Annotated in this window: 50 protein-coding genes, 7 tRNA genes, 5 rRNA genes, 1 pseudogene and 1 riboswitch (1 of these 64 running past the window's edge); of the genes and pseudogenes, 22 read left to right on the forward strand and 41 right to left on the reverse strand. The window is 45.6% G+C overall.

The genetic code is table 11. The features are described 5' to 3' along the window. The 10 genes and pseudogenes from L9Q39_RS00005 to trxA all read right to left on the reverse strand — a co-directional run. Positions 1-170, reverse strand: a 23S ribosomal RNA gene (locus L9Q39_RS00005); the annotation flags it as partial. Between the two features lie 401 nt (positions 171-571). After that, positions 572-647, reverse strand: a tRNA-Glu gene (locus L9Q39_RS00010). Between the two features lie 89 nt (positions 648-736). Further along, a 16S ribosomal RNA gene (locus L9Q39_RS00015) occupies positions 737-2,289 on the reverse strand. Positions 2,290-2,850: 561 nt separating this feature from the next. Then, positions 2,851-3,564 (reverse strand): NAD(P)H-flavin reductase, encoded by a 714-nt coding sequence (fre, locus tag L9Q39_RS00020; protein ID WP_237483138.1) that lies wholly within the window; start codon positions 3,562-3,564, stop codon positions 2,851-2,853. A 14-nt stretch (positions 3,565-3,578) separates the two neighbouring features. Next, positions 3,579-3,851: a 2Fe-2S iron-sulfur cluster-binding protein gene (locus tag L9Q39_RS00025; RefSeq protein ID WP_237483139.1), complete on the reverse strand. Its 273-nt coding sequence runs from the start codon at positions 3,849-3,851 to the stop codon at positions 3,579-3,581. Further along, on the reverse strand, positions 3,848-4,324 hold the full coding sequence (locus L9Q39_RS20715) for a UbiD family decarboxylase (RefSeq protein WP_435532799.1): 477 nt from the start codon (positions 4,322-4,324) through the stop codon (positions 3,848-3,850). Before L9Q39_RS20715 ends, L9Q39_RS00025 begins: the two co-directional genes overlap by 4 nt. Before the next feature lie 5 nt (positions 4,325-4,329). Further along, positions 4,330-5,707 (reverse strand): annotated as a pseudogene (ubiD, locus tag L9Q39_RS00030) (4-hydroxy-3-polyprenylbenzoate decarboxylase); the annotation flags it as partial. Positions 5,708-5,814: 107 nt separating this feature from the next. After that, complete coding sequence (locus L9Q39_RS00035; protein ID WP_237483140.1) at positions 5,815-6,822, reverse strand: hypothetical protein; 1,008 nt, start codon at positions 6,820-6,822, stop codon at positions 5,815-5,817. Positions 6,823-6,935: 113 nt separating this feature from the next. Beyond that, positions 6,936-8,195, reverse strand: a complete 1,260-nt coding sequence (rho, locus tag L9Q39_RS00040; protein WP_237483141.1) for a transcription termination factor Rho — start codon at positions 8,193-8,195, stop codon at positions 6,936-6,938. 191 nt (positions 8,196-8,386) lie between these two features. Next, positions 8,387-8,713 carry a thioredoxin TrxA gene (trxA, locus tag L9Q39_RS00045; protein ID WP_237483142.1) on the reverse strand — a complete coding sequence of 109 codons (327 nt, stop codon included), beginning with the start codon at positions 8,711-8,713 and terminating at the stop codon, positions 8,387-8,389. A gap of 107 nt (positions 8,714-8,820) precedes the next feature. On the opposite strand from trxA, the gene rhlB reads away from it, so the two are divergent. Both rhlB and gppA read left to right on the forward strand, forming a co-directional pair. Beyond that, entirely contained in the window at positions 8,821-10,122 is a 1,302-nt protein-coding gene (rhlB, locus tag L9Q39_RS00050) for an ATP-dependent RNA helicase RhlB (protein ID WP_237483143.1), read from the forward strand. Positions 10,123-10,141: 19 nt separating this feature from the next. Beyond that, positions 10,142-11,638, forward strand: a complete 1,497-nt coding sequence (gppA, locus tag L9Q39_RS00055) for a guanosine-5'-triphosphate,3'-diphosphate diphosphatase (RefSeq protein ID WP_237483144.1) — start codon at positions 10,142-10,144, stop codon at positions 11,636-11,638. Positions 11,639-11,735: 97 nt separating this feature from the next. Here gppA and L9Q39_RS00060 read toward each other — a convergent pair whose 3' ends face one another. From L9Q39_RS00060 to recQ, 3 genes are all read right to left on the reverse strand, one after another. Beyond that, complete coding sequence (locus tag L9Q39_RS00060; protein WP_237483145.1) at positions 11,736-12,410, reverse strand: 7-cyano-7-deazaguanine/7-aminomethyl-7-deazaguanine transporter; 675 nt, start codon at positions 12,408-12,410, stop codon at positions 11,736-11,738. Positions 12,411-12,567: 157 nt separating this feature from the next. After that, entirely contained in the window at positions 12,568-12,870 is a 303-nt protein-coding gene (locus L9Q39_RS00065; protein WP_237483146.1) for a DUF3630 family protein, read from the reverse strand. Further along, positions 12,863-14,695, reverse strand: coding sequence for an ATP-dependent DNA helicase RecQ (recQ, locus tag L9Q39_RS00070; protein WP_237483147.1), 1,833 nt, complete (start codon positions 14,693-14,695; stop codon positions 12,863-12,865). Before recQ ends, L9Q39_RS00065 begins: the two co-directional genes overlap by 8 nt. Positions 14,696-14,819: 124 nt before the next feature. Between recQ and rarD the strand changes: the two genes are divergently transcribed. Both rarD and L9Q39_RS00080 read left to right on the forward strand, forming a co-directional pair. Beyond that, positions 14,820-15,713: an EamA family transporter RarD gene (gene rarD / locus L9Q39_RS00075; protein WP_237483148.1), complete on the forward strand. Its 894-nt coding sequence runs from the start codon at positions 14,820-14,822 to the stop codon at positions 15,711-15,713. A 29-nt stretch (positions 15,714-15,742) separates the two neighbouring features. Beyond that, positions 15,743-16,408: a LysE family translocator gene (locus tag L9Q39_RS00080; protein ID WP_237483149.1), complete on the forward strand. Its 666-nt coding sequence runs from the start codon at positions 15,743-15,745 to the stop codon at positions 16,406-16,408. A gap of 698 nt (positions 16,409-17,106) precedes the next feature. Here L9Q39_RS00080 and uvrD read toward each other — a convergent pair. Beyond that, entirely contained in the window at positions 17,107-19,278 is a 2,172-nt protein-coding gene (gene uvrD, locus L9Q39_RS00085; RefSeq protein ID WP_237483150.1) for a DNA helicase II, read from the reverse strand. Positions 19,279-19,536: 258 nt separating this feature from the next. On the opposite strand from uvrD, the gene L9Q39_RS00090 reads away from it, so the two are divergent. The 4 genes from L9Q39_RS00090 to L9Q39_RS00105 all read left to right on the forward strand — a co-directional run bounded on the left by L9Q39_RS00090 (position 19,537) and on the right by L9Q39_RS00105 (position 22,046). Then, positions 19,537-19,797, forward strand: a complete 261-nt coding sequence (locus L9Q39_RS00090) for a BufA1 family periplasmic bufferin-type metallophore (protein WP_237483151.1) — start codon at positions 19,537-19,539, stop codon at positions 19,795-19,797. A gap of 127 nt (positions 19,798-19,924) precedes the next feature. Then, positions 19,925-20,779 (forward strand): MNIO family bufferin maturase, encoded by an 855-nt coding sequence (gene bufB, locus L9Q39_RS00095; protein WP_237483152.1) that lies wholly within the window; start codon positions 19,925-19,927, stop codon positions 20,777-20,779. A gap of 4 nt (positions 20,780-20,783) precedes the next feature. Then, positions 20,784-21,587, forward strand: coding sequence for an HvfC/BufC N-terminal domain-containing protein (locus tag L9Q39_RS00100; RefSeq protein WP_237483153.1), 804 nt, complete (start codon positions 20,784-20,786; stop codon positions 21,585-21,587). Between the two features lie 12 nt (positions 21,588-21,599). Beyond that, positions 21,600-22,046, forward strand: a complete 447-nt coding sequence (locus L9Q39_RS00105) for a DoxX family protein (RefSeq protein WP_237483154.1) — start codon at positions 21,600-21,602, stop codon at positions 22,044-22,046. Positions 22,047-22,176: 130 nt separating this feature from the next. Here the strand turns inward: L9Q39_RS00105 and tsrA are convergent, their stop codons facing one another. Next, positions 22,177-22,461 carry an H-NS-like global regulator TsrA gene (tsrA, locus tag L9Q39_RS00110; RefSeq protein WP_237483155.1) on the reverse strand — a complete coding sequence of 95 codons (285 nt, stop codon included), beginning with the start codon at positions 22,459-22,461 and terminating at the stop codon, positions 22,177-22,179. A 352-nt stretch (positions 22,462-22,813) separates the two neighbouring features. Between tsrA and L9Q39_RS00115 the strand changes: the two genes are divergently transcribed. Next, on the forward strand, positions 22,814-24,607 hold the full coding sequence (locus tag L9Q39_RS00115; RefSeq protein ID WP_237483156.1) for an aminopeptidase P family protein: 1,794 nt from the start codon (positions 22,814-22,816) through the stop codon (positions 24,605-24,607). An 87-nt stretch (positions 24,608-24,694) separates the two neighbouring features. Here the strand turns inward: L9Q39_RS00115 and thiH are convergent, their stop codons facing one another. The 16 genes from thiH to L9Q39_RS00195 form a co-directional block, all read right to left on the reverse strand. Next, entirely contained in the window at positions 24,695-25,810 is a 1,116-nt protein-coding gene (thiH, locus tag L9Q39_RS00120; protein ID WP_237483157.1) for a 2-iminoacetate synthase ThiH, read from the reverse strand. A gap of 12 nt (positions 25,811-25,822) precedes the next feature. Continuing rightward, the gene (locus tag L9Q39_RS00125) at positions 25,823-26,584 is read right to left on the reverse strand and encodes a thiazole synthase (protein WP_237483158.1); all 762 of its coding nucleotides are present in this window, start codon (positions 26,582-26,584) and stop codon (positions 25,823-25,825) included. A 6-nt stretch (positions 26,585-26,590) separates the two neighbouring features. Further along, a complete protein-coding gene (thiS, locus tag L9Q39_RS00130) occupies positions 26,591-26,794 on the reverse strand; it encodes a sulfur carrier protein ThiS (protein ID WP_237483159.1) in 204 nt (67 codons plus the stop codon). A 17-nt stretch (positions 26,795-26,811) separates the two neighbouring features. Beyond that, positions 26,812-27,561: a HesA/MoeB/ThiF family protein gene (locus L9Q39_RS00135; RefSeq protein WP_237483160.1), complete on the reverse strand. Its 750-nt coding sequence runs from the start codon at positions 27,559-27,561 to the stop codon at positions 26,812-26,814. Beyond that, entirely contained in the window at positions 27,551-28,759 is a 1,209-nt protein-coding gene (gene thiE, locus L9Q39_RS00140; protein WP_237483161.1) for a thiamine phosphate synthase, read from the reverse strand. The genes L9Q39_RS00135 and thiE overlap by 11 nt, the downstream gene beginning before the upstream one ends. Before the next feature lie 4 nt (positions 28,760-28,763). Beyond that, positions 28,764-30,692, reverse strand: coding sequence for a phosphomethylpyrimidine synthase ThiC (gene thiC / locus L9Q39_RS00145; protein ID WP_237483162.1), 1,929 nt, complete (start codon positions 30,690-30,692; stop codon positions 28,764-28,766). A 108-nt stretch (positions 30,693-30,800) separates the two neighbouring features. After that, positions 30,801-30,903, reverse strand: a riboswitch (TPP riboswitch). Between the two features lie 55 nt (positions 30,904-30,958). Further along, positions 30,959-31,342 (reverse strand): fluoride efflux transporter CrcB, encoded by a 384-nt coding sequence (gene crcB, locus L9Q39_RS00150; RefSeq protein WP_237483163.1) that lies wholly within the window; start codon positions 31,340-31,342, stop codon positions 30,959-30,961. Between the two features lie 787 nt (positions 31,343-32,129). After that, positions 32,130-32,206, reverse strand: a tRNA-Trp gene (locus tag L9Q39_RS00155). 89 nt (positions 32,207-32,295) lie between these two features. Next, a tRNA-Asp gene (locus L9Q39_RS00160) sits at positions 32,296-32,372 on the reverse strand. A gap of 57 nt (positions 32,373-32,429) precedes the next feature. Then, positions 32,430-32,545: ribosomal RNA gene (rrf, locus tag L9Q39_RS00165) — 5S ribosomal RNA — on the reverse strand. A 120-nt stretch (positions 32,546-32,665) separates the two neighbouring features. Beyond that, positions 32,666-35,556: ribosomal RNA gene (locus tag L9Q39_RS00170) — 23S ribosomal RNA — on the reverse strand. A 399-nt stretch (positions 35,557-35,955) separates the two neighbouring features. Beyond that, positions 35,956-36,031, reverse strand: a tRNA-Val gene (locus L9Q39_RS00175). A gap of 30 nt (positions 36,032-36,061) precedes the next feature. Beyond that, a tRNA-Ala gene (locus L9Q39_RS00180) sits at positions 36,062-36,137 on the reverse strand. 29 nt (positions 36,138-36,166) lie between these two features. Next, a tRNA-Lys gene (locus L9Q39_RS00185) sits at positions 36,167-36,242 on the reverse strand. Between the two features lies 1 nt (position 36,243). Next, positions 36,244-36,319, reverse strand: a tRNA-Glu gene (locus L9Q39_RS00190). An 89-nt stretch (positions 36,320-36,408) separates the two neighbouring features. After that, positions 36,409-37,961, reverse strand: a 16S ribosomal RNA gene (locus L9Q39_RS00195). Between the two features lie 563 nt (positions 37,962-38,524). Here L9Q39_RS00195 and L9Q39_RS00200 point away from each other — a divergent pair. Continuing rightward, a complete protein-coding gene (locus L9Q39_RS00200; protein ID WP_237483164.1) occupies positions 38,525-39,070 on the forward strand; it encodes a gamma carbonic anhydrase family protein in 546 nt (181 codons plus the stop codon). Here the strand turns inward: L9Q39_RS00200 and L9Q39_RS00205 are convergent. The 4 genes from L9Q39_RS00205 to tsaC all read right to left on the reverse strand — a co-directional run bounded on the left by L9Q39_RS00205 (position 39,067) and on the right by tsaC (position 41,699). Beyond that, positions 39,067-39,330 (reverse strand): DUF1488 family protein, encoded by a 264-nt coding sequence (locus tag L9Q39_RS00205; RefSeq protein ID WP_237483165.1) that lies wholly within the window; start codon positions 39,328-39,330, stop codon positions 39,067-39,069. The two genes, L9Q39_RS00200 and L9Q39_RS00205, sit on opposite strands and share 4 nt — an antisense overlap. 1 nt (position 39,331) lies before the next feature. After that, a complete protein-coding gene (gene aroE / locus L9Q39_RS00210; RefSeq protein WP_237483166.1) occupies positions 39,332-40,162 on the reverse strand; it encodes a shikimate dehydrogenase in 831 nt (276 codons plus the stop codon). A 66-nt stretch (positions 40,163-40,228) separates the two neighbouring features. Then, positions 40,229-41,134, reverse strand: a complete 906-nt coding sequence (gene hemF / locus L9Q39_RS00215) for an oxygen-dependent coproporphyrinogen oxidase (RefSeq protein WP_237483167.1) — start codon at positions 41,132-41,134, stop codon at positions 40,229-40,231. Between the two features lie 7 nt (positions 41,135-41,141). Further along, the gene (gene tsaC / locus L9Q39_RS00220) at positions 41,142-41,699 is read right to left on the reverse strand and encodes an L-threonylcarbamoyladenylate synthase type 1 TsaC (RefSeq protein ID WP_237483168.1); all 558 of its coding nucleotides are present in this window, start codon (positions 41,697-41,699) and stop codon (positions 41,142-41,144) included. A gap of 181 nt (positions 41,700-41,880) precedes the next feature. On the opposite strand from tsaC, the gene purE reads away from it, so the two are divergent. Both purE and L9Q39_RS00230 read left to right on the forward strand, forming a co-directional pair. Then, positions 41,881-42,366 carry a 5-(carboxyamino)imidazole ribonucleotide mutase gene (gene purE / locus L9Q39_RS00225; protein WP_237483169.1) on the forward strand — a complete coding sequence of 162 codons (486 nt, stop codon included), beginning with the start codon at positions 41,881-41,883 and terminating at the stop codon, positions 42,364-42,366. A gap of 5 nt (positions 42,367-42,371) precedes the next feature. Then, on the forward strand, positions 42,372-43,499 hold the full coding sequence (locus L9Q39_RS00230) for a 5-(carboxyamino)imidazole ribonucleotide synthase (RefSeq protein ID WP_237483541.1): 1,128 nt from the start codon (positions 42,372-42,374) through the stop codon (positions 43,497-43,499). Positions 43,500-43,573: 74 nt separating this feature from the next. Here L9Q39_RS00230 and L9Q39_RS00235 read toward each other — a convergent pair whose 3' ends face one another. The 3 genes from L9Q39_RS00235 to dprA are packed head-to-tail and all read right to left on the reverse strand — an operon-like array spanning position 43,574 to position 45,750. Continuing rightward, positions 43,574-44,152, reverse strand: coding sequence for a DNA topoisomerase family protein (locus L9Q39_RS00235; RefSeq protein ID WP_237483170.1), 579 nt, complete (start codon positions 44,150-44,152; stop codon positions 43,574-43,576). An 18-nt stretch (positions 44,153-44,170) separates the two neighbouring features. Further along, positions 44,171-44,647, reverse strand: a complete 477-nt coding sequence (locus L9Q39_RS00240; protein WP_237483171.1) for a DUF494 family protein — start codon at positions 44,645-44,647, stop codon at positions 44,171-44,173. A gap of 2 nt (positions 44,648-44,649) precedes the next feature. Further along, complete coding sequence (gene dprA, locus L9Q39_RS00245) at positions 44,650-45,750, reverse strand: DNA-processing protein DprA (RefSeq protein WP_237483172.1); 1,101 nt, start codon at positions 45,748-45,750, stop codon at positions 44,650-44,652. A 249-nt stretch (positions 45,751-45,999) separates the two neighbouring features. On the opposite strand from dprA, the gene def reads away from it, so the two are divergent. From def to L9Q39_RS00270, 5 genes are all read left to right on the forward strand, one after another. After that, complete coding sequence (gene def / locus L9Q39_RS00250; protein WP_237483173.1) at positions 46,000-46,512, forward strand: peptide deformylase; 513 nt, start codon at positions 46,000-46,002, stop codon at positions 46,510-46,512. A gap of 18 nt (positions 46,513-46,530) precedes the next feature. Continuing rightward, positions 46,531-47,478 carry a methionyl-tRNA formyltransferase gene (gene fmt / locus L9Q39_RS00255; protein ID WP_237483174.1) on the forward strand — a complete coding sequence of 316 codons (948 nt, stop codon included), beginning with the start codon at positions 46,531-46,533 and terminating at the stop codon, positions 47,476-47,478. 76 nt (positions 47,479-47,554) lie between these two features. Beyond that, complete coding sequence (gene rsmB / locus L9Q39_RS00260) at positions 47,555-48,832, forward strand: 16S rRNA (cytosine(967)-C(5))-methyltransferase RsmB (protein WP_237483175.1); 1,278 nt, start codon at positions 47,555-47,557, stop codon at positions 48,830-48,832. Between the two features lie 71 nt (positions 48,833-48,903). Next, positions 48,904-50,280, forward strand: coding sequence for a Trk system potassium transporter TrkA (gene trkA / locus L9Q39_RS00265; RefSeq protein ID WP_237483176.1), 1,377 nt, complete (start codon positions 48,904-48,906; stop codon positions 50,278-50,280). Between the two features lie 10 nt (positions 50,281-50,290). Continuing rightward, positions 50,291-51,736 carry a TrkH family potassium uptake protein gene (locus tag L9Q39_RS00270; RefSeq protein WP_237483177.1) on the forward strand — a complete coding sequence of 482 codons (1,446 nt, stop codon included), beginning with the start codon at positions 50,291-50,293 and terminating at the stop codon, positions 51,734-51,736. A gap of 6 nt (positions 51,737-51,742) precedes the next feature. Here L9Q39_RS00270 and trhA read toward each other — a convergent pair whose 3' ends face one another. Together trhA and L9Q39_RS00280 are read right to left on the reverse strand one after the other, a co-directional pair. Then, a complete protein-coding gene (gene trhA / locus L9Q39_RS00275; protein ID WP_237483178.1) occupies positions 51,743-52,396 on the reverse strand; it encodes a PAQR family membrane homeostasis protein TrhA in 654 nt (217 codons plus the stop codon). A gap of 64 nt (positions 52,397-52,460) precedes the next feature. After that, complete coding sequence (locus tag L9Q39_RS00280) at positions 52,461-53,264, reverse strand: sporulation protein (protein ID WP_237483179.1); 804 nt, start codon at positions 53,262-53,264, stop codon at positions 52,461-52,463. 278 nt (positions 53,265-53,542) lie between these two features. On the opposite strand from L9Q39_RS00280, the gene L9Q39_RS00285 reads away from it, so the two are divergent. The 5 genes from L9Q39_RS00285 to L9Q39_RS00305 all read left to right on the forward strand — a co-directional run bounded on the left by L9Q39_RS00285 (position 53,543) and on the right by L9Q39_RS00305 (position 57,480). Continuing rightward, on the forward strand, positions 53,543-53,710 hold the full coding sequence (locus L9Q39_RS00285; protein WP_237483180.1) for a hypothetical protein: 168 nt from the start codon (positions 53,543-53,545) through the stop codon (positions 53,708-53,710). Between the two features lie 107 nt (positions 53,711-53,817). After that, positions 53,818-54,084 (forward strand): YihD family protein, encoded by a 267-nt coding sequence (locus L9Q39_RS00290; RefSeq protein ID WP_237483181.1) that lies wholly within the window; start codon positions 53,818-53,820, stop codon positions 54,082-54,084. Positions 54,085-54,347: 263 nt separating this feature from the next. Then, positions 54,348-55,766, forward strand: coding sequence for a cytochrome c oxidase accessory protein CcoG (ccoG, locus tag L9Q39_RS00295; RefSeq protein ID WP_237483182.1), 1,419 nt, complete (start codon positions 54,348-54,350; stop codon positions 55,764-55,766). 58 nt (positions 55,767-55,824) lie between these two features. Next, positions 55,825-56,811: a serine/threonine protein kinase gene (locus tag L9Q39_RS00300; RefSeq protein WP_237483183.1), complete on the forward strand. Its 987-nt coding sequence runs from the start codon at positions 55,825-55,827 to the stop codon at positions 56,809-56,811. A 69-nt stretch (positions 56,812-56,880) separates the two neighbouring features. Beyond that, on the forward strand, positions 56,881-57,480 hold the full coding sequence (locus L9Q39_RS00305; RefSeq protein ID WP_237483184.1) for a thiol:disulfide interchange protein DsbA/DsbL: 600 nt from the start codon (positions 56,881-56,883) through the stop codon (positions 57,478-57,480). Positions 57,481-57,529: 49 nt separating this feature from the next. Here L9Q39_RS00305 and yihG read toward each other — a convergent pair whose 3' ends face one another. After that, on the reverse strand, positions 57,530-57,671 hold the 3' end of the coding sequence (gene yihG / locus L9Q39_RS00310) for a 1-acylglycerol-3-phosphate O-acyltransferase, YihG family (protein WP_237483185.1). The gene runs 743 nt beyond the window's last position; 142 of the gene's 885 nt are visible here — the last part of the coding sequence; its start codon lies beyond the right edge, outside the window; the stop codon is at positions 57,530-57,532.

Consider the following 57,671-nt stretch of genomic DNA (forward strand, 5'->3'; position numbering starts at 1 on the left):
CTATTGACCTTATTCAGTTAATGATACTAGCTTATGCTAGTGGGTTTCCCCATTCAGACATCCCAGACTCACAGGTTGTTACTACCTAATCTGGGCTTATCGCAAGTTACTACGTCTTTCATCGCCTCTGACTGCCAAGGCATCCACCGTGTACGCTTAGTCACTTAACCATACAACCCCAAAGAGTTTCAAAAGAAATCTTGGCGCTGTCGTTAAACAACCAAAGTCGCTATCTCATTATTTGAATGAGCGAGATAGCTTTGATTTTGCCGGACTCAAATAACTCTTTATTTCCGCTTTTTATAAAAAAGCAGAAGCAAAAAGTGAACAAACACAACCGAAGTTATGTTGTTTCCAAGAACACTTGAATGTGTGTTGGTACCTAATCATTCTTTATTGAAAAAGAATCACTAGGATTTGAGAACTTTTATTTGAATAACAACGCTTATCTAAAAGATAAGGGGATTGTTGTTATTCGTCAGCTTTCCAAATTGTTAAAGAGCAATGTTTCTTTCGAAACCATTTTTAAAGATTCTACTTTCCATTTAAAAGGATTAAGAACACTTAAAGATGGTATCCCGTAGGGGAGTCGAACCCCTGTTACCGCCGTGAAAGGGCGGTGTCCTAGGCCTCTAGACGAACGGGACACTTAGGCGAACACCTTGGGGGGTGTTCCATCTCTTAAACTACATAAACCATCAATCTGTGTGAACACTCATCGCAATAATCTTATCGTTAAGGAGGTGATCCAGCGCCAGGTTCCCCTAGCGCTACCTTGTTACGACTTCACCCCAGTCATGAACCACAAAGTGGTGAGCGTCCTCCCGAAGGTTAAACTACCCACTTCTTTTGCAGCCCACTCCCATGGTGTGACGGGCGGTGTGTACAAGGCCCGGGAACGTATTCACCGTAGCATTCTGATCTACGATTACTAGCGATTCCGACTTCATGGAGTCGAGTTGCAGACTCCAATCCGGACTACGACGCACTTTTTGGGATTCGCTCACCATCGCTGGTTGGCCGCCCTCTGTATGCGCCATTGTAGCACGTGTGTAGCCCTACTCGTAAGGGCCATGATGACTTGACGTCGTCCCCACCTTCCTCCGGTTTATCACCGGCAGTCTCCCTGGAGTTCCCACCATTACGTGCTGGCAAACAAGGATAAGGGTTGCGCTCGTTGCGGGACTTAACCCAACATTTCACAACACGAGCTGACGACAGCCATGCAGCACCTGTCTCAGAGCTCCCGAAGGCACACCAGAATCTCTTCCGGCTTCTCTGGATGTCAAGAGTAGGTAAGGTTCTTCGCGTTGCATCGAATTAAACCACATGCTCCACCGCTTGTGCGGGCCCCCGTCAATTCATTTGAGTTTTAATCTTGCGACCGTACTCCCCAGGCGGTCTACTTAACGCGTTAGCTCCGAAAGCCACTCCTCAAGGGAACAACCTCCAAGTAGACATCGTTTACGGCGTGGACTACCAGGGTATCTAATCCTGTTTGCTCCCCACGCTTTCGCATCTGAGTGTCAGTATCTGTCCAGGGGGCCGCCTTCGCCACCGGTATTCCTTCAGATCTCTACGCATTTCACCGCTACACCTGAAATTCTACCCCCCTCTACAGTACTCTAGTCCGCCAGTTTCAAATGCAGTTCCGAGGTTGAGCCCCGGGCTTTCACATCTGACTTAACGAACCACCTGCATGCGCTTTACGCCCAGTAATTCCGATTAACGCTCGCACCCTCCGTATTACCGCGGCTGCTGGCACGGAGTTAGCCGGTGCTTCTTCTGTCGCTAACGTCAAAGACATACGCTATTAACGTATACCCCTTCCTCACGACTGAAAGTGCTTTACAACCCGAAGGCCTTCTTCACACACGCGGCATGGCTGCATCAGGCTTGCGCCCATTGTGCAATATTCCCCACTGCTGCCTCCCGTAGGAGTCTGGACCGTGTCTCAGTTCCAGTGTGGCTGATCATCCTCTCAGACCAGCTAGGGATCGTCGCCTTGGTGAGCCATTACCTCACCAACTAGCTAATCCCACCTGGGCTAATCTTGACGCGAGAGGTCCGAAGATCCCCCTCTTTGGCCCGAAGGCATTATGCGGTATTAGCCATCGTTTCCAATGGTTATCCCCCACATCAAGGCATATTCCCAGGCATTACTCACCCGTCCGCCGCTCGACGCCGTTATCGTTCCCCGAAGGTTCAGATAACTCGTTTCCGCTCGACTTGCATGTGTTAGGCCTGCCGCCAGCGTTCAATCTGAGCCATGATCAAACTCTTCAATTTAAGATTTTGATTCCCTATAAATAGGGGAGACTCAACGAATACTGACTTCAAAACTGTCCTTACTCGAAAGTAAGAAGTCATTTTAAAGCTATTACCATTCCAACAGAATGATAATGAATTGACTGTGCCAAGTCTTTCGACTTGCTTGGTCACTCAGTTCATTGAAATCTAAATGGATACCGAAGTATCTCTTTTTGATTATCATCAACGAGTGCCCACACAGATTGATAGGTTTATATTGTTAAAGAGCGTTTTGCTTTGTGAGCTTTCTCTCAAAGCGGACGTGCATTCTAGCGATTTGGTTGTCAGTGTCAAACACTTTTTCAAACTTTTTTCGCTTTAGAAAAACTTAATGTTTTTCGCTGCACCTCCTTTACTGTTCACTGCTTTGCTTATCTGCTCCGCCGTGTCAGTGGATGCGCATTATAGGGAGATTGAATTCTTGCGCAAGTACTTTTTGGTGTTTTTTTTGATTTTTCTTTTGTTCGCTGAAATTTGCAGCAATAAGAACAAAAAGAGAGCAAAAGTGCTCTCTTTTTTTCGTCAACTGACTTATTTCAGCTAAATAAACGCGTAAGCGTCCGCATACATATGATCCGCTTTAGCCTGCTTTTGTTGGGTAAACTGCTCTCTCGCGGCCCCTGCCATTTCAAATCGACCTGCTATATAGATATCGAAATCTGATAATGAATCAAAATCCGAGTTCACCGCTTGCAGTACATTCCCCACTTTGCCAGTCCATACTGAACCAGTCTCTTCAATGACAGGGATAAATTGTACCGCTTCATGCTGATGGGCAATCACTTCTAACTCTTCCTTGGCGTAGAGTTGTTCCTCATTACGCCCTCCCCAATACAGGTAGATTGGCTGTTGCAGGTTTTGACTCAAACAGTGATCTAAAATCGAGCGCACATAGCTAAAACCCGTGCCCCCTGCTATCAATAGTATTGGTCGGTTGCTCTGTTCACGAATCCAAGCCTCGCCATGGGGGGCATCAATTGTGATATCGCCGTCATTGTTTAGAGCGTGTTTCATTGCTTCCACAACTTCCGATGCATACGCATTTTGTTCTGCAGCACCAATGTGCAGTTCAATTTCACCTTGATGTCGACAAGGGCTACTTGCGATTGAAAAAGGGCGTTTATCTTCCTCCCCCATTTTTACCAACAAATATTGACCCGCTTTGAAGTCAACTTGTTGCTCTGGGTGCAGCAGAATTTGAAAGGTATTCGCAGCTAAAGGCTTTACCGACTTAACTTTACATTTAACCGTCATGTTGTTCTCTTTTATTATTCTTCACTAAAGCTGATCTCAAGATCAGATTCAGGATAGGCAAGGCAGGCAAACATCCAGCCTTGCTGTTGTTCTTTATCAGTTAGCATGGGATCCAACTGATAACTGACTTCACCAGAGATCACTTTACACAAGCAACTCGCGCATGCCCCGACAAGGCAGCGATGTGGAAATGCAATATTATTGTTGAGCGCTGCATCTAACACGGTTTGCTTAGCTTGTGCTAAAAAGGTCTGATTTTCTGGTACTAGAGTAATGTTATAACTCATAAGATGGATAACTCATCCCATATACTATCTATCTTTGCGACTACTTTGGGATCTTTTTTAATCGGGTGTCCCCACTCCCGCGAAGTCTCTGAGTCAATCTTGTTGGTCGCATCAAAACCCAAGTATGTTCCAGTTTGACTCATCAATTTATCTCTTGCTGGGTCCATTCTGGTGGTTACCGCCCAAATTACATCATTCCAATCACGAATGTTCACATCTGGATCACACACGATAATAAATTTGGCATTGAATGCGGTTTGAGTCTGTTCGCAGACGGTTTCTATCGCCTTAATGCCCTCTCCTGCATGATGTTTATCTAAGCTGACAATGACCATACTCGAATCACTGGTTTGCTCTGTACAATACACATCTTTAATTGCAGGAAGATTCGCTTGCAACTGACCAAGTAACTGTTGTTCATCTATTGCCACTTTAGAGTAGCGTACTTGTTTATCAGAAGCGTCAGAGCCCATCTCAATTTCAGCCTGCCACTTAATTGTCGCATCAATACCCATTTTTGAGCCCAGACCCGCCACTGGTGAGGCAAAATCTAATGAATCTATTGGCGTACTTTCAACTAGCATCATGTCTCTGCGAGGAAGAACACTGTCATTCATCGCTTTAACCACTTGCTGCCAATCGCGAACGTTGACAGTTTCATCGCATATGATGACAAACTTGGTGTACATGAACTGGCGTAAGAATGACCAAACGCCCATCATGATACGTTTCGCATGACCAGAATATTGCTTCTTAATCGACACCACTGCCATACGATAAGAACAGCCTTCCGGCGGCAGATAAAAATCTTCAATTTCTGGAAACTGCTTTTGTAAGATAGGTACAAACACCTCATTGAGTGCAACACCTAATACTGCCGGTTCATCAGGTGGTCTGCCCGTATAGGTGCTGTGATAGATAGGGTTCTCGCGCATTGTGATATGAGTAATAGTAAACACATGGTGTTTTTCTACCTCATTGAAGTAGCCGGTATGGTCACCATAAGGTCCTTCATCTGCGTACTCCGTTGGGTCAATATAGCCCTCTAATACAAACTCAGCACTCGAGGGAACCTCTAAATCATTACTTATCGATTTTACAACTTCCGTTCTCTCTCCCCTCAGTAATCCAGCAAACGCATATTCAGATAAGCTGTCTGGCACGGGAGTCACTGCGCCTAATATCGTTGCAGGGTCGGCACCAAAAGCGACCGATACAGGAAATGGCTTACCTGGATTGGAGTCCATCCAATCTTTAAGATCGAGCGCGCCACCTCGATGAGCAAGCCAACGCATGATCACTTTGTTTTTGCTTAATTTCTGCTGCCGATAGATGCCGAGGTTTTGGCGTTTTTTGTTCGGACCCTTGGTGACCGTTAACCCCCAAGTCATTAAGGGTGCTACATCCCCGAGCCAGCAACTCATGATCGGGAGCTTGTCCAAGTCAACTTGCTCACCTTGCCAGACAATTTGCTGACAAGCGGCTTTACGGACTCTTTTCGCAGGCATATTTAGCACTTGTTTGAATACGGGGATCTTATCTATCGCATCTTTAAATCCACGAGGGGGTTCTGGCTCTTTTAGATAAGCCAGTAATTTACCTACTTCACGTAGTTCACTCACCTCACTGCGCCCCATCCCAAGTGCGACACGCTCTGTTGTACCGAACAAATTAGTCAGTACAGGAAACGGGGAACCAATCGGGTTTTCGAACAGTAATGCAGGTCCGCCGGCTCGCAGTGTTCTGTCACTTATCTCTGTCATTTCATAGTGGGGATCAACAGGGTGTGAGATACGTTTCAGTAGTCCTTGTTGCTCCAATAACTGGATAAAATCTCGTAAATCCTTAAGTTTCATAGGGGTTACATCGTATTGGATTGGTGCCTGCATTATAAACATAAACGCCACCAGCAAGCGAAATTTGTGTTTACTTCCAAAGAGCAGGCATACCTAATGCTGATAATTTATTGCTGATAATTCGATAAGGCTTTAAGCACTATAGAAGCCTTAATCTGACCATTAGTGGAAACCACATTATGTAGCCACAATCGATGACCATTTTGAGCCAGTTGAGTAGCAACAAAACTCGCGTCTGCAGAAACCGTCATTCTTACAACAAGAAAGTCTCTGACATTGGTGGGCAGTGGATTGATTTTTGCCAATTCGGCGATGGCTTGCTGTTTTAAGCTTGGATTGTGAGCGGCATAGATCATTTGTTGATGCGCAAATGGCGTCTGAAGAGAAGCAAGACGCTCTAACTCTTGCTGACTATGCACATCAGCACGCATTTTCCATAATAGCTGATACAGCGCCTCGTTTTGGCTCACTTGTGCCATGACCACTAACACTCTACTAGAGGGTAGCCAGCGAGTAATATCAACATTGGTAATTTGGTCAATGAGATAGTTAGCCGCTTGAGGGGTGAGGCTATCAAACTCCTGAATCAGGATCTCTTCGCGATTTTTTTGTTGCCACTCATTGCCCATTGATAACCACTGTTGAAGATCCAAATCATGATTTTCAGCATTCATAATAAAATCCAGTATCAACTGGTCTTGGTTCCAAGATTTGGTTAAGCGAGCGGAAATCGCCGGATAATTGAAAGCTGGGACGGTAAAAAGATACCCGTCTCCTCGCTCAGTGATGGTGTAGACTGGCATGATAGAGCGCTGCTGTTCGACAAACTCGGCCATCAAAGTAGTAAAAACCACCTTGTTCTGCTCTATTCGTTGTAACAATAAATAGCGAGCTACCTCTTGTTGAGGTAGGGAAATTCTATCGAGAGCAAATTCAAGCTCATTGATATCTTGCTGGGTAAACAGTGTCATCAGCTCAGAGACTTTATCTTGAACTTGTGAACTGGCGAGCAAGCTATCTGCTTGTTGTTGCGTCATCTCCTTCGACGCCATCACTGCACTACTGGTGAGTGATGCCAACAGTAGGAGTAGAGACGCTAACTTTCCTTGTAGCATTTTAACCTCCTATTAACACAATTTTAATTGTGCGCTTAATGAAGGCGTTGTGCAAATAAAAAAAAACGCCACCCTGCTGGGTGGCGTTTGATAAATCTTAATCTAGCTTGCGCTTATTGACGACGCATTGCGTCAAAGAATTCATCGTTAGTCTTGGTCATTGCCAATTTATCGATAAGGAATTCCATCGCATCAATTTCGCCCATTGGGTGAACAATCTTACGTAGAATCCACATTTTCTGCAGTTCATCTGCTTTAGTCAGCAACTCTTCACGACGCGTGCCTGAACGGTTGAAGTCAATCGCTGGGAAAACACGTTTTTCTGCAATCTTACGGTTTAGGTGCAGTTCCATGTTACCTGTACCCTTAAACTCTTCGTAGATAACTTCATCCATTTTAGAGCCAGTATCAACTAACGCAGTCGCGATGATAGTCAAGCTACCACCTTCCTCAACGTTACGAGCTGCACCGAAGAAGCGTTTTGGTCTGTGAAGTGCGTTAGCATCCACACCACCCGTTAGAACCTTACCCGATGATGGTACAACGGTGTTGTAGGCACGAGCTAGACGAGTGATTGAGTCAAGCAAGATAACCACGTCTTTTTTGTGTTCAACCAAGCGTTTCGCTTTTTCGATAACCATCTCTGCCACTTGTACGTGACGAGAAGCCGGCTCATCAAAGGTTGAAGCAATAACTTCACCCTTTACTAGACGCTGCATTTCGGTCACTTCTTCTGGACGCTCGTCAATAAGAAGTACCATCAGCTCACACTCTGGATGATTGTGGGCAATGCTTTGTGCAATATTTTGCAGCAGCATTGTTTTACCCGCTTTTGGCGGCGCCACAATCAAACCACGCTGACCTTTACCAATTGGAGAAGCAAGATCGAGAACACGAGCGGTAATATCTTCCGTAGAACCATTACCTCGCTCCATGATCATACGCTCATTGGCATGCAGAGGGGTTAAGTTCTCAAATAGGATCTTGTTACGCGCGTTGTCAGGCTTGTCATGGTTAACCGTGTTAACTTTAAGCAGTGCGAAATAGCGTTCACCATCTTTTGGAGGACGAATCTTACCAGCGATAGAGTCACCGGTACGTAGGTTGAAGCGACGAATCTGACTTGGAGAGACATAAATATCGTCAGGACCTGCTAGGTATGAGCTGTCAGCACTACGTAGGAAACCAAAACCGTCTTGAAGAATCTCTAAGACCCCGTCACCAAAGATGTCTTCACCACTTTTCGCATGGGCTTTAAGAATAGCAAAAATGATGTCTTGCTTACGCAGTCGAGCTAAATTTTCCAGACCTAGAGTTTCGCCTAGTTTCACGAGTTCTGAAACAGGTCTGTTCTTCAATTCTGTTAAGTTCATTGTGGTGGATGTTTGTTTAGTCAAAATAGGATCTGTTTTGTTATTAAGATGGATTTGGTCACAGGATCGACCAAGAAGTGAACATTTGTTTAATTAACGTGCGATAAACTATCACTAAAATTAAGTCTAGTCTAGCTTTGAAAAAACAAAACCGTGTATTTGTTTAGATACACGGTTTTATTACTCAGAGACTACAGATTTGCGTCTAAAAATTCTTTAAGTTGGGTCTTAGATAGTGCACCAACTTTAGTCGCCGCAACACCGCCATCTTTGAATAGCAATAATGTTGGAATGCCGCGAATACCAAATTTAGGTGGTGTTTCTGCATTCTGATCAATGTTAAGTTTACCGATAGTGAGCTTACCTTGGTACTCATCAGCAATCTCGTCCAGAATCGGTGCAATCATCTTACAAGGACCACACCATTCTGCCCAGAAGTCAACAAGAACTGGGCCTGCAGCATTAATTACGTCAGTTTCAAAACCGTCATCTGTCAGCTGCAAAATCTTTTCACTCATTTTTAACTCCGATATTTTTACATTGGTGAGATGCTCACCAACAATTAGTTTCCCTATTGGAATGTATTTACTTTCGTATTGCAAGCCTAAGCTGATATTCTATAGCAATGAAAAAGACACATATCACAGAGCAAAAGTTCGCCGATTTGGATTTACACCCCCAAATCATTGAAGGTTTGAATAAAAAAGGGTTCGATTTTTGTACCCCAATTCAAGCTTTGGCGTTGCCGGTATTGCTCACCGGCCAAGACATTGCAGGCCAGGCCCAAACAGGCACTGGTAAAACCCTTGCGTTTTTAACTGCGACTTTTAATCACTTGATGACAACGCCTGAACACGACGGTCGTAAGCCAAATCAGCCTCGCGCTATTATTATGGCACCGACTCGAGAGTTAGCGATTCAAATTCATAATGACGCTAAGCCACTTATTGAAAGCACCGGCGTTAAAACCGCTCTTGCTTACGGTGGTGACAGTTATGAAAAGCAATTAGCTAAGTTTGAACAAGGCGTTGATATACTGATCGGCACCACGGGTCGAATCATCGACTTCTACAAACAGAAGGCATTTAACCTAAACCATATTCAAGCTGTTGTGCTTGATGAAGCTGATCGCATGTTTGATCTTGGCTTTATTAAGGATATTCGCTTCTTATTCCGTAGAATGCCTGAGCCTAAAGATCGTCTGAACATGCTGTTCTCGGCGACACTCTCTTATCGCGTGCAAGAACTTGCTTTTGAACACATGCATAACCCTGAGCATGTGGTTGTCGAGCCTGAGCAAAAAACTGGGCACCGTATCCAAGAAGAGCTTTTCTATCCATCAAACAATGACAAGATGGCGCTATTACAGACTCTTGTTGAAGAAGAGTGGCCAGATCGCGCCATTATTTTTGCTAACACCAAGCACAAATGTGAAAAGGTCTGGGGTCACTTAGCCGCTGACGGTCACCGTGTCGGTCTGCTGACAGGTGATGTTCCGCAGAAGAAACGCGAGAAGATCTTAGAACAGTTCACCCAAGGTGACGTTGATATCCTTGTTGCTACTGACGTCGCAGCCCGTGGATTGCATATCCCTCAGGTCACACACGTTTATAACTATGACCTGCCTGATGATTGTGAAGATTATGTACACCGTATCGGTCGTACTGGTCGTGCTGGCGCAAGTGGTCACTCAATCAGTTTTGCCTGTGAAGAGTATGCGATCAACCTTCCTGCGATTGAAGAGTACATCGAACACTCGATTCCTGTGTCTGACTACGACTCAAGCGCTCTATTGACTGAGTTGCCTGCGCCTCTTACATTGAAGAGCCGTAATTCTGGTACAAGACGTACCAATACTGGTGGTTCTCGTCCTTCTAACCGCAAGCCGCAGAATAGAAGACCAAGACCGCAAAATAAGGCATCTTAAAAGGAATTTTGAGCACAATATGAGTCACAGCAGTCATTCTTCTCCACTGTATGCCGCGATCGATCTCGGCTCTAACAGTTTTCATATGTTAGTTGTGCGCCACATTAATGGCAGCATTCAAACGATGGCCAAGATCAAGCGCAAGGTTCGCCTTGCTGCTGGATTAGACAGCGAAATGGCATTAAGCCAAGAAGCAATGCAACGTGGTTGGGATTGTTTAAGTCTGTTTGCTGAACGCTTACAGGATATCCCACAGCAAAATATCCGCATTGTTGGTACCGCAACCTTGAGAACCGCAACCAATGCGGATGTTTTTCTCAAGCATGCAAACGAAATACTTGGCTATCCAATCAATGTCATTGTCGGTGAAGAAGAAGCTGCAACCATTTACAAAGGTGTCGCTCATACCTCTGGAGGTTCTGGTCGTCGTTTAGTGGTCGACATCGGCGGGGCAAGTACCGAGCTAATTATTGGAGAGGGGTTTGAACCAAAAGCACTGACCAGTTTGAAAATGGGCTGTGTCACTTGGCTTGAGCGCCACTTTAGTAATCGCCAGCTGACTGGTGCCAATTTTGATAATGCGATTGAAGGTGCGAAGCAAATACTTGCCCCTGTGATTGAGCAATATCAGGATATTGGCTGGGATGTGTGTGTCGGTGCCAGTGGCACGGTGCAAGCTCTGCAAGAGATTATGCTGACTCAAGGCATGGATGAAGTGATTACTTTAGCCAAGCTTAAGCGCTTGCAAAAACAAGCAATGCAAGCGGATCATCTAGAAGAGTTAGAGATTGACGGTCTTACTCTTGAGCGTGCGTTGGTATTCCCTAGTGGATTGTCCATCCTTATCGCCATCTTCGAAGTCTTCGGTATAGAAAGCATGACCCTTGCTGGCGGAGCGCTACGCGAAGGTATGGTCTATGACATGGTTGAAGAATTGCAACACGATGATATTTGCGCTCGAACCATTGCCAGTGTTCAATCTCGCTACCAATTAGATGTCGCCTATGGCGAACAAGTTGCCAATACCGCTCAACAGCTGCTTGAGGGATGCAGTGAACAGCAGTGGCTCAATGAGCACAACGGCGCGTTACTACTAAAAACCGCTGCAAAGCTACACGAAATAGGTCTAACCATCGATTTTAAAAAGGCGGGCGAGCATAGTGCGTACTTACTTCAAAACCTCGATTTACCTGGTTACACTCGCGCTCAAAAGCAATTACTCGCCGAAGTTCTGCGTCGTTACAAAGACCATTTAACGCAGCTGCCAGCTCAACACGCTTTATCCAGCACAAGCGCATCTCGTATGCTGCGGTTGCTAAGATTAGCAGTGCTCATTACTCACCGACGCCAGCATGAGTTGCAACCTCATGTCTCAGTAAGTTGTCGTAACGATGCTCTAATCTTGGATATCGATAAGACTTGGTTGACCACGAACCCGCTCTCAGCCGCTGAACTAGAGATCGAGTCCCATCGTCAATCCGATATTGGCTGGTCATTGGAAATCAATGCAATTTAGCGATACAACAAGTTAGCAGCAATAAGCTTATTGCAAGTAGCAAGTAGCAAGACTGATAAAAAAATACCCGAACCACTTCATTGGCTCGGGTATTTTTTTAAGCTTTCGCTTCGATTCCTTCGGCGTGACTCGCGTTGACTGCGGTCAACTTTTTGATTAAGAAGTTAAGCACTACACCGTACATGGGTACAAACAGACCCAGACTAATCACCAGCTTAAAACCATAATCGACCAAAGCTATTTCCGTCCAATGCTCCGCCATAAACGGGTCGGTACTTTGATAAAAAGCAATAGCGAAGAACGCCAAGGTATCAAGTGCATTACCGAAAAGCGTTGAGCAAGTCGGTGCAACCCACCACTGTTTCATCTGACGTAGGCGGTTAAACACATGCACGTCTAAAATCTGACCCAGCAAATATGCCATAAAGCTAGCAATCGCGATTCGGGCAACAAACAGGTTAAACTCTCCTAACTGAGACAAGCCTTGAAACTGCCCTTCGAAAAACAGCACCGAGAGAACGTAAGAGACCACTAAAGCAGGTAGCATCACCAAAAAGATGATTTTACGGGCAAGTGCAGCACCAAATATTCTGACGGTAAGGTCAGTGGCTAGAAAGATAAAAGGAAAAGTAAACGCCCCCCAAGTGGTATGAAAACCAAAGAGGGTAAAGGGAAGTTGCACCAGATAATTACTAGAAGCAATAATCACTAGGTGGAAAAGGACTAACACGGTTAACGCTTTGCGCAGTTGCGCGGGAGAAAATGGGTTCATATTGTACCTTTTTCGTTTTGCTTGGGGTTGAGGGAACCCAAGTGAGGCAATGGCCTCGGATTAATAAATGTCTCTGCGTTCACGCATAGTGAACAGCGGGCGGCGATTATACAATAATCTATTGACAGTGCAACCGTCTAAATGAGCGTCAGCCGCGTTAAAAACCACGCTCAAGCAATCCAGCAATAAACTTCATTTCTTCTTGGCTGGCGGAGATATCAAGCGCCTCTATCCAAAAAGATTCACTGTAATGCTCACCTTTAAGTATCAAGCGACAACCTTCAAAATCAATCAACCAGCTATGAATATCGGCGTCGCACTGCTTTTCTACCACTGCGGCAGATAACGCAAGAATAAATTGATACGCCACGGCAGAGAATTCATCAAAATCAAAGCCTGGATGAGCAATAATGATTCTTCCTTGCTTAGCGCTGTATTCCGTTAAACCAAACTTAGCCATGGGTCAGGTGCTCCTGTATCAAGTCCAAGAAAGGATCGGCGTACTTTTCAAGTTTACGTTCACCTACACCATTCACGGCTAACATTTCACCATAGGAGGTAGGTAATATTTCCGCCATATCCATCAAGGTCGCATCACTGAAAACCACATAAGGCGGCAAACCATCTTGATCGGCAATGGTTTTGCGCAGTTTTCTTAGCTTGGCAAAGAGCTTTTTATCGTATTGCTTAGAAATCAGTTTATTGGACTTGGCGCTACGTTCGGCAGTGTCTAAACGTGGAACCGCGAGCTCTAAAGTATGCTCACCCCTTAACAGCGGTCTGGCTTCTGCCGTTAATTGCAGTGTCGAATTTCGGGTAATGTTTTGTTGCAGTAAGCCCTTGTGGATTAACTGCCTAAAGATACTCACCCAGTAGTCATGGCTATGATCACGACCCAAACCGTAAGTCGTCAGTTTGTCGTGACCATGTTCGCGAATACGGATGTTCGACATGCCGCGCAAGACTTCCACCACATAGCCGATACCAAAGCTTTGATTGACGCGATAGACACATGAAAGTGCTTTTTGCGCCTGCTCTGTTGCATCAAAATGTTTAGGAGGATCAAGACAAATATCGCAGTTGCCACACGCCTTAGCGCTGTATTCACCAAAATAGTTTAATAGCACTTGGCGGCGACAGGTTTGTGCTTCCGCGAAGGCACTCATCGCATTTAGCTTGTGACTTTCCACTTGTTTCTGCGGTCCTTCATCTTTCTCATCCAACATACGTCTTAACCAACCTATGTCTGCCGGATCATAAAGCATGACCGCTTCCGCAGGTAAACCATCTCGCCCTGCACGACCAGTTTCTTGATAGTATGATTCTATATTGCGTGGAATATCAAAGTGCGCCACAAAACGGACATTGGGTTTATTAATGCCCATACCAAAAGCCACCGTCGCCACAACTATCTGCACATCATCACGCTGAAAGGCTTCTTGGACATACGCTCGTTCGTCTGCATCTATTCCAGCATGGTAGCTTGCGGCTCGGATATGGTTGTTGCATAACTTTTCCGTCAGCATCTCCACTTTTTTACGACTGCCACAATAGATAATGCCGCTCCCGCCCTTATTCTCATTTAAGAAACGAATAATTTGTGAGACCGGTTTATGTTTCTCGACCAAGGTATAGCGAATATTCGGGCGGTCAAAGCTTCCCAAATATTCATAATGATCGGTTAAGTTGAGTCGAGAAATGATGTCTTTACGCGTGGCATCGTCTGCGGTTGCTGTCAGCGCCATAACGGGTACGGATGGAAAGTGTTCCTTCAGTCGACCAAGGGCTGCGTACTCAGGTCTAAAATCGTGTCCCCACTGAGAAATACAGTGCGCCTCATCGACCGCAATCATCGCCAGATCGGAATGCTGCAATCTCACCAGAAAATCGTGCATTAAAACTCGCTCTGGGGAGACATAGATCAATTTGATCTTGCCACTATTCATGCGACGATACACTTCAACCAGAGATTCTTTCGACATTGTGGAATTAATACACTCTGCGGCGACGCCATTTGCCTTAAGTTGATCGACCTGATCTTTCATTAGAGAAATCAGTGGCGATATCACCAAGGTAATACCCGAGCGCACCAAAGCAGGGATCTGGTAACAAAGGGATTTACCACCACCGGTAGGAAGGATAACCAAGCTATCGTGACCATTTAGCGCATGATCAATCACCCCCTCTTGTCCGGGGCGAAATTCCTGATAACCAAATACGGATTGCAAAATAGACTGGGCACTTGGTTGAGATTCAGATTGTTCAGCAAGCAACGCAGCCGTCATGCCATTTCCTGATGAAAGTTGAAGTGAAGAGAGCGCTACATTGTAGAGATGTTCACTAGGGAAAGCTATACTCCCGCCACCAGGATTTAGACCCAAACATAACTTTGGCCAAGAGATGTAATTTATGCCAGAACAACAGCAGTCCAAGCAAGGTATCTTGCTTGCCATCAGCGCTTACACTATGTGGGGTATTGCCCCGATATATTTCAAAGCGTTAAGCGCAGTGACACCTCTCGAGATTCTGAGTCATCGAATCATCTGGTCTGTATTGCTGCTAGCGGTGCTTATTCAGTTATCTAAAGGCTGGCGCAAGGTTTCAAAAGTACTGGTGTCAAAAACCAAGATGACCTACCTTATCTGCACCGCACTGCTGGTTGGGGTTAACTGGTTAATCTTCATTTGGGCTGTTAATGCCGATCATATGCTTGATGCCAGTTTAGGCTACTACATCAACCCGCTACTCAACGTCATTCTTGGGATGTTATTCCTTGGTGAAAGACTGAGAAAACTGCAATGGTTTGCGGTAGCCTTAGCGGCAACTGGCGTGATTATTCAGGTGGTGGCGTTTGGTTCTATTCCCGTCGTGGCTCTGGCTTTGGCAACCAGCTTCGGCTTGTATGGTCTATTGAGAAAAAAGGTCAGCCTAGATGCACAGAGTGGTCTATTTATCGAAACCTTGCTGATGGTGCCCGTCGCTGCCTTATACCTTTTCTTTATTGCCGACACCCCAACCTCTCATATGGGTGATAACCCAATGCACCTAAACCTATTGCTTGTTTGCGCAGGGATTGTCACGACCTTGCCTCTGCTCTGTTTTACCGGTGCAGCAACTCGCTTAAAACTCTCTACCCTAGGCTTTTTTCAATATATAGGTCCTAGCTTAATGTTTATTCTCGCCGTGATGGTTTATGGCGAACCACTCACGACAGACAAAACGATGACCTTTGCTTTTATCTGGACAGCTCTGGTCATCTTTAGCCTTGACGGTCTTCGAACCCGCCGTAAACATACTATTTAACGACTTTAACTTAACGGCTTCAACGCATTATGACACTTGACGATTTTAGTCCACTTATCACCCTTATGTTGGTACATATCATTGGTCTTATGAGTCCGGGACCTGACTTTGCCTTAGTCGTACAAAATACCGCGAAATATGGCAGAGTTACTGGCGTTTATATCGCATTAGGTTTATCCATCGGCATTCTGATTCACTCAACTCTAAGCTTGACGGGTATTAGCTTTGTTATTCAACAAAGCCCAAACCTCTATCTGTTGCTACAAATCGCTGGCGGTAGTTATTTGACCTATTTGGGTATTGGGGCATTGCGCTCTGTACTGGTAAAGCCAACTGGTGGTGAACGATCCGATAGCAATAACGCCCAAGTGCTGATCACCAATCAGAGCCAAGCTCTTTTTCGAGGTCTAACGACTAACTTGCTTAACCCCAAAGCACTGGTGTTTTTCGTCAGTCTAATGTCCAGTTTGATTCCGACAACGATGCCCGTGCTAGGTAAAGGGCTAGCGATTGGTCTGCTATGGGTATTGTCTTTTTTTTGGTTCGCTTTTTTAGCTTGGGCGCTCTCAACACAACGAGTCCAACGCAAACTCGCTCACCTAACTGGTTATATCGACGCTATTTGTGGGGTGATGTTTTGTGCTCTTGGGCTAATCATTCTGGTAAAAACATTGATGCCAGAAATCACCGGATAGCAATTTGGAGTGAGTTCTTGTAAGAGATCTCTCACAAAGCCTTGGGTAATTAACACTTTTGTACGTCATACATAGGCAAGCTAAAGATCTAATATACTGAAAAATAAGGCTTTTGCTAATAATTATAATTATTTCAAGTGAATTATTTTTCATTTGACCTATTTGAAGCCAACCTGAGATTGTTTAATATTAACCACGTCAAAGGGAAACTGACATGGAACAGGAAGCGCTCAAGGATTAGGGCATCTTCAGGAAGAAGATTCGGTTATTCAGGATGAATAGTCGGCAAGGAAAGCGAAAGGACATTGAATGGACTTCAATAGTAACTAGGATGGTTGCTACTAGGGAAAGACAATGGACACCTCTGGATGAGGCAAGGACTGAACATCAGGATGATGTAAGGGACACCGCTCAAGGAACAAGTGAAGTGAGCTAACGAGGATTGTTAGCTGGTCAGGATAAGACCATACGGACACCGCTAGGAAGGCGACGCAAGGATTAAGCTGACGGATTCAGCAAACTATCATGGATTTGATGCATGGAGCACTTTTAGTAGCCGGATTGCTGCGAGTAAGACTATAACCCCGATGGGCTTTCGCCCTCGGGGTTTTTCTTTGTCTGTTTTCTGCCGATTCAATACAAAAAAGGACGAATAAAAATATTCGTCCTTTGTCTGCGTTTTTAGTATTCGCTACAAGCTACAACTTTTCTAGCTTAGCGTATTGGGTAACCAACCACTTAATTCCCTCGCCATTAAAGGCGACTTGTACTCGGCTCTGAGGACCACTTCCCTCAAAGTTGATGATGGTGCCTTCTCCGAACTTCTGGTGCATAACACGCTGACCCAAACTAAAGCCAGTCTCATTGAAGTTGTTCTGAACTTCTTTATGGCTAAAGCGACCACTGGTTGAAGGTCGAGAGATCTGCGCTTTCATGCGTACTTCTTCTAAACGTTCTTCAGGCAACTCGCGGATAAAGCGTGACGGTTTATGATACTTGTCTTGACCGTATAAACGTCGCATCTCAGCATACGTGATGTAGAGCTTTTCCATAGCTCGGGTCATGCCAACATAACAGAGTCGCCTTTCTTCTTCCAAACGACTGCCATCTTCAGCTGACATCTGGCTTGGGAACATCCCCTCTTCTACACCCACCATAAAGACGAGTGGGAATTCTAAGCCCTTAGCACTGTGCAGAGTCATTAACTGCACAGCATCATCAAACTCATCCGCTTGTCCTTCGCCCGCTTCCAGTGCTGCATGAGTTAAAAACGCCGTCAGCAAGCTCATATCTTCCGCTTCTTCCGGCTTTTCAAACTGACGCGTGGCGGTAACCAGCTCTTCCAAGTTCTCGATACGAGCTTTTGATTTTTCGCCCTTTTCTTGCTCATACATGGTAAACAAACCGGATGTTTTTATCACATGGTCTGTCTGTTCATAAAGCGCCATTTCATGAGTATCATCTTCTAAGGCATTAACAAGCTCAACAAAGCGTGACAAAGCACCAGCCGCTCGACCCGCAAAGACTTTTTCGTCCAATAAGGCGACACTGGTTTCCCATAAAGTCGCACCTCGGCTTCGTGCAGCAAATCGAATCGTGTCTAAGGTTTTGTCACCTAAGCCGCGTGTCGGCGTGTTAACGATTCGCTCAAACGCAGCATCATCGTTTCGGTTGGCCATCAATCGTAAATAGCCCAATGCATCTCTGATTTCTTGTCGCTCGAAGAAACGCATGCCGCCATAGATACGATAAGGCAGTTGACCTTGAATCAACGCCTCTTCAAGCACACGGGATTGAGCGTTGTTACGATACAACATTGCGCAATCGGTTAAGCGACCACCTTTATCACGCCACTCGATAATTTTGTTAACGGCAAAACGAGCTTCGTCCAACTCGTTATAAGCTGAATAAACCGAAATGCTTTCACCTTCATTGCCGTCAGTCCACAGCTCTTTACCCATACGTTCAGTATTATTGGCGATCAGGTGGTTCGCGGCTTCTAGTATGGTTTTGGTTGAACGGTAGTTTTGCTCAAGACGAATCGTCTGTGCACCTAAATAGTCATCCAGAAACTTTTGTATATTCTCGACTTTGGCACCGCGCCATCCATAAATTGATTGGTCATCATCACCAACGATCATGACCTTAGTTTCTGGACCCGTCATCATACGCAGCCAAGCATATTGGATATTGTTGGTATCTTGGAACTCATCGACCAGAATAAATTTAAACCGCGCTTGGTAGTGCTCGCGAATAAATTGATTGTCTCTTAGCAGTTCATGAGCACGCAGTAAGATTTCAGCAAAGTCGACTAAGCCCGCCCTATCACAGGCTTCTTGGTAGGCGGTGTAAATTTGTAGGTATGTCTTTGTGACCGGATCGTGATAGCTATCAATGTGTTGAGGTCTTAAACCCTCATCTTTTTTGCCATTAATCCACCAAGCAACTTGTCGAGCAGGCCACTGTTTCTCGTCCAAGTTTTGCGCTTTGATCAAACGTTTAAGCAGTCGCTGTTGATCGTCTGAGTCAAGGATCTGGAAATCTTCCGGTAGTTTAGCGTCGAGATAATGCGCTCTTAAAATTCGGTGACATATACCATGGAAGGTACCGTTCCACATCCCTGAGGCGCTGCCTCTCATCAACTCTTCAATACGCCCTCTCATCTCTGCGGCTGCTTTATTGGTAAACGTTACCGACATAATTGAAAACGGCGAAGCACTCTCTACCGACAACAACCATGCAATACGATGAACCAATACTCGCGTTTTACCACTACCAGCACCGGCTAGTACAAGTCTGTGTTCGAGTGGCGCTGCCACGGCTTCGCGCTGTTTATCATTTAAACCGTCGAGGAGAAGAGATGGATCCATGAGAGCCTGCTACTGGTTATTTATACATAGCGTAGGATTATAGCGCAAACAACAATCGGAAAGCAGAAAAAAGTCGAATTTTTCTCAGTGAGAGCAAGTCTTAAAAATCAACAGATTACACATAAAATTTACAATTAATTAAATTTTATCTTACTTTCATTGAAAGATTTCTCTCAGCATTCCTATCTTATTGGTTAAGCAAGTCATGACGACATGACCTGTGAAAATAATACAAGGATCTAGTTTGAGGAAACTATTATGAAATCGACAAATCTTGCAATTACAGCGGTAGTAACAGGTCTTCTTGCTCTTGGTGGTACAGCGTTGACCGCGGCTCCAGCCGCTGCGGCTGATAAAGAAAAATGCTACGGCGTATCCAAAGCAGGTAAAAATGACTGCGCCACTAAAACCAGTTCTTGCGCAGGTACAGCCAAAGAAGATAGCCAAAAGGATGCATTTGTTGTGGTGCCTAAAGGTCTTTGCGGCAAGCTTAGCGGTGGTAGTACGGAGTCAGCTTAAGCCAATATAACACTGATATTAGGTTCTATGTGTTCACTATAAAGAGCCTCAAAACCCGATAAGTAAAGGGGAGTTGCTACGCCCCTTTATTTTATCCCCCCTTCTCATCGCTTTCTGGATAACGATTATGACTGACCCTCTCGCTGAAAATTTTGTTGGTGTCGGATTAAGAGAGCCTCATTTAGACTTTTTCCGCTCTCATCCAAATGCAGCCTCATGGTTAGAAATACATAGTGAAAACTATTTCACTCCCGACAGTCATCGCCACCAAAGCCTATTAGCGATCAGAGAACAAACCGAGATCAGCTGTCATGGTATTGGGTTATCTCTTGGGTCGGTATCCAACGTCAGCCAATTTCACCTGAACCAGCTTAAATCGCTCATCGATGTTATCGATCCGATGTTTATTTCTGATCACTTGAGCTGGAGTGAATTCGGCGGTCACTACTACAATGACCTTCTACCTCTGCCCTATACCGAAGAAGCATTGAAGATATTTTGTCGCAATGTAGAACAAGTTCAAGACGCTTTAAAGCAGAACATCTTGATCGAGAACCCATCGAGTTACTTACGCTTTGAGCACTCACAAATTCCGGAATGGCAATTTTTAGCAGAAGTCCAGTCACGTACTGATTGCCGACTTCTTCTCGACCTGAATAACGTTCATGTCTCTTGCTTCAATCACAATTACGAGCCACAGCAGTATTTGTCTGCTATCGACCCTAGTACGGTCGATGAAATTCACTTAGCCGGTTTTACTAAAAAGCCGTTAGATAAAGGGGAGATTTGGATCGACACCCACAATCAACCAGTGAGTGACGAAGTTTGGTCGTTATATTCCAATTGGGTTAACCAACATGGGCCCATCGCGACATTAATTGAGTGGGATACTGATATTCCCGAGCCCCAAATACTATTGGATGAAGCCAGTAAGGCACAATCTTTATTGGCTCAGCTCCCCCACCTAAAACAAAGGGCTTAGCACTATGTCGTTTAACCCGTCATTAAAGCCATCATCGGATAAAACCCCCTCTCTTGAACAAGTTCAAAGTGCGTTTACCGATGCGCTACGTTATCAAAATGATGCAAGCACCATTGGCATTATTTCCGAGAGATTCACTGCTGATGAAAGGGTTCAAATTTACCGCAATAACTTTACTGTTAGTTTGTCTGAGGTACTACTCGCGATCTATCCGAACACACAATTGCTGGTAGGTGAAGAATGCTTTGACGCTATCGCCAAGCACCATATCATTCACAATCCCCCAATAAGCGGTGATGTCACGACTTATGGGAAAGGGTTTGATCAAACCATTGCGTCATTAGATAACATCATAAGCGCCGAACCTTATCTTGCGGACGTTGCGCTCGCTGAATATAGGATGGATCAATTGCTGAGCACTGGAAAGCCTAGTATCAGTAGTTACACTTTGTCACTATCTGAGTTGCAGAATACGCCCGAATCCATCCACCCCAACATCGTGTTGGAGCTAAAGCCGAGCATTACGCTATTTCAATCAAAATATGCGATCGCATCCTTGTTTGCTGCTCTTGATTCTATGTCTTTTGAGGGCTTAGAGATCAATCAAGCTCAGTGTTGTGTTATTAGTATTGATGATGTTACTGGACAACCCATCGTATCAGCCGTCAACTCACGCCTATTCACACTCATCAACTGTCTGCAGCAATCCCAGCCATTACGCCAAATAGATCCGACATTACTCGACCTATTACCTAGCTTATTAGTCTCTGATTGGATTCAAGGCTTTAAAATTGATGACCCTATGTAGGAGGGAAACCTGATGAAAAACTCACGACTATCAAACTACGATCGAACCATATCATCGCTGCAAGATGCTTTTGTTCCTGTTTTACTGCTTTTTTGTCGCTTATGGGTAGCTTGGGTATTCTTCAACTCTGGCTTAACAAAAATCGCCTCCTGGGACAGCACCTTGTATTTGTTCGAACTCGAATATCAAGTTCCACTGTTGCCTTGGGAGTTAGCGGCTTACTTGGGTACCGCTGCTGAATTGGTTCTACCGGTATTCATTGCCTTGGGGCTGTTTTGTCGACCAATGAGCGCCATCTTGTTTGTGTTTAATATTATCGCCGTCGTCTCTTATCCCTTGTTGTGGGAGAAAGGCTTCTACGACCATCAATTGTGGGGGTTGATGATATTAATAAATATCGTTTGGGGGGCAGGCAAGCTATCGCTCGACAACCTTATTCGCTCAAAGATGGAAAAATAAACCTAAATGCGTCTACCTAGCAACTCATTAGCTTTAGCCATTAATGTAACGCATTAAAGATGTCGATAGTTAAAGATATAGAGAGCTGCGCCCTTATAGTGGCTTGTTATATAAGGGCATTATAAAAAGGTTATTTGCTATCAAGAAATGCCTGAAGCTCTTCAACAGATATTCCATTTTCAGCCAACTCTTTTGCTAGAGTCTGCACTTGTTCCCCTTTACGGGATTCAATGACTCGCTGAAACTGATAAACAATATCACGCAGTTTATACAGAGGCACTTGCTTTGCGGCACTGCGAATACGCTCTTCGCTTTGCTCGCCTAATTCATTAAGCAGTTTCCCGAACATGATTTTTTCCGGAGATTCTTCCATCTGCTCAAGAACACGAGCCATTTCATAAGTAGTCAATGACATTACTGCACTAGTCCATTTAAATATGGTGAATGGTAAGGATATAAGACACTCTTCTATGTTATGCATATGAGGAACTGCATATAAAGAAAAGCCTTACATAAAATAAATAATTTTCTTACGCGAAAACGCAACGACACCTAGCGGTGCACAAGAGTAAATATACACCTCATTAATAATTTAGGAAATTAATTTTCCAATAGTTATGTAATTTAATTTATTTAGAGTTTGTCTATTCATCGATGGATTTTTTCTTACCCTCAATAGAATTGTTTGTAACTAATGAGTAAAATCGCTAGCTTATAGGGCAAACCACTTTAGGTTTCATTTTATTGCCATCACTAAGGAATCACTGATGCTGGAACTCATCTCATCGCGTGTAGCTGCTATTCAAGCTTGGCTACGTAGTAACGACCTAGATGCCTTTATCGTCCCTCATGAAGACGAATACTTAGGCGAATATATTCCTGCTCACAATGAACGTCTGCACTGGTTAACTGGTTTTACTGGCTCGGCAGGCGCTGCGGTAATTACCCCTGACAAAGCGGCGATTTTTGTCGATGGTCGTTATACCGTTCAAGTACAAAAGCAAGTCTCTGGTGAGTTGTTTGAATACTGTCACTTGATCGAGACTCCCCCGCTTCAATGGATTGAGAAGTCACTGACTGTGGGTGCTCGCGTTGGTTTCGACCCTCGCATGCATCGTGGCAATTGGTACGCTAACGCTGTTGAATTGTATCAAGCGAAGTTTGACCTTATTCCAGTAGACCAGAACCCTGTTGATCTGCATTGGTCTGATCGTCCAGAAGCCCAGTTGACCTCTGTGTCTCTTCTTTCTGAAGCCTACACTGGCGAGTCAAGTCAGAACAAGCGTGGTAAATTGGCGACTTCCCTAACCGAAAATAATATTGATGCAGCGGTTCTTACCGAGCTGGATTCAATCTGTTGGTTGTTTAACATCCGTGGTCTCGATGTGTCACGTCTTCCTGTTCTTCTGTCCCATGCTATTGTTAACTCTGACGGTAGTGCTCAGCTGTTCATTGATGATGCTCGTATTGAAGATAGAGCTGAGTTCGATAGTCACGTTGGCAATGGTGTCACTGTTCAATCTCCAGATTCACTTGAATCAGTGATCGCGCAGCTCTCAGGCAAAACCGTCAGTTTTGATCCTTCAACCAGTAACGCATGGTTTAAGATTGCACTTGAAAAAAATCAGGTCAAAATCAAGGAGCAAGCCGATCCGTGCTTAATGCCTAAAGCTTGTAAAAACCCAGTTGAAATAGAAGGAATGAAGCACAGCCATCGTCGTGATGGCGCCGCTATGGTTAAGTTTCTATCATGGTTAGACAATGAGGTGGATGCAGGTCGCCTACATGACGAAGCGATTGTTTCCGATCAACTTGAAGCCTTCCGCCGTGAGGACCCGAGTCTGGTTGATCTTAGCTTCGATACTATCTCAGCAGCTGGCGGTAACGCAGCGATGTGTCACTACAACCACCTGAATCAGAAGCAACCGGGTAAGTTAACACAAGATACCCTATATCTCGTTGATTCTGGCGGTCAATACCCTGATGGCACGACTGATATCACTCGTACTATTGCTATTGGCAATACCTCTGAAGAGATGAAACACCAATTCACTTTGGTACTAAAAGGTTATATCGGACTTGCAACGGCACTGTTCCCTAAAGGCACCTGTGGTCACCAACTAGATATCCTAGCGCGTCAGCATTTATGGGCAAACGGCTTCGACTATGATCACGGTACGGGTCACGGTGTTGGTCATTTCTTAAGTGTTCACGAAGGTCCACAGCGTATCGCTAAAGTCGTTAACAATGTGGCTCTAGCGGCTGGCATGGTGCTTTCAAACGAGCCAGGTTACTACCGCGCCGATGCTTTTGGTATTCGCATCGAAAACCTAGAGCTTGTGGTAGAAAAGCCAACGACAGGTGACTTGACCATGTTAGGCTTTGAACCACTGACTCGTTGTCCTATCGATGTGCGTAATATTAATATCTCGCTATTAACGGACACTGAGATTCAATGGCTAAACCAGTACCATCAGCTTGTTGAAAAAGAGATTTCTCCGCTCGTTTCCGGTGATGCACTTACTTGGCTAAAATCAGCTTGTACGGCTATCGCTCGATAGTTTTATTGCTGCCATAAACTTGCAACACCAACAAACAAGGCGCCGATTTATGGCGCCTTGTTTGTTTCACGTGAAACATCACCTCGATTAGCTTCCCGAGTATCCAACGTGCCAATCTTTCCAAACCGGTTCCAAACCACTTGTTTTAACCGCACGTGCAACATGATTAGCACTGCGCTCATCACTGATTTCAAACTGCTCTAGCTGCTCTGTCGTATCAGCGTAACCACCAGGCTGGGTCTTAGAGGCAGCACTAATGCTGGTTATTCCGAGTGGAAAAACATTGTCGCGAAAAGACTCTGATTCCCTTGTTGATAAGGAAAGTTCAACTTCATTGTTAAACAAACGGTAGGCACAAATAAGTTGAACCAACTGCTTATCGCTTATTACCGACTTGGGCTTTAAGGCACCTTCACAAGGTCTGAGCCTTGGGAACGAAATAGAGTAACGTGATTTCCAATACCGACGTTCTAAATAGTCGAGATGTGCAGCGACATAAAAACAATCTGTTCGCCATTCCTCTAAACCTATTAGGCAGCCAATGCCAATTTTATCGACTCCCGCTGTTGCGAGACGATCAGGGGTCTCTAGGCGATATTCAAAATCCCGCTTGTTTCCCCTTAAGTGGTGTTCGGCATAAGTGGTAACATTGTAAGTCTCTTGATACACCATGACCGCGTCTAATCCATAAGACTTGAGTTCTAGGTATTGCTCGGTATCTAAAGGCTGCACTTCCATAGCGAGATAACTAAAGTGACGCTTGATCTCAGGCAAAACCCGTTTGAAATAATTCATCCCCACTTTATTCTCATGCTCACCCGTTACAAGCAATACACTGTCGAATCCCATCGACTTAATCACTCGACACTCGGCGTTGATTTCTTCATTACTCAAGGTCTTACGCTTGATTCGATTCTCCATCGAGAAACCGCAATAACTACAGCTGTTAGAGCATAAATTGGAAAGATAGAGCGGTATATACATCGATAAGGTATGACCAAAACGCTTCCTTGTTAGCACATAAGACTGTTGTGCCATTTGCTCCAAATAGCCTTCTGCGGCAGGTGAGATCAATGCCATAAAGTCCTCAAGATCGCGCCTTGGCTTCGTTAAAGCTCGTTCTACATCTGCAGCGGTTTTAGCATAAATTCGCAGACGAATATCATCCCATTGGTATTTGTTGATCTCTTTAATAAAAGACATGTGCGCAGACCTTTAAGACAAAAATGACGTGAGCGGGCTGGATGCCATGGCATGATTAACCTTACCAGCTAAACCAGCTTCATAAGCAGCCCTACCCGATTCAACAGCCAATTTGAACGCCTTAGCCATCAATACTGGGTGACTGGAAGACGCGATTGCGGTGTTTACTAAAACGGCATCAGCACCAATTTCCATGGCAAACGCGGCATGGGAAGGTGCCCCAATCCCGGCATCAACGACAACGGGAACATTAGCTTGTTCGATAATGATATTTAGAAACTCTTCTGTCACTAACCCTTGATTGCTACCGATAGGTGCGCCCAAAGGCATAACCGCGACACAGCCCACTTCTTCGAGTCGTTTACACAATGTTGGATCAGCATGACAATATGGCATGACATTGAACCCTTGCTTGACCAAGATCTCTGCTGCTTTTAGGGTTTCAATCGGGTCAGGTAGCAAATATTTAGGATCCGGGTGAATCTCTAGTTTTAACCAATTCGTCCCGAGCGCCTCTCTTGCTAAATGGGCGGCAAAAATAGCATCATCCGCTGTCTTAGCACCCGAGGTATTGGGTAGTAACTGGACACCTTGCTGAATCAGTGGATGCAAAATGTCGTCATTTTGATCATCCAAATCCACTCGCTTTAATGCCATTGTCGCCATTTGCGAACCGCTCGCGGTTAGTGCATCAACCATCAGTTGCTTATTGGCAAACTTGCCTGTTCCTGTAAACAAACGAGACTCAAACTTTCTCTCTGCTATCGTTAACATCCTTACTTAGCCTCCCGCTATCGCTTGGAATAGGTTGATGTCGACATGATTGTATAATTCGAACTCATGCCAATGGGTCCTTGGGACAATTTGATTATCGATTGCCACCGCGCATCCCTTCGTCTCCACACTCAAAGAATCGAACAGCCGCTCAAGCGTCGTTCCTGATTCAACACTCAGTACCTTTTGGTTCAATATAATCTCTAACATACAAGCACACCCTTAATTTAATTAGCACAGACTGTGCATTGATGCTCTCTCGCAAGCGATAACGCTTGCCAGGAATTCATCAAGCCATTAAACAGTTTGATAGCCTCATTTTCCTGCGCGATCCCCAGTGTCAATTTGATCGCTTCTAGTGACTGATTGAGCCCAATCATTCCAACAACCGGTCCCATGACTCCACTATCAGAACAGCGCTGTGTTTCCGGCAATTCATCAAATGGGTATAAGCATCGATAACAACCAGAATTAATATGATTAGAAAAAGGGAAGGAAATCACTTGCCCAGACCAACCTATTGCTGACCCTGACACTAAGTCTTTACGTTGAGCTACACATGCAGAGTTGATTGCATGCCTAGTTTTCAAATTGTCAGTGCAATCGAGCACGATATCAGCCAGCGAAATTTCGATGCTCAACTGCTCATCTCGTAACGGTTTGTTCACTGTACGAATGGCGACTTCCGGGTTCAACGCGGTCAATCGCTGACGTAGACAATCAACTTTCAATTTCCCAACATCCTCGACTGTGTAGGTAAGCTGTCTCGGTAGATTCGACAACTCTATCTTGTCGCCATCCGCTAAGACTATTTTTCCAATGCCAGCCCCAGCGAGATATAGAGATGCTGCTGAACCCAACCCGCCACAGCCAATAACCAGAATGGTTTGATTAAGTAATTTTTCCTGACCTGATTCTCCGACTTCAGGTAGACTCACCTGTCGTAGATAGCGTGTAAATTGTTGGTCACTCAGCATAGCTAGTCTCCATGATTTGCTCGAAACATCTCACCGCTTCCGCAACATCTGGCGCTTGCGTTACCGCTCTTACAACAGCAAGACTGTCTACACCGCACTGCCACACCATTGGCGCAGTCTGTTTATCAATACCTCCGATAGCGACTGTTGGTATGCTTGCACTTTGCCTGCCAATGCTGTTAATCAGCTTTTGGTAGAGCCGAAGTTTAATCAAACCTTGTGGCTTTGATGGCATTTGCTTTGTGGTTGTGGGAAATATGTGCCCGAGTGCTATATAACTTGGGTTAAGCTGAGAAATTCTTAGTATCTCGTAGTAGCCATGAGTCGAAATACCAAGACGGATATTATGTATAGCGATACGCTCCAAATCGGCATGCTCAATATCCTCTTGCCCCAAATGAATACCATAAGCACCATACTTAATGGCAAGTTGCCAGTAGTCGTTAATAAAAACCTTGGCACCATACTCTCGCCCTAAGACAATAGCGCGTTCAACCTCACTTTCTAACGTTGGTAAATCTGGCTGTTTGATGCGTAGTTGGATTGTCTTAACGCCGATAGACAGTAAACGTTGTATCCAATCGCTATTATCAACGACAGGGTATAGACCCATTTCACTATCGATATGTGCAAACTTTAGGCTTGAATTAGTCACTTTCGATGGCAGAATAATCTCTGGATGATCAACGATTGGTATAGGAAACAGAGCCACATCATCAGGCCATGTTTCACGTGAAACACTCCCGGCTCTCGCCAACATAAGCGCGTCCTCGAAAGGAAACCCAAGTACAATTGCTACAACAAACCAAGACAAATGCCACTCAGGATCCCCAATGATGTTGGCACACCGAGCAGCCAACAGAGCTCCGCTCTCACTTTTCCATAAATCGACAAAACCACTTTTATCCAAGATATCGAAATGAACTTGCCCTTGTGACATATCGGATTGCAATTGAGTCAGAGATTTACCGCTACAATAGAAAAGCTGGAAATCGCTCCTGTCGTCCGTTGAATCAAGTAGGTCTGCAGATATGTATTGTGTAGCGTGGCAGCTAACCAACTCAACAAGGTTACTATCACTGAGCTCAATTTTTAGCGCAGAAACATCAAACCCGGTGTGCTGCGCTAAATTGAATAAACTCGTTATATTAGCTACAACAGTGCTGTAGCCATTCGGTATACGTACTATCAAACTCATCGCCTTATTCTTGAGGTTCAATCTGCTTAGGGTGATATAACTCTGCACCTGATGCTAAAAACTGCTGAGACTTCTGCTTCATCCCTTCCAGTGGATCGTCGATGAGCTTAATTTCCATGTCGCCATAGGTTTGTTGCCCTTTTGCATACTCTCGTACTTCCTGCGAAATTTTCATTGAGCAGAACTTAGGACCACACATCGAGCAGAAGTGAGCAACCTTGCCGGATTCTTGAGGCAGAGTTTCATCGTGAAACTCTCTAGCGGTTTCGGGGTCAAGAGAAAGGTTAAACTGGTCTTCCCAGCGGAATTCAAAACGTGCTTTTGATAACGCATTATCACGAATTTGCGCACCAGGGTGACCTTTCGCAAGATCCGCAGCGTGAGCAGCTAGCTTATAAGTCACTAAGCCAGTCTTTACATCTTCTTTATTCGGAAGCCCTAGGTGTTCTTTCGGCGTGACGTAGCACAGCATTGCACATCCGTACCAACCTATCATCGCAGCTCCAATGCCGGATGTAATGTGGTCATAACCCGGTGCAATATCGGTGGTTAAAGGTCCAAGGGTATAAAATGGAGCTTCATGACAGTGAGTCAGTTGTTGCTCCATATTCTCTTTTATCAGATGCATGGGCACATGACCCGGACCTTCAATGATCACTTGAACATCATATTCCCAAGCTATCTTAGTCAACTCGCCTAAAGTACGAAGCTCCGCAAACTGAGCTTCATCATTAGCATCGGCAATTGAACCTGGACGTAACCCATCACCTAGCGACAATGAAACATCATACTGGGCACAAATCTCGCAAATCTCTCTAAAGTGGGTGTAAAGGAAACTCTCAGTGTGATGAGCTAAACACCATTTAGCGATGATGGAACCGCCACGCGAAACAATACCCGTGACGCGCTTAGCCGTCATTGGGATATATCTAAGCAGTAAACCTGCATGTATGGTGAAGTAATCAACCCCCTGCTCTGCTTGCTCAATTAAGGTATCGCGCATGACTTCCCAAGAGAGATTTTCAGCAACTCCGTTGACCTTCTCTAACGCTTGGTACATAGGAACGGTGCCGATAGGAACGGGGCTATTACGCAAAATCCACTCACGGGTTTCATGTATGTTTCTACCGGTAGACAGATCCATAACGGTATCAGCTCCCCAACGAGTACTCCAAACCAACTTCTCTACTTCTTCTTCAATAGAAGAACTCACCGATGAGTTTCCAATATTAGCGTTAACTTTAACTAAGAAGTTTCGACCAATAATCATCGGCTCTGATTCAGGATGATTGATATTGGCAGGGATAATTGCGCGTCCTTGTGCCACTTCCTGACGCACAAACTCTGGGGTAATTTCTTTGGGTAATTTAGCACCAAAGCTCTCCCCTGGATGCTGATGAAGTAACTCCGCATCTTCGAGTGTTTGCCGACCCATATTTTCCCGCAAAGCGATATACTCCATCTCAGGCGTAACAATACCCTGTTTAGCATAATGAAGTTGCGTCACACATTTACCCTCTGTCGCGCGTTTAATGCGTGGTAAAGCGCCATATCGAAGCTCATCGAGCGTTTTATCGTTAAGTCGCTCACGAGCAAACTCTGAGCTTAACTGAGGCAGCTCTTCGGTATCGCTACGCTCATCAATCCATTCGTCTCTATGCTTTGGTAAGCCTTGGTATAGATCGACATTATGCTGAGGGTCAGTATAAACGCCTGATGTATCGTAGACGTGAATTGGCTCATTAGGTTGATAGACAGGATTGTCCTTATCTCCTCCTATCAAACTATCAGAGAGGTGGATCTGCCGCATTGGGACGCGGATATTTTCGCGACTACCCTGAATATAGGTTTTAGTAGAATTGGGATAAGAGGTAACAGATAGCGTATCAATAAAAGATTTCGCTTCTTGTCTTAATTGTTTACGAGTCGACATAGCATTGCCTTTTAGTCAGTGAATAACAAAAGAAAAATGCTTGACGGATATGTGAATACAAGAGGAATCAACAAGATGGACTTGCCGATATAATACAGCTAGAGAAGTGATCTCCGAACTCTTGTTCCCTTCGTAGATGCTAATCTAATCAGGTTCAACGGATCCCGAATTAACGGTCTCAGCCCAAAAAAGGGCACTCCGACAAGTATTGTGGGTCAGTATAAAACAAATAGTTTTATCAAACCATTAACCACTAACAAAAATTGTTAACTTTTCATAACGAGTTGAAAGCCAATCCAAGCAGCGGAAATACTGAGTGTGACATTGAGCAAGATGTTTAGCCCTACTTTAAAAATCGCACCTTGTTGCATCAATAGAACGTTATCCATAGAGAAAGTAGAAAACGTGGTTAGTGCGCCTAAGAAACCCAAACCGATAATCTGACGCCAAGGTTCTGGTGTCATGATCTCTGCTTCGAAAGCAGCGATCAGCAATCCCATGATAAATGAGCCGATAACATTGACCGTCAACGTACCGTATGGGAAGCCACGCCCAAGCAATAAGACACATAGCTCAGATATCAAATAACGCGAACAAGCACCGACCGCACCACCGACCGCTATATAGCCCAGAATCATAAATTGATTCATATACCCAATCCCTGCTTTTATTTTATTTTATATTCCTGTAAGGAATATAAGTAATTTAAAATTTCCATAGCATCACCACGATCGGACGTCACATTAAAAAAGTTACATGCGTCACTTTTGGTGAATACTACATTTAATCATAGATCCTAACACAAAGCAGTTCGAGGCAAACTAGATAAGTTTATCGTTTATTCAGAGAAAGCCCGTATATCGACTTCAGAGAACCGCGAAATAGTTTTCACAGCAAATGGAGCAAGCAAAGAATTAAACCGGCTTATAAAGCGATACAAGAAACATTTCGCATGAAATTAGTTCGATCTGTCTTCGTTGGTATACATGCATCTTTGATCGTGGCGGAATCCGCTGCTTATTTTCTTAAGACAAAGAAAAAGGCCCCAGCATTTCTGCTAGAGCCTTGGATAGATGGCAGGGGTGGAGAGATTCGAACTCCTAACACGTGCATCTTTGGTAGTGGCGGAATCCGCTGCTTCTTTTCTTAAGACAAAGAAAAAGGCCCCAGCATTTCTGCTAGAGCCTTGGATAAATGGCAGGGGTGGAGAGATTCGAACTCCCAACACGTGCATCTTTGGTAGTGGCGGAATCCGCTGCTTCTTTTCTTAAGACAAAGAAAAAGGCCCCAGCATTTCTGCTAGAGCCTTGGATAAATGGCAGGGGTGGAGAGATTCGAACTCCTAACACGTACATCTTTGGTAGTGGCGGAATCCGCTGCTTCTTTTCTTAAGACAAAGAAAAAGGCCCCAGCATTTCTGCTAGAGCCTTGGATAGATGGCAGGGGTGGAGAGATTCGAACTCCCAACACGCGGATTTGGAATCCGCTGCTCTGCCAATTGGAGCTACACCCCTAAAGAGTCACTAAAATATTAGATTTAACTAGATAAATCAATATTTCAGATTCAAAAAAGCCTCGCTATATAGCGAGGCTCTCAAATAAGTGGCGGAGTGGACGGGACTCGAACCCGCGACCCCCGGCGTGACAGGCCGGTATTCTAACCAACTGAACTACCACTCCGCAGTGGTACTATCTAAAGTCTGACCAAAAAAGGGCTTTAAATAGACAATGTTCAAAGCCTGGCGATGACCTACTCTCACATGGGGAAGCCCCACACTACCATCGGCGCTGTTTCGTTTCACTTCTGAGTTCGGAATGGAGTCAGGTGGGTCCAAAACGCTATGGTCGCCAAGCAAATTCTTGCTTACTTTCAGCTTTAAAAAAGCTAAAGGTAAAAATCTGGAAAGCTGTTTAAGTTCTTACACATTCAATCTGTTCTTGCTTTGAGTCCATCAAAACCCTTTGGGTGTTGTATGGTTAAGCCTCACGGGCAATTAGTACAGGTTAGCTCAACGCCTCACAACGCTTACACACCCTGCCTATCAACGTTCTAGTCTCGAACAACCCTTTAGGACACTTAAAGTGCCAGGGAAGACTCATCTCAGGGCTCGCTTCCCGCTTAGATGCTTTCAGCGGTTATCGATTCCGAACTTAGCTACCGGGCAATGCCATTGGCATGACAACCCGAACACCAGAGGTTCGTCCACTCCGGTCCTCTCGTACTAGGAGCAGCCCCCTTCAATCTTCCAACGCCCACGGCAGATAGGGACCGAACTGTCTCACGACGTTCTAAACCCAGCTCGCGTACCACTTTAAATGGCGAACAGCCATACCCTTGGGACCGACTTCAGCCCCAGGATGTGATGAGCCGACATCGAGGTGCCAAACACCGCCGTCGATATGAACTCTTGGGCGGTATCAGCCTGTTATCCCCGGAGTACCTTTTATCCGTTGAGCGATGGCCCTTCCATTCAGAACCACCGGATCACTATGACCTGCTTTCGCACCTGCTCGAATTGTCATTCTCGCAGTCAAGCGGGCTTATGCCATTGCACTAACCTCACGATGTCCAACCGTGATTAGCCCACCTTCGTGCTCCTCCGTTACTCTTTGGGAGGAGACCGCCCCAGTCAAACTACCCACCAGGCACTGTCCTCAACCCCGATAAGGGGTCTAAGTTAGAACATCAACACTACAAGGGTGGTATTTCAAGGACGGCTCCAACGATACTAGCGTACCGTCTTCAAAGCCTCCCACCTATCCTACACATGTAGGGTCAATGTTCAGTGCCAAGCTGTAGTAAAGGTTCACGGGGTCTTTCCGTCTAGCCGCGGGTACACTGCATCTTCACAGCGATTTCAATTTCACTGAGTCTCGGGTGGAGACAGCGTGGCCATCATTACGCCATTCGTGCAGGTCGGAACTTACCCGACAAGGAATTTCGCTACCTTAGGACCGTTATAGTTACGGCCGCCGTTTACCGGGGCTTCGATCAAGAGCTTCGACCTAAGTCTAACCCCATCAATTAACCTTCCGGCACCGGGCAGGCGTCACACCGTATACGTCATCTTACGATTTTGCACAGTGCTGTGTTTTTAATAAACAGTTGCAGCCACCTGGTATCTGCGACTCTCGGCCGCTCCATCCGCTAGGGACTTCACCGCTAAGAGCGTACCTTCTCCCGAAGTTACGGTACCATTTTGCCTAGTTCCTTCACCCGAGTTCTCTCAAGCGCCTTGGTATTCTCTACCCGACCACCTGTGTCGGTTTGGGGTACGATTCCTTACAATCTGAAGCTTAGAGGCTTTTCCTGGAAGCATGGCATCAATGACTTCACATCCGTAGATGCTCGACGTCGTGTCTCAGCCTTAAGAAGGTCCGGATTTACCTAAACCTTCAGCCTACGCACTTGAACCTGGACAACCATCGCCAGGCCCACCTAGCCTTCTCCGTCCCCCCATCGCAATTGTAAGAAGTACGGGAATATTAACCCGTTTCCCATCGACTACGCCTTTCGGCCTCGCCTTAGGAGTCGACTCACCCTGCCCCGATTAACGTTGGACAGGAACCCTTGGTCTTCCGGCGAGGAGGTTTTTCACCCCCTTTATCGTTACTCATGTCAGCATTCGCACTTCTGATACCTCCAGCAAACCTTACAGTTCACCTTCAACGGCTTACAGAACGCTCCCCTACCCAATAACTTAAAAAGTTATTGCCGCAGCTTCGGTGTATAGCTTAGCCCCGTTACATCTTCCGCGCAGGCCGACTCGACTAGTGAGCTATTACGCTTTCTTTAAATGATGGCTGCTTCTAAGCCAACATCCTAGCTGTCTAAGCCTTCCCACATCGTTTCCCACTTAGCTATACTTTGGGACCTTAGCTGGCGGTCTGGGTTGTTTCCCTCTCCACGACGGACGTTAGCACCCGCCGTGTGTCTCCCGGATAGTACTTACTGGTATTCGGAGTTTGCAAAGGGTTGGTAAGTCGGGATGACCCCCTAGCCTTAACAGTGCTCTACCCCCAGTAGTATTCGTCCGAGGCGCTACCTAAATAGCTTTCGGGGAGAACCAGCTATCTCCAGGTTTGATTGGCCTTTCACCCCTAGCCACAAGTCATCCGCTAATTTTTCAACATTAGTCGGTTCGGTCCTCCAGTTGATGTTACTCAACCTTCAACCTGCCCATGGCTAGATCACCTGGTTTCGGGTCTATATCCAGCAACTCGACGCCCAGTTAAGACTCGATTTCTCTACGGCTCCCCTATTCGGTTAACCTTGCTACTGAATATAAGTCGCTGACCCATTATACAAAAGGTACGCAGTCACCCCACAAAGGAGGCTCCTACTGCTTGTACGTACACGGTTTCAGGTTCTATTTCACTCCCCTCACAGGGGTTCTTTTCGCCTTTCCCTCACGGTACTGGTTCACTATCGGTCAGTCAGGAGTATTTAGCCTTGGAGGATGGTCCCCCCATATTCAGACAGGATATCACGTGTCCCGCCCTACTCGTTTTCACTGATTGCACGTTGTCGGTTACGGGGCTATCACCCTTTATTGCGAGACTTTCCAGACTCTTCACCTGACGCGCTAAAAGCTTAAGGGCTAATCCAATTTCGCTCGCCGCTACTTTCGGAATCTCGGTTGATTTCTTTTCCTCGGGGTACTTAGATGTTTCAGTTCCCCCGGTTCGCCTCATTAACCTATGTATTCAGTTAATGATACTAGCTTGTGCTAGTGGGTTTCCCCATTCAGACATCCCAGACTCACAGGTTGTTACTACCTAATCTGGGCTTATCGCAAGTTACTACGTCTTTCATCGCCTCTGACTGCCAAGGCATCCACCGTGTACGCTTAGTCACTTAACCATACAACCCCAAAGAGTTTCTAAAGAAATCTTGGCGCTGTCGTTAAACAACCAAAGTCGCTATCTCATTATTTGAATGAGCGAGATAGCTTTGATTTTGCCGGACTCAAATAACTCTTTATTTCCGCTTTTTATAAAAAAGCAGAAGCAAAAAGTGAACAAACACAACCGAAGTTATGTTGTTTCCAAGAACACTTGAATGTGTGTTGGTACCTAATCATTCTTTATTGAAAAGAATCACTAGGATTTGAGAACTTTTATTTGAATAACAACGCTTATCTAAAGATAAGGGGATTGTTGTTATTCGTCAGCTTTCCAAATTGTTAAAGAGCAATGTTTCTTTCGAAACCATTTTTAAAGATTCTACTTTCCATTTAAAAGGAATAAGAACACTTAAAGATGGTGGGCGATACCGGGCTCGAACCAGTGACCCCCTCCTTGTAAGGGAGGTGCTCTCCCAACTGAGCTAATCGCCCACGAAAGTTATTCCGTGGAATATTCAAGAATGGTGGAGCTAAGCAGGATCGAACTGCTGACCTCCTGCGTGCAAGGCAGGCGCTCTCCCAGCTGAGCTATAGCCCCAAATCTTGAGAAGTCATTCTTAGTAAGAATGGTGGGTCGTGCAGGATTCGAACCTGCGACCAATTGATTAAAAGTCAACTGCTCTACCAACTGAGCTAACGACCCATGGTATCCCGTAGGGGAGTCGAACCCCTGTTACCGCCGTGAAAGGGCGGTGTCCTAGGCCTCTAGACGAACGGGACACTTAGGCGAACACCTTGGGGGGTGTTCCATCTCTTAAACTACATAAACCATCAATCTGTGTGAACACTCATCGCAATAATCTTATCGTTAAGGAGGTGATCCAGCGCCAGGTTCCCCTAGCGCTACCTTGTTACGACTTCACCCCAGTCATGAACCACAAAGTGGTGAGCGTCCTCCCGAAGGTTAAACTACCCACTTCTTTTGCAGCCCACTCCCATGGTGTGACGGGCGGTGTGTACAAGGCCCGGGAACGTATTCACCGTAGCATTCTGATCTACGATTACTAGCGATTCCGACTTCATGGAGTCGAGTTGCAGACTCCAATCCGGACTACGACGCACTTTTTGGGATTCGCTCACCATCGCTGGTTGGCAGCCCTCTGTATGCGCCATTGTAGCACGTGTGTAGCCCTACTCGTAAGGGCCATGATGACTTGACGTCGTCCCCACCTTCCTCCGGTTTATCACCGGCAGTCTCCCTGGAGTTCCCACCATTACGTGCTGGCAAACAAGGATAAGGGTTGCGCTCGTTGCGGGACTTAACCCAACATTTCACAACACGAGCTGACGACAGCCATGCAGCACCTGTCTCAGAGTTCCCGAAGGCACACCTGCGTCTCCGCTGGCTTCTCTGGATGTCAAGAGTAGGTAAGGTTCTTCGCGTTGCATCGAATTAAACCACATGCTCCACCGCTTGTGCGGGCCCCCGTCAATTCATTTGAGTTTTAATCTTGCGACCGTACTCCCCAGGCGGTCTACTTAACGCGTTAGCTCCGAAAGCCACTCCTCAAGGGAACAACCTCCAAGTAGACATCGTTTACGGCGTGGACTACCAGGGTATCTAATCCTGTTTGCTCCCCACGCTTTCGCATCTGAGTGTCAGTATCTGTCCAGGGGGCCGCCTTCGCCACCGGTATTCCTTCAGATCTCTACGCATTTCACCGCTACACCTGAAATTCTACCCCCCTCTACAGTACTCTAGTCCGCCAGTTTCAAATGCAGTTCCGAGGTTGAGCCCCGGGCTTTCACATCTGACTTAACGAACCACCTGCATGCGCTTTACGCCCAGTAATTCCGATTAACGCTCGCACCCTCCGTATTACCGCGGCTGCTGGCACGGAGTTAGCCGGTGCTTCTTCTGTCGCTAACGTCAAAGACATACGCTATTAACGTATACCCCTTCCTCACGACTGAAAGTGCTTTACAACCCGAAGGCCTTCTTCACACACGCGGCATGGCTGCATCAGGCTTGCGCCCATTGTGCAATATTCCCCACTGCTGCCTCCCGTAGGAGTCTGGACCGTGTCTCAGTTCCAGTGTGGCTGATCATCCTCTCAGACCAGCTAGGGATCGTCGCCTTGGTGAGCCATTACCTCACCAACTAGCTAATCCCACCTGGGCTAATCTTGACGCGAGAGGTCCGAAGATCCCCCTCTTTGGCCCGAAGGCATTATGCGGTATTAGCCATCGTTTCCAATGGTTATCCCCCACATCAAGGCATATTCCCAGGCATTACTCACCCGTCCGCCGCTCGACGCCGCTATCGTTCCCCGAAGGATCAGATAACTCGTTTCCGCTCGACTTGCATGTGTTAGGCCTGCCGCCAGCGTTCAATCTGAGCCATGATCAAACTCTTCAATTTAAGATTTTGATTCCCTATAAATAGGGGAGACTCAACGAATACTGACTTCAAAACTGTCCTTACTCGAAAGTAAGAAGTCATTTTAAAGCTATTACCATTCCAACAGAATGATAATGAATTGACTGTGCCAAGTCTTTCGACTTGATTGGTCACTCAGTTCATTGAAATCTAAGTGGATACCGAAGTATCTCTTTTTGATTATCATCAACGAGTGCCCACACAGATTGATAGGTTTATATTGTTAAAGAGCTTGTTTTGAGCTTCTCTCAAAACGGACGGCCATTTTAGCGAGATAAGTTGTTGTGTCAACCACTTTTTTCAACTTAATTTCTCTAACCTCTAGGAGGTTGACCTGTCACTGATTTGGTAGAGGTTTTAATGCCTCGTTCCCGTGTCAGCGAGGGGGCATTATAGAGATCGAACTCACATTGGCAAGGCTTTTTTTAGGTTTTTTTTAATTTTGTTTTTAGATGCTGAAAAAACCAACAACCCAGACTGTTAATTGGCTATATTAGGCTTCAAACTAGGACTAATTCGCTATTTATGATTGAGAGTAACCCAAGATGAGTATTAGAAGCTTTAAAGGAATTACACCAAAATTTGATGATTCCGTATATATCGACCCGACTAGTGTGATTGTTGGTGATGTCTCTATCGGTAAAGACGCCAGTATTTGGCCTTTTGTTTCCGCTAGAGGTGACGTCAATAGTATCTCCATCGGCGAGCGCTCAAATATTCAAGATAACAGTGTGCTTCATGTCACCCACAAAAATGCAGCAAACCCTAATGGCTATCCTCTTATTATTGGCAATGATGTCACTGTTGGTCATAAAGTCATGTTGCATGGCTGTACTATAAAAGACCGCGTTCTTGTCGGTATGGGAGCCATCGTCTTAGATGGGGTAGTTATAGAAAGTGATGTGATGATCGGTGCTGGTAGTTTAGTACCACCTAACAAAGAACTAGAAAGTGGCTATTTATACGTGGGCAGCCCTGTAAAACAAAAACGCGCCCTTACTGAAGCAGAGCGCGCATTTCTAACCAAGTCAGCCAGCAATTATGTCGAAAACAAAATAGCTTATATAGAAGAGGTTGAAGTGGTGCGTTAATCGATAATCACCTTACCATCCTGGCTGAATTCCTCATCTTCGATAAGTTCTTCAGCCAACTCTTCTATATCAAACCTTAACGACTCAAACACAACCACTGCGCTATCTTCATTAATGACTGGCTCGGATGAAAGTTGCTTGAGCTTATTAATCGAGATAAAACACTCAATCAACATTCCCGATTGCTGGGCATGAAATTCCACCATCTCTCTTTCATTGTTCCAGCTCGCTTGCGGAGAGAACAAAATTGCTTGATTCACACTATTGTCCTTCTAAGTTTTTTCTCAATTCACGCAGGATCTGTCGTGTGCCCGGTCTTAACCCTCGCCAAACCGTAAAGCTCTCTGCGGCTTGACCAACCAACATTCCAAGACCATCGTAAGCAAATGCCGCACCGGACTCTTTTGCCCACTGATTAAATGTCGTTAAACCTTGCCCATAGGCCATATCATAGCTCACCGTGTGCTGACCAAAGATAGCAGCACTGATCTCAGGTAGTTGTTTATAGAGGCTAGCCGAAGTGGAATTAATCACGATATCGTAGTGGCTATCTATCGAATCCATCGGTCGTGCATGAACGTTGCCGTAGCTCTCAAACATCTTGGCAAGTTGCTGGGCTTTTTCAAAGGTACGGTTGGTGATGGTCACTGAGTTCGGTTTTTGATCGAGCAATGATTTCATCACCCCACGAGCAGCACCACCGGCGCCAATAATCAAGATGTTCGCTTGCTCTATATGCGCTTGGTGCTGAAGTAAATCTTGGACTAACCCTTCACCATCGGTGTTGTCACCCAAGATCTCACCATCATCTAGCTTCTTTAGTGTATTAACTGCACCAGCAAGTTTAGCTCTGTCTGTAAGACGGTCGGCAAATTGACAAGCTTGCTCTTTAAACGGTGCGGTGACATTACAACCTTTACCGCCATTGGCAAAAAAATCACTTACTGCTTGGATAAAACCATCCGCTTCAGGTTCTAACTTACCATAATGAAGTTGCTGTGCCGTTTGTCGAGCAAACAGTGTATGGATAAAAGGTGACTTACTTTGAGAAATAGGGTTGCCAAATACTACATACTGATCGAGATGGTTCATGTCCTTGATTACCGAAAAGCCAAACTGAATAGCAAAACACTATCACTTCACTTCCACTTCGCCAAGTCACCAATCTCTTGGTTTTAAGTAATCAGAGTAGAGTTTCGCCTCTGGAGAACCCGCTTTCGGTTCATAACTGTATTCCCAGCGTACTAAAGGTGGCATCGACATCAGGATAGATTCAGTGCGACCCCCACTTTGCAGCCCAAAGAGTGTTCCTCTGTCGTAGACCAGGTTGAACTCAACATAACGACCGCGGCGATAGAGTTGAAATTGGCGCTCATGTTCACCAAATGGCGTTTCGGCTCTCGCCTCTACGATGGGAGAATAAGCCGTTAAGTACCCTTTACCGACTGCTTGTATATATTCAAAACTACGCTCGAACCCCCACTCGTTGAGATCATCGAAGAATAGTCCACCGACACCTCGGGTCTCGTTACGATGAGGTAAAAAGAAATATTTATCACACCATGCTTTATGTTGGTTATATACCTCGTCACCAAAAGGCTGGCAAATCTGCTTAGCGACTTGGTGCCAATGTTGGCAGTCTTCTTCAAATGGATAGAAAGGTGTGAGGTCAAAACCACCGCCAAACCACCAGATAGGCGCTTCACCCTCTTTTTCGGCAATAAAGAAGCGCACGTTGGCGTGTGAAGTTGGAACATAGGGGTTATTGGGGTGAACGACGAGGGAGACGCCCATTGCCTCAAAACGACGACCTGCTAACTCGGGGCGATGTGCCGTGGCAGAAGCTGGCATTTTTGTGCCAAATACATGAGAAAAGTTAACACCGGCTTGCTCGAACACTCGACCACTTTTAAGCACACGACTGCGACCGCCACCACCCTGCTCTCTTTGCCATTCGTCTTGTTGAAACTCTGCCTCACCATCAAGAGTGGTGAGCTTTTGACAAATCGTATCTTGCAACGCCATCAGAAAAGCTTTGACTCGATGTTTATCTACTGTTTCCATTTGCGATCTATCCTTGGCGTAATATAGCTTGTGTTCTGGCGTCTCTAATTTCGCTGGGTTTGTCTCGTCCACCGGTTTCTCCTTTCAAGATACAGGCTAGGCGATCCCCTAATTGCTCAGTCACTTGTTGCGTGTTCATGCACGACGGCATGCCAGAAAGATTGGCACTAGTGGAAGTGACTGGCTTTCCAAACTCAAGGCATAACTCTCGAACTAGCGGGTGATCCGTGACTCGGACAGCAATGGTATCGAAAGCACCGCTTAGCCATGGAGACACTTTGTCGCTGGCTGGCATAATCCAAGTAAAGGGACCCGGCCAGGTCTGTTGAACTTGTTCTAATTGTTGATGGGTAAGTTGGCTTTCATCAATGTAGGGACGAAGTTGCTGATAGCTGTCGGCAATCAAGATCAGTCCCTTTTCTACGGGCCGCTCTTTGACCGCCAATAGTTTTTGGATTGCGTCTATATTGTCTGGGTCGCAACCCACACCAAATACACCCTCGGTCGGATAAGCAATCACTTCACCTGAGGTTAATGCGTCTACCGCCTGTTGAATATTTGCCACCAAATTACCCTTTATTAACTTTGATACATTATGTTCACATTTCTAGGCACTATGCTCAAAAGTCACATTATAATCCAGAAAAAACTATCCAACCGTTCACGCAAACGTTTTCCTAATGCAAAAATCCTCGTATAATGCGCGCAAAATAGTCCCAGTTGCACACGTTTTTAAGGAGCTTTGGATGAAAGTCGGTATTATTATGGGGTCTAAATCAGACTGGCCAACAATGAAACTTGCAGCAGAAATGCTAGACCAGTTTGGTGTTGAGTACGAAACCAAGGTTGTTTCTGCGCACCGTACACCGCAATTGCTTGCAGATTATGCGACATCAGCAAAAGAACGTGGCATCAAAGTCATTATTGCCGGGGCTGGCGGTGCGGCTCACCTACCGGGTATGGCCGCAGCATTTACTAGCGTTCCTGTTCTGGGTGTTCCCGTGCAAAGTCGTGCACTAAAAGGTATGGACTCGCTACTTTCCATCGTTCAAATGCCAAAAGGTATTGCAGTAGGTACACTGGCTATTGGTGAGGCGGGTGCCGCGAATGCGGGGATTCTCGCAGCACAAATCATCGGTGTGCATGATGATGCTGTGATGGAGAAAGTCGAAGCTTTCCGTAGCCAACAGACCGAAACTGTTCTTGCTAATCCGGATCCATCAGAGGACTAATCATGATGCATGTTTTAGTGCTAGGCGCTGGGCAGTTGGCTCGCATGATGTCGCTGGCTGGGGCGCCACTCAATATTAAGATTTCAGCATTCGATGTCCGCAGTGAAAATATTGTTCACCCTCTGACCCTCGAAGTTCTCGGTCAAGGGCTAGACAATGCAATAGAACAAGCGGACGTGATTACTGCTGAGTTTGAGCATATCCCTCATGATGTATTGGAGAGCTGTGAAAAGAGCGGCAAGTTTCTCCCGTCTACTGATGCGATAAAAGCGGGCGGCGATCGTCGTATCGAAAAGCAGTTACTTGATAACGCTGAGGTTAAAAACGCCAACTATGCGGTGATCAACTCAAAGCAAGACTTCCAAGCCGCTATTGAGTCTGTTGGCATCCCGATGGTGCTAAAAAGCGCTTTAGGCGGTTATGACGGCAAAGGTCAATGGCGACTTAAGTCTGTTGATCAAGTCGATACGATTTGGGAAGAAATGGCACAATGCATTGCCGAATCTAACAACCAAGCGATTGTTGCAGAAGAGTTTGTCCCTTTCCAAAGAGAAGTCTCTCTTGTTGGTGCCAGAAATCGTCAAGGTGATCTCGCGATCTATCCTTTAGCGGAAAACGTCCACACTAACGGTGTATTAACGCTTTCTACCGCCATTGATGAGCCAGAGCTCCAAGCACAAGCCGCTCAAATGTTTACCGCGGTAGCAGAGTCCCTTGATTATGTTGGTGTTTTAGCTCTAGAGTTCTTTGATGTGAATGGTCAGCTATTGGTGAATGAGATTGCCCCTCGAGTACATAACTCCGGTCACTGGACTCAGCAAGGGGCGGACACTTGCCAATTCGAAAACCATCTGCGAGCGGTCTGTGACATGCCACTGGGTACAACCGAAGCGGTTCGTGCCACGTCTATGGTCAATATCCTTGGTCAAGACCAAGTTCCAATGCAGGTTCATCAACTGGCTGGTTGTCATGTTCATTGGTATGGCAAAGAGAAACGCGCTGGACGTAAGATGGGTCATATCAACGTGTCTGCGGCAAACCGTGCAGAACTGAAACTGCAACTGCTGAAATTGGCAGATTTGTTGGATGAAGAGGCATTCCCAGCTTTAAAGCCAGCAGCTCAAGCACTTTAACACTCCATTTAAGTAAACACTCCCTTTAAGTAAAAAGGCTCACAACACTGTGAGCCTTTTTAGTATCTGGGTATTTATGGTGACTCTTGAACCTGATTGCACTGTCTTGAGGCACATTCCAGTACGGTGCCCGTTGCCTTTTTCTTTTCTAGCAACACGCCAAAGCCGCAATATTGGCAAGGTCCTTTATGAGGTTGCTGATTGACCGCATACTTACATTTAGGATATTGGTCGCAGGCATAAAACGTTTTTCCAAAGCGAGACTTGCGCTCTTTGAGCTGACCTTTGTTACATTCAGGGCATTCAACAGCATCCTGAGTCGTTGCTTCCTGCGAATTCAATTGGTTAGGAGATTGAATAAAGTGGCAGTTGGGATAATCACTACAACCAATAAACATACCATAGCGCCCTTGTCGTAATACCAGTTCCGATTGGCATTCAGGACAAGGCAGTCCTAACTCTTTGACTATGTGTCCATCGTTTTGGTGCAGCGGTTTGATATAGCTACAGCCTGGGTAGTCACTACAGCCTAGAAACGGACCGTGTTTGCCATTCTTTAGGCGCAGCACACCATGATGACACTGCGGGCAAGTCTCATTATCTAAAGCGTGTTCATGGGCGGAAAACAGCTGTGAATCAATTTTATTATTCATGCTTCATCGTATCTATGGCTAGTGAACAACACCACGCTCTGCAGTGTAGATCAGCTCTTCCATAAGCGTGTAGGCATTTTCATTACCCGGAACATTGAACAGAACCATCAAGATAATCCATTTAAGATCATCTAGCTCAAACTCATTGGTTTCTAAACCCATCACGCGGTCAATAACCATCTCACGCGTTTCTGTCGTCAAGACGCCGACTTGCTCAAGGAACATGAGTAGACCGCGACTCTCAATATCAAGGCGCAACAGTTCTTTACTGGTGTAGATTCGTGTCGATGTTGACGCACTGGTGGTAATCGCAGAGCGATTATCTGTATTTTGCAGTTCAGCGAGATCTTCCAGCCACTCTAACGCTTTGTAGATGTCCTTTTGCTTAAACCCTGCACGGAGAAGTTCATCTTCTAACTCCTCTTGATCAACTTGTAGATCTGCATCGCTATGGATGTAGGTTTCAAACAAGTACATCAGAATGTCCATCATCATAGCTAGCCTCTCCCCTTAAGAATATAACCGCCCGTTACTGAAACAACGTGACCAAGCAACTCCAGTTCTAACATCTGTTGCATGACCTCTTGTACGGGTATATGGGTCTTCTGCGCCAATAAATCAATAGGTGTTGCTTCTAGTCCTACGTTAGCCAACAGTTCAGGAAATGGCAATTGCTGTTTTTCAATAACCGCTTTTTCAGGTGGGTTCTGCCTGTTTTTTCTACAACATTGAGTTATTTGTATTGCTGATAGCACATCTTCTGGTGATTCTACCAGACCAGCACCGAGCTTAATCAACTGGTGACAGCCTGTATGAAAAGGATGAAAAACAGAGCCAGGAATCGCAAACACTTCTCGCCCCTGCTCTGCGGCTAGCTTTGCCGTAATAAGAGAACCACTCTTTTCTGCTGCCTCTACCACCAGTGTGGCTATCGATAACCCACTGATAATACGGTTACGTCTTGGAAAGTATTCCGCCCTCGGCGATATAAAAGGAGCATGTTCAGACACCAAAACGCCATCATCAATAATGCGATTGGCAAGATGACGATGCCTTCTGGGGTAGAGTTTTTCTATCCCAGCTCCGAGAACCGCTATAGTTTTGCCTCCAGACTCAAGCGCACCATGATGAGCATAACCATCGACGCCCAGAGCTAAACCGCTGGTCACTACATATCCTTGCTGACAAAAACTTGCGGCATAATGTTTGGCGAGTTCTAGACTTTGAGGTTGCGCATTGCGGCTACCAACGATAGCAATTTGCGGCTCATTGAGGATCGCGACCTTACCTGTGGCAAAAAGTATCGGAGGATACCCTTTGGTTTGACGCAATATATCTGGATAGTCATCACTCGACGCTAACAAAATGCTATTGTTGCCTTTTTGCCTCCATTCCAAGCAAGCGTCCACCGAGGGATGTGACTGTTGAAAAATAAAATGCAGTTGTTTTTCCGTCAGTCCCAACTGCGACAACTCGTCGCGAGAGTAGCTTAAAAATTGCTCTGGCGTATCAACTTCAAGAATCTTCTGAAAAGTCACTGGACCTATTCTGGGACAGAGTGAAAGAGTCAACCAAGCGATCAGTTCTTTCTCTTCCATATTTGCCTCACAAGGTTTCGTTTGGGATTAACTCAAATTCTCTCAGTGCGACGTTCCATCCAGCGAGTGACCATTTCACTTTCGCCATCATCGACGTGATTGATGGCGACACATTGCACACAAACCCGGTATTGTTGATGAAATCGCACGCTTTGTATCATGGGATGCTGTCATTTGCGTGCGAAAATGTCTAGAATTGAACCAATAATGCCCGTGCCTATTCGGCACACTTCAATGTTTTGAGTGTCTATGTCTGTATTACAAGTATTAACCTTCCCGGATGAGCGTCTAAGAACCGTCGCTAAACCGGTTGAAGAAGTCACACCTGAAATCCAAAAAATTGTCGATGACATGATTGAAACCATGTATGACGAAGAAGGGATTGGTCTTGCTGCAACCCAAGTTGATGTTCATCAACGTATTGTTGTGATTGATATTTCTGATAACCGAGATGAGCCAATGGTACTTATCAATCCAGAAATCATCGACAAGCGTGGTGAAGATGGTATCGAAGAAGGCTGCCTATCTGTTCCTGGTGCGAGAGCATTAGTGCAACGCGCTGCGGAAGTCACCGTCAAAGCCATTAACCGTGAAGGCGAAGAGTTCACTTTTGATGCAGATGACCTTCTGGCTATCTGTGTCCAACACGAACTTGATCACCTTGAAGGCAAGCTGTTTGTTGATTATCTTTCACCGCTAAAACGCAAGCGCATCAAAGATAAATTAGAAAAAATCCAACGCTTCAACGCCAAGCAAAACTAACAACTAAGTGAGGTTTCCGTGAGCCAATCATTACGCATTGTGTTTGCCGGTACTCCAGACTTCGCCGCCCGTCACTTGGCGGCGTTATTGTCTTCGGAGCATGAGGTTATCGCTGTTTACACCCAACCCGATCGTCCTGCCGGTCGTGGCAAAAAGCTAACCGCCAGTCCGGTGAAAAATATCGCCCTAGAACATGACATTGCTGTCTACCAACCGGAAAACTTCAAATCAGACCAAGCCAAACAAGAACTTCAGGCTCTGAATGCAGATATTATGGTCGTTGTGGCTTATGGATTATTGCTACCACAAGCAGTACTAGATACACCTCGATTAGGCTGTATCAACGTCCACGGTTCTATCTTGCCAAAATGGCGCGGTGCCGCTCCGATTCAACGCTCTATCTGGAATGGCGACCACGAAACCGGTGTCACTATTATGCAAATGGATATCGGTCTAGATACTGGCGATATGCTGTCTATCGCCACACTGCCAATTGCAGCAACCGATACCAGCGCAACCATGTATAACAAGCTTGCGGAACTTGGACCAACAGCACTTGTTGAGTGCCTAGCAGACATTGCCAGCGGAAATATCACGCCAGAAAAACAGCAGAATGAGTTGGCCACCTACGCACATAAACTGAGCAAAGACGAAACCAAGATAGACTGGACGTTAGAGGCTAACTTTATCGAACGCTGCGTCCGAGCCTTTAACCCATGGCCAATAAGTTATTTCAGCGTAGAAGAAAACAATATCAAGGTGTGGCAAGCTCGCGTTGAAGCACAAACCGATGAAGCGCCTGCTGGAACGATTGTGAAAGCTGATAAGACGGGTATTTATGTCGCTACGGGTAAAGACACCCTTGTGTTGGAACAGATCCAAGTGCCGGGTAAAAAAGCAATGGCGGTGAGCGATGTTCTTAACTCAAAAGCCGATTGGTTTAAAGTTGGCTCAACCTTAAGCTAAATCACAAAACCATACCAAGTCGGGGCCTAGAATGGCCCTGCTTTAATTTATCTCAATCAAATTCTAGGTATACAACATGAATGTTCGCGCTGTCGCTGCCAATATCCTTTTTCAAGTCGTTGATAAAGGTCAATCACTTTCCACGGCTCTTCCACTAGGTCAGCAACAAGTCAAACCACGAGACCAAGCCCTACTGCAAGAGATCTGTTTTGGGGCGTTGCGCATTCTTCCTAGGCTTGAATCTGTGGCTTCTGAGTTGATGGATAAGCCGCTAAAAGGCAAACAAAGAGTCTTTCACCATCTTATCCTGGTCGGCATCTATCAAATTGGCTACATGCGTATACCTGCTCATGCTGCGGTGGGTGAGACCGTGGAAGCGACCAAAGAATTAAAGGGTCCAAGACTTCGAGGGCTGATTAACGCCGTGTTGCGTAACTATCAGCGCAATCAAGATGAATTGGATCAGCAATCAATAAGCCATAATGCTGGTAAGTACGGGCACCCGGGCTGGCTATTAAAGCTGCTGCAACAGGCTTACCCACAACAATGGGAACAGATTGTCGAAGCAAACAACACCAAAGCCCCGATGTGGCTGCGTGTCAATACTCGCCACTTAACTCGTGATGATTATAAGGCGCTACTCGACAAGGCAGAGATCGAGTCCACTTTACATCCCGAAGCCCAAGACGCACTAAAGCTTACCACGCCATGTGACGTCACTAACTTGCCAGGATTTGAACAAGGTTGGGTATCCGTTCAAGATGCCGCGGCACAGCTTTCGATTAACTACTTAACACCACAAGAGGGTGAGTTGATCTTGGATTGTTGTGCGGCTCCGGGGGGGAAAACCGCTCACATACTTGAGCGCACTCAACAGAGCCAAGTGGTGGCGATTGATAGCGACGCAAATCGGCTCAAGCGAGTGCATGACAACCTACAGCGCCTCAATCTAAAAGCTGAAGTCATCTGTGGCGATGCTCGATATCCTGAGGATTGGTGGCAAGGAGAACAGTTTGACCGCATTCTTTTGGATGCACCATGTTCGGCAACTGGTGTCATCCGTCGTCACCCTGATATTAAATGGCTGCGTCGTGGCGAAGACATTGCCGCGCTTGCCGAGTTACAAAAAGAGATCATGGATGCGATGTGGCAACAGTTAAAGTCTGGTGGCACATTGGTTTATGCGACCTGTTCTATCACTCCTCAAGAAAACCGTGAACAAGTCATTGCGTTTCTGCAGCGTACCGACAACGCCACCCTGATCGGCTCTGAAGTCGACAACCCGGGACGACAAATCCTACCGGGAGAAAACGACATGGATGGATTCTACTATGCGGTACTAAAAAAAGCGTAGTATAGTCATTAAGTTAAACCAGCGAATCAAGACTCGGACCAATAAACGTCGGATAGAAGAGCCACAAAATTATGAAGATTATCATTCTAGGTGCAGGTCAAGTTGGCGGCACGTTAGCTGAAAACTTGGTAGGTGAGAATAACGACATCACCATTGTTGATACCAACGGCGACCGATTACGAGATCTTCAAGATAAATACGATCTAAGAGTGGTCAACGGTCATGCTTCTCACCCCGACGTACTCCGTGAAGCTGGCGCACAAGATGCTGATATGCTGGTTGCCGTGACCAACCGTGATGAAACCAATATGGCAGCCTGCCAAGTGGCGTTCTCACTATTCAATACCCCGAATCGTGTTGCTCGAATTCGCTCTCGAGAATATTTGATTGAAAAAGAAACCTTGTTCAATTCAGGGGCGATTCCGGTTGACCACCTTATAGCTCCAGAAGAGTTAGTCACCAGCTATACCGAGCGCCTTATTCAATATCCGGGCGCTCTGCAAGTCGTCAGTTTTGCCGACGAAAAAGTCAGCTTAGTGGCGGTGAAAGCGTACTATGGCGGGCCACTCGTTGGTAACGCACTCTCAACCTTACGTGAGCATATGCCTCATATCGACACGCGTGTCGCCGCTATATTCCGTCAAGGACGTCCTATTCGACCTCAAGGTTCAACCATTATTGAAGCCGATGATGAGGTGTTCTTTGTTGCGGCGAGTAACCATATCCGCTCTGTTATGAGTGAGTTACAACGCTTAGAGAAACCCTATCGTCGCATCATGATTGTCGGCGGTGGCAACATTGGGGCAAGCTTGGCTAAGCGTCTGGAGCAAAACTACAGCGTTAAACTGATTGAGCGCAGTTACCCAAGAGCAGAAAAGCTGTCTGAAGAGCTAGAAAACACCATCGTCTTCTGTGGTGATGCAGCGGACCAAGAGTTGCTCAACGAAGAGAACATAGACCAAGTTGATGTCTTTATCGCCCTAACTAACGAAGATGAAACCAACATCATGTCTGCCATGCTCGCCAAAAAGATGGGAGCAAAGAAAGTGATGGTGTTGATTCAACGTGGAGCCTACGTCGACTTGGTTCAAGGCGGTGCCATTGATGTCGCCATATCCCCACAACAAGCCACCATTTCAGCCCTCCTTACCCATGTGCGTCGTGCGGACATCGTTAACGTATCATCGCTACGACGTGGAGCGGCAGAGGCTATCGAGGCCATCGCTCATGGCGACGAAAACACCTCAAAAGTCGTAGGTCGCACCATCGGCGATATCAAATTGCCACCAGGTACCACTATCGGTGCCATTGTGCGTGGTGAGGAAGTGTTAATCGCGCATGATCGGACTGTCATTGAGCAAGATGATCACGTGGTGATGTTCTTGGTTGACAAGAAATATGTCCCAGATGTAGAAACCCTATTCCAACCAAGTGTGTTCTTCCTATAGGCAATAAGAAATGGTTAATACACGTCCTGTGTCATTCGTATTGGGGTTAGTTCTCTCTAAGCTTGCCCTGTTTATGTATGTCCCCACACTGGTCGCATTTTTCTCTGGTACTAACGGCTTCCTCGAGTTTGGCTTGGCCGTTATCATCACCCATATTGCTGCTTTCTTGTTTCTCTCTCTTGGCAGGACTCGCCACTTTACCTTAAGTGTGCGTGATATGTTTCTGATCACCAACCTGGTTTGGATTATTGCCAGTGCTTTCGCAGCACTGCCCTTCGTATTTATCAATCATATCAGCTTCACCGATGCCTACTTTGAGACTATGTCAGGCATCACCACCACGGGGTCAACCGTGCTGAGTGGTCTGGATAATATGGCACCGAGCATTCTGCTATGGCGCTCTATCTTGCAATGGCTGGGAGGTATTGGCTTTATCGTTATGGCGGTCGCTATTTTGCCGATGCTTAACGTGGGTGGTATGCGCCTCTTCCAAACCGAGTCTTCTGACTGGTCTGATAAAAGCAGCCCAAAAGCAAAAACCGTCGCTAAAAATATCATGATTGTTTATTTGGTGCTGACAGGTCTGTGTCTATTGGCTTACTTAGCCACTGGAATGAGCCTATTTGATGCCATCAATCATGCCTTTACCACGCTATCAACCGGCGGCTACTCCACCTCCGATGCCTCGATGAACAAATTTTCCAATGGCGCACACTGGGTCGGCACGCTATTCATGTTCTTAGGGGGATTACCATTCTTACTGTTTGTCTCTGCGCTCACTAAACGTAGCCCTTCGCTCATGCTCAAAGACTCACAGGTAAGAGGATTCTTTTATCTATTTATTGTCTCTAGCTTAGTTGTGGCATTTTGGCTGTATGAGAAAGACGGTTATTTGCTCAGTGACGCGTTACGTGTGGCAATGTTTAACATTGTTTCGGTGACCACCACCACAGGTTTCGGCTTAGAAGATTTTACCGCATGGGGCTCACTGCCCTCTGTCGTCTTCGCCTTTATGATGATGATGGGTGCCTGCTCCGGTTCAACCTCGGGAGGGATTAAAATCTTCCGCTTCCAAATAGCGATAACGCTACTGCAAAAACAGATGATGAAGCTGATTCATCCATCAGGTGTTTTTGTCCAGAAATACAATAATCGTACTGTTAACGACGATATTGTCCGTTCAGTGGTCGCCTTTGGATTGATGTTCTTTGTCACGATATTGTTTATCGCGGGTGCTTTAAGTGCGATGGGCTTGGACACGGTCACAAGTATCTCAGGAGCCATTACCGCTGTTGCCAACGTCGGTCCGGGTATGGGTAACATCATTGGTCCTACAGGTAACTTTGCGCCGCTTCCCGATGCGGCAAAGTGGGTGTTGAGCTTGGGTATGCTAATGGGGAGATTAGAAATATTGACGCTATTTGTGCTCTTTTTCCCTGCTTTTTGGCGTCGATAAATGCCTTTATATCGGCTCTACATACCAGTAGATAGCTAAGTAATGACAAGCCGCGCCTAACAATACAAATACGTGCCAAATAGCATGATTAAACGGAATACGTTTATTGGCATAGAACACCACGCCTAAGGTATAAATCGCCCCGCCAAGCGCTAACAATATCAACCCATTAGTTTCAACATGCTTAGCCAGTTGATAAACCACAATCACAGACAGCCATCCCATCACCAAGTAGGTAATCAAAGACGCTCGTTTAAAGCGATAAACAAAAAATAGCTTCATCACGATACCAATCAGCGCCAATGTCCAGATCATCACCATCACACCAACTGCCAAAGGCGTTCGCAAACTCACCAGCATAAATGGCGTATAGCTTCCTGCAATCAACAGGTAAATGGCACAGTGGTCGAAGGTTTTCAGCCAGCGCTTGCTGCTGGGGTTGGGAACAGAGTGATACAGAGTCGACGCCAGAAACAGTATGATCATACTTGAACCATACAGCGCCATGCTGGTGATGGTTAATGGATCAGCCCCTGCAAACAAAGACTTTTGCAATAATAGGATTAGACCCAATACTGAGAGTAGCACGCCAAGTCCATGAGATAAGGCGTTCGCAAGCTCCTCTTTTTGACTGTAAGCCGGCTTATGTGGTGATGTCATACTCGTCGCTCCCCAAATTGATAGCAACAGTATGACATATTCAGCTAACAGCTGTTAGCTGAAATTAGGTTGTTTGCTCTAAATACTCCAGAACTTGCTGCCCGGCTTCTTCTCCAGATAAATGACTCGCTAAAGTGAGTTCTCGCTTAAGTTGACCGAGACCAATCAAACTGGAAAGCATTCCTGTGACGCCTTGTTTGTTTCTATCCACTTCAAACCAGAGTTGCAATTGCTCCGGTGTTCGATAAGCCACCATTTCTAACTCACGCCAGCGACCATGATAGGGTCCTGTGGTCGGAACAAACTCAAACTCTTGCACAAAGGGCATTTCAAAGCCTTTTGCCGCCTCACACTCTACTTGGCGGATCCTTAACCCTTGCGCCTCAAGCGAACTAAATATGCCATCAAGCAATGGATCGGGTCTCACGGTTAAAATATCTTTATCAGAAGGGTCTACCGCTAACGCAATATCTAAGCCTGTTTCTAGCCAAACTTTAGAGTCACCAATGGTAACGGGTGTATTCCATGGAACCTCCAATGTGGCTTCAAAGTCACGGGTTTGCCCAGGCTCAATGGTAAAAGCATAAGGTAATGACCACGATTGAAGTTGATGGGTTTTCGCAACGCGCTTTTTGGTCACTCCAGGATCGTTGTCATTATGTTCATTCTGGTTTCGAGCCACCTCGGCAATATAACGACAACACAGACTCACATTGATGTTATCAACCTCCTGAGACGTGTTACCACCGTAAACGTGGATCGTCACTTTCAACTGATCGCCTGGATAAACAAATTCCTGGTGGATCACAGAGTCGACACGGGCAGATCCGATGCCAAAACTCGCTAAGGTTTTCTTGAAAAAAGACATAACCACCTCACAATCATCAACGACACTGTCTCTTTTTAAACAATCGCTTGGCAACTAACAAGTGCTGAACAAAAAATAATCGATATTTTGACTCGATCTATCGAATATCGTAAGGCTTAATGCTATCCTTTTGCACGGTGTGATCATTCACCCACTCTCCTGTTTAGTTATTAGGATCGGCAAGCGCCAGCAAAATAACGCATTGGTATCCAGTGTTTTATAACTAATACAGGCCATTAGCTTGGCAATGGAATTGCCTGACTTGTTAGGTAACAAAAATGCGCCCAACGACTGTCAGGTTTTCGCACACTAATCGCAGTGCGATGCGACGTCGCAGCGGCTTTGCTGCTGCTTTCGTTGCAAAAAAAACAGCAACTCCAATCTCTCTGGTTGAGAAAGAAGCCGCTCTGGCTCCTGTAACAACACAGATTGTACGAGTCGCCTAATCAAAAGCGCAGTCTTCACTGCGCTTTTTTCTCTCTGCATATTGGCTCTGACTTGGAACTCTGTTAGCTTTACTCTCAAAATCATTATAAAAAATGTGGAGAAAGTCATGAAATGTCACCGAGTCAACGAACTCATTGAGTTGATACACCCAGAATGGCAAAAGGATTCCGATCTCAACTTGCTGCAATTTATCGTTAAGCTCGCTAAAGAGGCGGGCTACGAAGGCGCTTTGGAAGATCTGACGGATGATGTCCTTATCTATCACCTTAAAATGCGTAACAGCGGTCAAGAAGAGATGATTCCAGGTTTAGCTAAAGACCAAGAAGACGACTTCAAAACAGCACTGCTAAAAGCACGCGGCATACTTAAATAATTGATCCTGTTTATGAACAGGCAACAAAACGACTCAACAATGAGTCGTTTTTTTATATTCAGACCATACGTTATGATTTTTTATTGTTAAAGGTTGATAGCGCTAAAGAAAAATAATTGTTATCGAAGATATACTGTCCGTTACTATGCGTCATTAAGTGGGTGAATAACTCAACCTCACCAAAGCAACAATGCGCACCGAAAAGCAATGTCAAAAACGAGAGTATGACTAACATACCCATTGACTTAAAAGGACTGTACTAAATGAGTCAGGATAAAATTGACGTCAAAGATGTCACGCCTAAGACCTTTAATCCTAAGACACAAAAAACCAGTAAAGATAGATTCAATCCGAGCAATCGCATCTACGTCAGGGAAAGTCAGGGGCAATTTCAGAAACTGCGACGATATGGTGGTTGGTTGTTACTGCTGTTATTCGGCATTGGTCCTTGGATCCGCTACGGAGACAGACAAGCCATCTTGATCGATATCGGTCACCAGCAATTTAACTTCTTTGGCACAACACTCTACCCGCAAGATCTCACTCTGCTTGCTCTGCTGTTTGTGGTGGCAGCATTTGGTCTGTTCTTTATCACAACCTTTCTTGGTCGAGTTTGGTGTGGCTACCTCTGCCCGCAAACGGTTTGGACCTTTATGTATATCTGGTTTGAAGAAAAGCTGGAAGGCAGTGCCAATAAACGTCGTAAACAAGACCAATTGCCCAAAACCCTCCATCTGTTAACGCGAAAAGCCCTCAAGCACCTAGCATGGATAAGCATTGCAGTCATAACAGGCTTAACCTTTGTTGGCTACTTCGTGTCTATCAACGAATTGGTTCCCCAGTTTATCACCTTCAATCTTTCATTCTGGCCAGCATTCTGGGTGCTGTTTTTTGCTGCATGCACTTATGGAAATGCGGGTTGGATGAGGTCGATCGTCTGCGTTCATATGTGCCCTTATGCACGCTTCCAATCCGCCATGTTCGACAAAGACACGTTTATTGTCGGATACAATAGTGAACGTGGCGAAACAAGAGGCCCAAGAGCAAGAAAAGCGGATCCAAAACAACTTGGGTTGGGAGACTGCATTGATTGCGATCTCTGCGTTCAGGTTTGTCCGACCGGTATCGATATCCGTGACGGCTTGCAGTACGAATGTATCAACTGCGGTGCCTGTATTGATGCCTGTAACAACACCATGCAGCGCATGGGCTATGAAGCTAATCTGATTAGCTATACCACTGAGCATCGTCTCTCAGGGAAACAAACTAAAGTCATGCGCCCCAAACTGCTAGGTTATGGTACGGTTTTACTGATTATTATTGGGCTATTCTTTGCTCAAATTTCAGCCGTCGACCCAGCTGGTCTTAGTGTGCTTAGGGATCGCAATCAGTTGTTTAAGATCAACACTCAAGGTCTGGTTGAAAACACTTACACACTGAAAGTGATCAATAAGACGCAACAAATACAAACCTATGATCTTAGCGTACAAGGAATCGAGGATGTCACTTGGTATGGTAGGCAGTCGATAAGCGTCAAACCTGGGGAGGTGTTCAATGTGCCGATCAGTCTCGGAGTGAATCCCGATCAACTCAGTTCTCCGATAGTAACAATTCAGTTTATACTAGACGACAATCAAGATTTCTCGATACAAGTAGAGAGCCGCTTCATCAATCAACTCTAGTATTCGAGTTCAACCTTCCAGCAATAGGAAAAGGCTTAGTAATAAGCCTTTTTATTATATGACTACAGACCTCGCGTTTAATTTTGACGCTCTAACCCCGGACTTTATGTGGTACGCCTTAGAAAGCATTGGCGTCAGAGCAGAGTCCGGTATGCTTGCCCTCAATAGTTATGAGAACCGGGTCTATCAGTTTGTGGATGAAGACAAGCAGCGTCTCGTGGTGAAGTTTTATCGTCCACAGCGCTGGGATCTAGCGCAAATACAAGAAGAGCATGACTTCACTAAAGAGTTAGCTGAGTTCGAAGTTCCGGTTTGTGCTCCTTTAGAGATCAATGGGCAAACTATCCACCAATATCAAGGCTACTACTTCACCCTATTTCCCAGTGTCGGTGGTCGCCAATTTGAAGTGGATAACCTAGAGCAATTGGAATGGGTGGGGCGTTACATGGGTCGTATTCACCGCATCGGTGCCAATCAACCGTTTCAACACCGTCCTACGATAGGTTTTGATGAGTACCTGTATCAGCCTCGCAAGTTGTTGCAATCTTCAAGCTTTATTCCTTCTCATCTGGAAAACGCCTTCTTCAATGACCTCGATATTTTGATTGAAAATATCGAGCAGCATTGGCAACCTGCCGACAATATTCGCCTGCATGGTGATTGCCACCCAGGTAATATACTATGGCGCGATGGTCCCATGTTCGTCGATTTAGATGACGCCAGAAATGGTCCTGCTATCCAAGATTTATGGATGCTACTGAATGGTGATCGAGCCGATAAATTGATGCAATTAGACATCTTACTAGAGGGGTATCAAGAGTTTTACTCATTACCCAGCGAACAATTGAAACTTATTGAGCCTTTACGCGGTCTACGTATGGTGCATTACATGGCTTGGTTAGCAAAACGCTGGAACGATCCTGCTTTCCCACAAGCTTTTCCTTGGTTTGCAGATGGTAAATATTGGGAGGGGCAAGTACTTGGATTTAAAGAGCAGATTGCCGCAATTAATGAAAAGCCACTTTCATTCCAGCCGCAGTGGTGACACACTACGCACGCATAAAACAAAAGGTTAAGCCTCTATCCTCCGGATAGTCTTTACATGGAGATTATAATGAAAAAAATCATCGCACTATTCGCAACGCTATTTGTCAGCCTAGCAGCGAATGCCGCTCAGTTTACTGAAGGTGACTATTACAAAGTACTTGATACTAAAGCGACTTCAACCCCAACAGTCACTGAGTATTTCTCGTTCTACTGCCCACACTGCTTCAGCTTTGAACCGATTATCGCCGAGCTGAAAAAACAGATCCCTGAAGGCACTAAGTTCCAGAAAAACCACGTATCATTTATGGGTGGCAACATGGGTGAACCAATGAGCAAGGCATATGCGACCATGGTAGCTCTGAAAGTAGAAGACAAAATGGTGCCGGTTATGTTCAACCGCATCCACAACTTAAACCAAGCCCCACGCAACGACGCTGAGCTTCGCCAAATCTTCCTTGATGAAGGTGTTGATGCTAAGAAGTTTGATGCTGCATACAACGGCTTTGCCGTAGACTCAATGCTACGTCGCTTCGATAAGCAGTTTAAAGACAGTGGTCTATCAGGCGTACCTGCAGTTATCGTCAATAACAAATACCTAGTAGAGGCAGGTAAAATTCGCTCTACGGATGAATACTATGAACTGGTTAACTTCCTACTGAAAAAGTAATCCAGTGATAGAATTGAAAGAACACCGAGCTAGATGGCTCGGTGTTCTTTTATTTGTTGTGGATTTGCTGCAACTCAATATCTTTCTGCTTCCATAATTCCGATAGCCATTGCTGGAACTGACGTTTAAAAGGTTTGTCATTGAAGTAATCCCCTGAGACCTGCTCGTCTATCGGTAGTACTTTGACTTTC

The sequence above is a fragment of the Vibrio hippocampi genome (assembly GCF_921292975.1).
Lineage (GTDB): Bacteria > Pseudomonadota > Gammaproteobacteria > Enterobacterales > Vibrionaceae > Vibrio > Vibrio hippocampi.

Coding starts and splice junctions, on each gene's coding strand:
- crcB (WP_237483163.1), bottom strand. CDS start 31,342: ATGAATCAATTTATGATTCTGGGCTATATAGCGGTCGGTGGTGCGGTC.
- dprA (WP_237483172.1), bottom strand. CDS start 45,750: ATGGAAGAGAAAGAACTGATCGCTTGGTTGACTCTTTCACTCTGTCCC.
- L9Q39_RS00090 (WP_237483151.1), top strand. CDS start 19,537: ATGAAATCGACAAATCTTGCAATTACAGCGGTAGTAACAGGTCTTCTT.
- hemF (WP_237483167.1), bottom strand. CDS start 41,134: ATGGAAACAGTAGATAAACATCGAGTCAAAGCTTTTCTGATGGCGTTG.
- L9Q39_RS00115 (WP_237483156.1), top strand. CDS start 22,814: ATGCTGGAACTCATCTCATCGCGTGTAGCTGCTATTCAAGCTTGGCTA.
- L9Q39_RS00105 (WP_237483154.1), top strand. CDS start 21,600: ATGAAAAACTCACGACTATCAAACTACGATCGAACCATATCATCGCTG.
- aroE (WP_237483166.1), bottom strand. CDS start 40,162: ATGAACCATCTCGATCAGTATGTAGTATTTGGCAACCCTATTTCTCAA.
- L9Q39_RS00200 (WP_237483164.1), top strand. CDS start 38,525: ATGAGTATTAGAAGCTTTAAAGGAATTACACCAAAATTTGATGATTCC.
- L9Q39_RS00240 (WP_237483171.1), bottom strand. CDS start 44,647: ATGATGATGGACATTCTGATGTACTTGTTTGAAACCTACATCCATAGC.
- L9Q39_RS00035 (WP_237483140.1), bottom strand. CDS start 6,822: ATGCTACAAGGAAAGTTAGCGTCTCTACTCCTACTGTTGGCATCACTC.
- L9Q39_RS00065 (WP_237483146.1), bottom strand. CDS start 12,870: ATGGCTAAGTTTGGTTTAACGGAATACAGCGCTAAGCAAGGAAGAATC.
- rsmB (WP_237483175.1), top strand. CDS start 47,555: ATGAATGTTCGCGCTGTCGCTGCCAATATCCTTTTTCAAGTCGTTGAT.
- L9Q39_RS20715 (WP_435532799.1), bottom strand. CDS start 4,324: ATGGGCTCTGACGCTTCTGATAAACAAGTACGCTACTCTAAAGTGGCA.
- thiS (WP_237483159.1), bottom strand. CDS start 26,794: ATGTTAGAGATTATATTGAACCAAAAGGTACTGAGTGTTGAATCAGGA.
- def (WP_237483173.1), top strand. CDS start 46,000: ATGTCTGTATTACAAGTATTAACCTTCCCGGATGAGCGTCTAAGAACC.
- L9Q39_RS00270 (WP_237483177.1), top strand. CDS start 50,291: ATGGTTAATACACGTCCTGTGTCATTCGTATTGGGGTTAGTTCTCTCT.
- rhlB (WP_237483143.1), top strand. CDS start 8,821: ATGAAAAAGACACATATCACAGAGCAAAAGTTCGCCGATTTGGATTTA.
- L9Q39_RS00125 (WP_237483158.1), bottom strand. CDS start 26,584: ATGTTAACGATAGCAGAGAGAAAGTTTGAGTCTCGTTTGTTTACAGGA.
- trkA (WP_237483176.1), top strand. CDS start 48,904: ATGAAGATTATCATTCTAGGTGCAGGTCAAGTTGGCGGCACGTTAGCT.
- fre (WP_237483138.1), bottom strand. CDS start 3,564: ATGACGGTTAAATGTAAAGTTAAGTCGGTAAAGCCTTTAGCTGCGAAT.
- L9Q39_RS00135 (WP_237483160.1), bottom strand. CDS start 27,561: ATGCTGAGTGACCAACAATTTACACGCTATCTACGACAGGTGAGTCTA.
- trxA (WP_237483142.1), bottom strand. CDS start 8,713: ATGAGTGAAAAGATTTTGCAGCTGACAGATGACGGTTTTGAAACTGAC.
- purE (WP_237483169.1), top strand. CDS start 41,881: ATGAAAGTCGGTATTATTATGGGGTCTAAATCAGACTGGCCAACAATG.
- rho (WP_237483141.1), bottom strand. CDS start 8,195: ATGAACTTAACAGAATTGAAGAACAGACCTGTTTCAGAACTCGTGAAA.
- thiH (WP_237483157.1), bottom strand. CDS start 25,810: ATGTCTTTTATTAAAGAGATCAACAAATACCAATGGGATGATATTCGT.
- gppA (WP_237483144.1), top strand. CDS start 10,142: ATGAGTCACAGCAGTCATTCTTCTCCACTGTATGCCGCGATCGATCTC.
- rarD (WP_237483148.1), top strand. CDS start 14,820: ATGCCAGAACAACAGCAGTCCAAGCAAGGTATCTTGCTTGCCATCAGC.
- trhA (WP_237483178.1), bottom strand. CDS start 52,396: ATGACATCACCACATAAGCCGGCTTACAGTCAAAAAGAGGAGCTTGCG.
- thiC (WP_237483162.1), bottom strand. CDS start 30,692: ATGTCGACTCGTAAACAATTAAGACAAGAAGCGAAATCTTTTATTGAT.
- thiE (WP_237483161.1), bottom strand. CDS start 28,759: ATGAGTTTGATAGTACGTATACCGAATGGCTACAGCACTGTTGTAGCT.
- L9Q39_RS00230 (WP_237483541.1), top strand. CDS start 42,372: ATGCATGTTTTAGTGCTAGGCGCTGGGCAGTTGGCTCGCATGATGTCG.
- L9Q39_RS00305 (WP_237483184.1), top strand. CDS start 56,881: ATGAAAAAAATCATCGCACTATTCGCAACGCTATTTGTCAGCCTAGCA.
- L9Q39_RS00290 (WP_237483181.1), top strand. CDS start 53,818: ATGAAATGTCACCGAGTCAACGAACTCATTGAGTTGATACACCCAGAA.
- L9Q39_RS00100 (WP_237483153.1), top strand. CDS start 20,784: ATGTCGTTTAACCCGTCATTAAAGCCATCATCGGATAAAACCCCCTCT.
- L9Q39_RS00080 (WP_237483149.1), top strand. CDS start 15,743: ATGACACTTGACGATTTTAGTCCACTTATCACCCTTATGTTGGTACAT.
- L9Q39_RS00280 (WP_237483179.1), bottom strand. CDS start 53,264: ATGTCTTTTTTCAAGAAAACCTTAGCGAGTTTTGGCATCGGATCTGCC.
- uvrD (WP_237483150.1), bottom strand. CDS start 19,278: ATGGATCCATCTCTTCTCCTCGACGGTTTAAATGATAAACAGCGCGAA.
- L9Q39_RS00060 (WP_237483145.1), bottom strand. CDS start 12,410: ATGAACCCATTTTCTCCCGCGCAACTGCGCAAAGCGTTAACCGTGTTA.
- L9Q39_RS00025 (WP_237483139.1), bottom strand. CDS start 3,851: ATGAGTTATAACATTACTCTAGTACCAGAAAATCAGACCTTTTTAGCA.
- bufB (WP_237483152.1), top strand. CDS start 19,925: ATGACTGACCCTCTCGCTGAAAATTTTGTTGGTGTCGGATTAAGAGAG.
- tsrA (WP_237483155.1), bottom strand. CDS start 22,461: ATGTCATTGACTACTTATGAAATGGCTCGTGTTCTTGAGCAGATGGAA.
- ccoG (WP_237483182.1), top strand. CDS start 54,348: ATGAGTCAGGATAAAATTGACGTCAAAGATGTCACGCCTAAGACCTTT.
- L9Q39_RS00300 (WP_237483183.1), top strand. CDS start 55,825: ATGACTACAGACCTCGCGTTTAATTTTGACGCTCTAACCCCGGACTTT.
- recQ (WP_237483147.1), bottom strand. CDS start 14,695: ATGACGGCTGCGTTGCTTGCTGAACAATCTGAATCTCAACCAAGTGCC.
- L9Q39_RS00285 (WP_237483180.1), top strand. CDS start 53,543: ATGCGCCCAACGACTGTCAGGTTTTCGCACACTAATCGCAGTGCGATG.
- L9Q39_RS00235 (WP_237483170.1), bottom strand. CDS start 44,152: ATGAATAATAAAATTGATTCACAGCTGTTTTCCGCCCATGAACACGCT.